The sequence below is a fragment of the Rhodococcus spongiicola genome (assembly GCF_004011835.1).
GTDB lineage: Bacteria > Actinomycetota > Actinomycetes > Mycobacteriales > Mycobacteriaceae > Prescottella > Prescottella spongiicola.
Genome location: NZ_RKLN01000003.1, coordinates 173,014 through 230,684, shown reverse-complemented (window position 1 = coordinate 230,684; position 57,671 = coordinate 173,014). Strand labels below are relative to the sequence as shown.

Genomic DNA, 57,671 nt, shown 5'->3' with positions numbered 1-57,671 from the left:
GTCGATCGAGCAGCGCGATGGCGTTGCGTCGCAATCCTGCGTGGTCGGCCTGCCACTGCGCAGCGAAGGTCCTTCCGAATTGCCGGGCGAGTCCGCCCACTGCGTCGGCCAGCCAGGCGTCGTCGAGCAGCGGGTAACGGGCGGGCTCGGCGGCATTCTCGACGGGGGGCGATGCGGCGGACACGGCCGCTGGATCCTCGGCGAGTTGCTCGAAGATCCCTGCGGTGGGGATCGCGGCGTCGAGTTGGGTGGCCAGCTCCAACTGGCTGGAGTCGGGGAGCGGCCGGTGCTGTAGCCGCGGTGCGTCGGGGTCGAGAACACGGTCCGCCACTTCCCCGGCCAGCAGCAGCGCGACCTGTGAGATTGTCCCGGTGCTGGGGAACCGTATGTCGGACATCCGGCCGGACGGGTCGATCATCGCGACGCCCTCGGCCCGCCGCTCGGCCACCAGACCTGTCAGATCCTCCACGGCGCCCGCCGTGCGGGGCAGCGCGAGCTGGAGCCGTTCGTCGTCGGTCAGTTCGTCCGCGTACACCACGGGTCGTTCGACGAGTGCACGTCGCATACGTCGCACGGTCTCGCGTGGGTCGGCGGGGCGATGCCCGATCGTGTCCTCCTGGAGCGGACCCTTCTCGACCGCAAGGAGGGACCGTACCGACGTCAGGTGCTGCAGGACACGTGGCGGCCGGAACAGCGCGATGACCACCGAGCGGTCGATGTCGTAGAGCGCTTCGTCCGCATCGGGATTCGACGCCCACCCGCCGGCATCGCCGTCGGCGAGCACGATCGCGCCACGGGCTGCGAGCCAGGCGACCGCATCGACGAACGCGTCCCGGTCCGCCGCCCGCTCGGTCGACAGCGTCACTCCCGGGACCTGTGCGGCTTCGGTGGCGACGTGGTCGGCCAACTCCGACAAGGTGATCTGGTTCCCAGCCCGTCCGAGTGCTGCGAGCGTCAACGCGAGGTAGGCGTAGCGGTGCCGGTCGAAAGTCCGGTCACTCGGAGTTCGTGCGGGGGTGTCGGGGACCAGGCGGTCGGGCACCGTGAACAGCCGTGCCGTCGTCTCGGTGACCTCGAAGCGATACCCGAACAACTCGAGCAGGTCCTCGCGCAGTTCGGTGGCCCACCTGCGGAGCAGCGGAAGTGCGAGGCGGTCTGGATAGGTCTGCGTCACCAGATGATTCGACAAAATGACCCGAGCGGCACGCTGGTATGTGTCGATCTCGAGCGGTGAGACGGTGCGGGCCCTCACTGCACGGTCACCTGCATTCCATCGAGATGGATTTTCCCGCGGGAGGTTTGGACGACCGTGGATTCCGCATGCGGCCGCAGTGTCAGCCGGACGCCGTTCTCCGAGCCGGTCGAGCTCGGGACGGTGCCGCCGACCGGAACCCGCGCGGTGAGCGCGGCACTGAGCAAGCTGAGCAGCACGTCGGTCTCCTGCGCGTCGAGCACCCGATCGTAGGCGCCCTCGGCAGCGAGCGAGGCCGCCGCCGTGGCGCGCGCCCGCTGCGCGGCGAGTTGTTCCCGGCGGAGTCGCCGGACACTGGCCTCGTCGCGCTGGACACGCGCCGGCACGCCTGGCGAGGCTGGACGCCCCGTTTCCGCCAGCGTGCGGGAGACCTCCACCGGTGTCGCGTCCCACCAGGACCGCGATTCGGGGATGATGTCGGCGTCCGGGTGGACCATCGACAGGTGCCGTGGGCGGCCGAGGTCGAAGACGAGTTGGTACAGCGCGTGCGCCAAGTCCTCCGTGGGGGCCGCGGCGAACCATCCCGCAAGGTGCCGGAGTTGACTCTCGCGGCTCACGCCGCCCCGGCGGGCCTCGGTTACCCGGCGCAGGAGCGAGAGCACGGCCGCGACGGCGCTCATCGTGCCTTCCCGCAGTCGATCGGACTCGCTCGGAGCGGACGCGGCGACGAACCACTGCGTCAGGCCCGACCAGCGTGTGCGCCAGTCGGACTCGCGGTGCTCGCGAGAGAGGAAGACGCGTTCGTCACTCGCGGCGGCCCGAGCGATCAGCGAGTCGACTCCGGTCGCCTCCACGATCTCGATCGCGGCCTCGAGTCTCGGCGCGTACCGTGCGAGATCCGAACTGAACTCCCGCATGTGGCTGAGCAACGCGTCCTTGTGGGCGAGGAACGCCTCGGGCGTGACCTCCGTGGTGCGAACCAAATCGCCGAGCATCAGGTAGAACTGCGCGGCGCGTTCGGCCATATCGGTGAGCGTGGAATCGAGACGGGCGAGCTTGCGGTAGATCAGGTCACCGTCCGCACGCCGGTTGGCCTCGGCGAGTTCCTCGAGGTCGGCGAGCAGATCCGGCAATGCGAGCCGGGACAGGGTCGCGTCTTCGAGGCGGGCCCCCAGAACATCTTCGACCGCTCGGAACGCCAGATAGCCGGCCTGACTGAACTGGTATACGAAGTGCCGGTTCCGGTATTCGGCAAGCGTGGCGACCCGGCTCCCGTCGTAGCTGCGTTCGAGAACGCCCCACGAGTGCAGTTGTTCGAGGAGGGGGGTGATCTCGGCTGACGTCAGGGTTGCGGCGGCGTCGTCGCCGGCGATTCTGGTGAGGATGTCCGCCGCATCGCCCGCGTGCAGCAGCACAACGTAGTTCGCTCGGGCGTTGTCGAACGCGCGCAGCACCCAGAGGTACTCGGCACGCTTCTCCGCGGTTGTGAAGGAGAACAACCGTAACCGGTCCTCGTGCACGGCGAAATCGGCGTCCGCTGACAGCCGCGTGTCACCTGAATCGCTCACCGTGTCAGCCTAGGACGTCAGCGGGCGCACGAGCGAACGCTCGGGCTGGTCATCCTGCACGGCGGACGGGACGGCGCCACGCCGGCTCGTCCGCAGTCAACGTCGTCAGTAGGTACTCGGCAGCGTCCGGGTGCCGAAACGGGCCCGCGGCGAGATCTGCGTACGCGTGGGCGGGCGCGACGCAGCGCAGCCCGTTGCGATACTGCATGCGTTCGAAAACCACCGCTGACCACGGGGTTGCGACCACGACGTCGGCTCCGCCGTCCACCGGCCGCAGATCCATCGCGGAAGCGAATGCGTCGACGTCGTCCGCGTACAACTCGAGCACCGCGGGAGCGGCGTAGTCCGTCGCGCCGATTCCGGTGATTGCGTACCCCGGATCGCCGCCGGTTGCCTCGAGTCGAGCCAGTAGTTCGTCGAGACCGCCGGGTGCGGCGAACCCTCTGGTCGGGAACGGTTTACGATCGGCGGCCCACGCGCGCAGCATGTGCGGCCACCGGACATCGGTGATGGGGCCGCGCGGCAGCCGTGTCAGCAATTCGCGCTCGTACAGCACCTCGACCACTCGGTACGCCGCACCGGTCGACGTTCCCGAGAGCCTGATGAGTTCCGGGACCGACATCTCGCCGACATAGTCCGCGAGCGCGCGCACGACACGTTCGGAGGGCTCGCCTGTGAGCACCCCGGACGGTCGGCCGGGGCCTCGCCAGGGGTCTGCGTCGGCGCCGCGGTTGCGCACCCAGATCGTGGGCCGCGTCGCCAGAAGACTCACGTTGCCGGTGGCGTCCGCATACGAGATGCCGTGGCCGTCCAGTTGTCTCCGTACCGGATCCGAAAGGTAGTGAGCACACACGAATCCACGGTCACTGTCCGACAATTCGGTGGCAATGCGCGCGACGTCGCCGCTGAGCACGCCTTTGCGGGCGATGATCGCGTAGGAGACCGATTCGCCGTCGGGCGCGGTGATCAGCAGGCGGTTCGGGGCGGCGGGGGAGCGGGGGCGGTCCGAGGACATCGACCATCCGGGCGGTAGGTTCTCGTCGAGCCACGCCGCAGACCGACGGAAGATGTCGATGCTGCGCTCGGGTCGGGGATTCGGTGCAACGTCTGCCACAGTCACATTCGCCACAATAGTCTCTCTGCATCCAACGGAACCGAAAGATAAGCCGAATCATCGCGACCTTCGGAAGTTGCCTGATGCGTACGGTCGGCGAGCGTTCAGCCCGGCAGGCACCAACCCACGAGAAAGAACTCGGTACCGGACGGAACTGCAGGAATACCAGAACCAATGCCAGGCAACAGCTGAGTCAACCAACCAGCCACTACGGCCTCCCGGCCGGCTGTTTGGAGGAATCGGTCGCGCCGGACGACCGGGGGTGGGGCATCAACAGCGGCGGCAGAACCGCGAGCAGCAGTGCCGGTAGCAGGAAGCTCAGGTCCGGTTGGATCGCGTACAGGGGAGTCAGTGCGATTGGTGCGAGTGCCGCTCCGGAGAACCGGAGGGCCTGTACGACCGACACGGCACCGCCGCGGTTCACACCGTCGGTGCTGAGGACCGCGGCATTGACGCCGACAAGCAGGAACTGGGCCGCGACGCCGGCGAGGAACCACGTGGTGGCCGCGACGGCGACGTGGCCGACCGTGCCGGAGATCGCAACGAGCGTTGCACCTGCGGGCGCGCCGATGATGACCGCACGCCTGGCACCGACCCGGTCGATCAGCATGCCGACCGGGCGCGCAGCGAGGATGCCGGCGACGCCGAAGCCGGTAATCAGCAGCCCGCGTGCGGCCGGATCGAGCCCGAAGGCGTCCTGGGCCCTGAAGGCCACTAGGAATCCGAGCCCGCCGAGCGCACCCCAACCGAGGAGCGCCACGACCCCGACGCGGAGCACGGGCAGCCGGAGGGCGTCTCGCAACCTCGCGCCAGTGTCGGCGGGGATGCTCCGCGCCGCGTCGGGCAGCCCAATCGCGCCGAGCAGCCCAGCTACGAGCGCAATTGCGAGAAACGCCAGCCGCCAGTTGACCTCCGCCGCGAGTCCACCGATCAGCGGTGCGCTCGACTGGCCGGCCGCCTGCAGGGCTCCGAAGGCGCCCAGTGCGCGTCCCAGCTTCTGCTGTGGGGTCATTGCCGCGAGCGTGGCGATCAGCAGGGGAGTGGTGAACGCGTTCGCGCAGCCTTGAAGGATTCGAGCCGCGAGGAACATCTCGAGGTTCGGTGCTATGAAGCACGCCAGCGACGCGGCGAGATACACCCCGTACGCGACGCGCACCGTCCGCATCCGCCCCCAGCGAGACCCGAGAGTCCCGGACACGAGCAGGGCGAGTGCGAAAGGCAGGAGATAGGCCGTCAAGGACGTCGCGGCTGCGGCATCGTCGACCCCGAGCCCGTCGCCGATCTCCGGCAACATCGACGTGACCACGCCGGCGCCGAACGGCCCCAAGAAACCACCGGCGTAGAGCGCGAAGAGTTGGAGTCGGGTACGGAGACCTGGCGTTGTGTCTCCGGTCATGCTCCGAAACGACCGGGCCCGCGACGACGCAGGTAGCGCTCGAATTCGGCGGCCAGCGCGTCACCGTCGATCTTGGAGATTGCCTCCGAGATGCTGGTCTCGGCGTCGCCGCGTTCCTCCAGGGTGCGAACGTACTCGGCGATCTCCTCGTCGTCCCGGGTCATCTCGGACACGGATTCTTCCCACTCCTCGGCCTGGCTCGGCAGGTCTCCGAGAGGCACCTCGACGTCCAGGACGTCCTCGACACGTTGCAGCAGCGCCACGGTGGCCTTCGGATTCGGAGGCTGGGACACGTAGTGGGGTACTGCCGCCCAGAACGACACCGCCGGCACCCCGGCCTTGACACACGCGTCCTGCAGGACACCGGCGATTCCCGTCGGCCCCTCGTACCGGGAGTGCTCGAGGTTGAAGCGCTCGGCTGCCTCTGCGCTGTAGGCGGTGCCGGTGACCGGAACCGGTCGACTGTGTGGGGTGTCCGCCAGAAGGGCCCCCAGGATGACCACGGTGTGAACGCCCAGTTCCTCGACGAACTCGAGTAGCTCGGCGCAGTAGCTGCGCCAACGCATGTTCGGCTCGATGCCGCGGAGCAGGAGCACGTCGCGATCGCTACCGGGTGGCGTGCACAACGACAACTGTGTGGTGGGCCACACGATCTCCCGGGTCACACCGTCCACCTGTCGGACCACGGGGCGATTGACCTGGTAGTCGTAGTAATCCTCGGTGTCGAGTTCGGCCAGTGGCTTGGCCTCCCACGTGAGCTCGAGGTGCTCGACAGCGCCGCTCGCTGCGTCGCCCGCGTCGTTCCAGCCTTCGAAGGCTGCGATCAGAATCGGATCGCGCAAGGTAGGCACTTCCACATCTGTACCGTCCGATGCGGCAGTGTCGCGGGACTCAGGGGAACTCACGTACCCAGCCTACGACCAGGCACCGTCGAGCGGCCCACTACTCTGGGCGGCATGTCTGCACCATTCCACTCTGCCCTGCTCGATGCGCTGACCCAGCGTGTTGTGATCGGCGACGGCGCCATGGGCACGATGTTGCAGGCCGCGGATCTGACCCTTGACGATTTCCTCGGGCTCGAGGGCTGCAACGAGATTCTGAACGAGACTCGCCCCGACGTCCTCCGCGACATCCATCGCGCGTACTTCGAGGCCGGCGCGGATGCAGTCGAAACCAACACCTTCGGCTGCAACCTGCCGAATCTCGCCGACTACGACATCGCTCACCGCATCCGGGATCTGTCCGAGCGGGGCACTCGTCTCGCACGTGAGGTCGCCGACGAGATGGGCCCGGGCCGTGACGGAATGCCCCGGTTCGTACTGGGCTCGATGGGTCCGGGAACCAAGCTGCCCACTCTGGGGCACGCGCCGTTCGCGGCGCTTCGGGACGCCTACACCGAGTCGGCCCTCGGGATGATCGAGGGCGGTGCCGACGCGATCCTGGTCGAGACGTGCCAGGACCTGCTGCAGGTGAAAGCCGCGATCATCGGCAGCCAGAATGCGATGGAGAGGCTCGGCCGCAGACTGCCGATCATCACTCACGTCACCGTGGAGACGACCGGAACCATGCTCCTCGGCAGCGAGATCGGTGCAGCGCTGACTGCCCTGGAACCGCTCGGTATCGACATGATCGGCCTGAACTGCGCCACGGGTCCCGCCGAGATGAGCGAGCACCTGCGGCACCTGTCGCGGCACTCGAAGCTACCGGTGTCGGTCATGCCGAACGCCGGCTTGCCGCAACTCGGACCGAATGGTGCCGAGTACCCGCTGACGGCCGAGGAACTCGCGGTCGCGCTGACCGGTTTCGTCGATGAGTTCGGACTCTCGCTCGTCGGCGGCTGCTGCGGCACGACGCCCGAGCACATTCGCCAGGTTGCCGACGCCGTCCGTCAGGTCGAGCAGGCACAACGCAACCCGCAGCCGGAGGACGGCACCTCGTCGCTGTACCAGTCCGTGCCGTTCCAGCAGGACGCGAGCATCCTGATGATCGGCGAGCGCACGAACAGCAACGGTTCCAAGGCGTTCCGCGAGGCGATGATCAGCGAGGACTACCAGAAGTGCCTCGACATCGCGAAGGAACAGACCCGTGACGGCGCGCACATGCTCGACCTCAACGTCGACTATGTCGGCCGCGACGGCGCCGCCGACATGGCTGCACTCGCAGGCCGTTTCGCGACCGCCTCGACACTGCCGATCATGCTCGACTCGACCGAGCCCGACGTGCTCAGGGCCGGCCTGGAACATCTCGGCGGTCGGTGCGCGGTCAACTCGGTGAACTACGAGGACGGTGACGGACCGGACTCGCGCTTCCAGCGCATCATGGCGCTGGTCCAGCAGCACGGTGCTGCGGTCGTCGGTCTCACGATCGACGAGGAGGGGCAGGCGCGCACCGCCGAGCACAAGGTGCGCATCGCCGAGCGGTTGATCAACGACATCACCACCAACTGGGGTCTGGCTCAGTCGGACATCATCATCGACGCGTTGACGTTCCCGATCTCCACGGGGCAGGAGGAGGTCCGTCGCGACGGCATCGAGACGATCGAGGCGATTCGCGAGATCAAGCGGCGCTTCCCCGACGTCCATTTCACGCTCGGAATCTCGAACATCTCCTTCGGCCTGAATCCTGCTGCGCGTCAGGTGCTCAACTCGGTGTTCCTGCACGAGTGCACGGCGGTAGGCCTCGACACGGCGATCGTGCACGCGTCGAAGATCCTGCCGATGGCGCGGATCCCGGAGGAACAGCGCGAGACGGCGCTCGACCTGGTCTACGACCGCCGCCGTGAGGACTACGACCCGCTGCAGAAGCTGATGGAACTGTTCGAGGGCGTCTCGGCGGCGTCGGCGCGTGAGTCGCGAGCCGAGGAGATGGCGGCGCTGCCGCTGTTCGATCGGCTGGAACGGCGCATCGTCGACGGCGAGCGCAACGGACTCGACGCCGACCTCGACGCTGCGATGCTCGAGCGCCCGCCGCTCGAGATCATCAACGAGACACTGCTGTCGGGCATGAAGACCGTCGGCGAGTTGTTCGGCTCGGGACAGATGCAGCTGCCGTTCGTTCTGCAGTCCGCCGAGGTGATGAAGGCCGCGGTGGCCCACCTCGAGCCGCACATGGAGTCCACCGGTGACGAAGGCAAGGGCCGGATCGTGCTCGCGACGGTCAAGGGCGACGTCCACGACATCGGCAAGAACCTCGTCGACATCATCCTGTCCAACAACGGGTACGAGGTCGTCAACATCGGGATCAAGCAACCGATCGCGACGATCCTGGACACCGCACTCGACAAGAAGGCGGACGTCATCGGCATGTCCGGTCTGCTCGTGAAGTCGACTGTGGTGATGAAGGAGAACCTCGAGGAACTCAACGCCAAGGGTGTCGCAGAGCAGTTCCCGGTCCTCCTCGGCGGCGCGGCGCTGACCCGGTCGTACGTGGAGAATGACCTGTCCGAGATCTACCGGGGTCAGGTGTCGTATGCGCGGGACGCGTTCGAGGGCCTGCGCCTGATGGATGACATCATGGCGACCAAGCGCGGCGAGGGACCCGACCCGGACAGCCCGGAAGCGTTGGCGGCCGAGAAGAAGGCGGCCGAACGCAAGGCCCGCCACGAGAAGTCGAGGCGGATCGCCGCGAAGCGCAAGGCCGCCGAGACGCCCGTGGAGATTCCGGAGCGCTCCGACGTGGCGAGCGACGTGGATGTTCCGACGCCGCCGTTCTGGGGTACCCGCATCGTCAAGGGCGTGGCCCTCGCCGAGTACTCGGGACTGCTCGATGAGCGTGCGCTGTTCCTCGGTCAGTGGGGACTGCGTGGCCAGCGTGCCGGGGACGGGCCCACGTACGAGGAATTGGTCGAGACCGAGGGCCGTCCACGGCTGCGCTACTGGCTGGACCGCCTGAGCACCGAGGGCGTCCTACACCACGCTGCCGTGGTGTACGGGTACTTCCCGGCCGTCTCGGACGGGGACGATGTGGTCGTGCTCACCGAGGCCGATCCGGATGCGCCGGAACGCTTCCGGTTCACCTTCCCACGCCAGCAGCGGGGCCGGTTCCTGTGCATCGCGGACTTCGTGCGGTCTCGCCAGGATGCTCGGGCACAGGGTCGTGTGGACGTGCTGCCGATGAACCTCGTGACGATGGGGCAGCCGATCGCCGACTTCGCGAACGAACTGTTCGCGGAGAACCGCTACCGGGACTATCTCGAGGTCCACGGCATCGGTGTCCAGCTCACCGAGGCATTGGCCGAGTACTGGCATCGCCGGGTTCGTGAGGAACTGATCATGCCGGGCGGTCACAAGATCGCCGAGGAGGACCCGTCGGACGTCGAGGATTTCTTCAAGCTCGAATACCGCGGCGCGCGTTACTCGTTCGGCTACGGTGCCTGCCCCAACCTCGATGACAGGCGCAAACTCGTCGCGCTCCTCGAACCCGAGCGCATCGGTGTCGAGCTGTCCGAGGAAGTGCAGTTGCATCCCGAGCAGTCCACTGACGCGTTCGTGTTGCACCACCCGGAGGCAAAGTACTTCAATGTCTAATCCTGCCTGCATATCCGGGGCCGTCTCGACCCGCACGCTCCGTGCGGTCCTGTGGGACATGGACGGCACGCTGCTCGAGTCCGAGCAGCTGTGGGACATAGGCATGGCCGAGCTGTCGCTGCGTCTAGGCGGCCCGATGTCGGAGCAGACCCGTCTCGCGACGCTCGGTGCGGCGAGCCCCGACGCGATCGCGACGTTGTTCGCGTCCCTCGGCCTCGATGCACCGCCGGAGGCCCTTGCCGAGGCCAAGCGCTGGCTGTACGGCCGCATGGGCGAACTGTTCGAGGCAGGGCTGCCGTGGCGGCCCGGTGCACCGCAGGCACTGCGGATGGTGAGGTCGACCGGGCTCGGGACCGCGTTGGTGACGAACACCGAACGCGAGCTGTGCGAGTTCGCGCTCGACACCATCGGTCGCGAGCACTTCGACCATTCGGTGTGCGGTGACGAGGTTCCCTCGGGCAAGCCCGATCCGGCGGCGTACTTGCGCGCAGCGGAACTGCTTGGAGTGGACCCGGCGGACTGCTTGGCGGTGGAGGACTCGCCGACGGGTGCGGCCGCGGCCGACGCCGCCGGCTGCACGGTGCTGGTGATCCCGTCGGTCGCGCCGGTACCCGAGTCGCCCCGCCGAGCCTTCCGCTCAACGCTCGAGGGGCTGACCGTGACGGATCTGCACGATCTGCATCGGCAGAGGGCGACGTAACGGTGGCGACTCCGAAGATCATTCTGTTCTATCGGTTCACCCCGCTCGCCGACCCCGAGGCCATCAAGCTCTGGCAGCACACGCTTGCCTCGTCGAACAACCTGACCGGCCGGATCCTGATCTCCGAGCACGGCATCAACGCGACGGTCGGCGGCGATATCGCGGACGTCAAGCGGTACGTGCGTGGCACCCGGGCTTACGCCCCGTTCAAGGACGCCGACATCAAGTGGTCCGACGGCACTGGCGTCGCGGACTTTCCCCGCCTGTCGGTGAAGGTACGATCCGAGATCGTCACCTTCGGTGCCCCGCAGGAGCTGAAGGTCGACGCCGACGGCGTCGTCGGTGGGGGAGTTCACCTGTCCCCGAACGAGCTTCACGACCTCGTGGAACAGCGGGGTGACGACGTCGTGTTCTTCGACGGACGGAACGCCTACGAGGCGGCCATCGGCCGGTTCCGGAACGCGGTTGTTCCCGAAGTCGCGACCACACGCGACTTCATGGACGAACTCGACAGCGGACGCTACGACCATCTCAAGTCCAAGCCGGTCGTGACCTACTGCACTGGCGGCGTGCGTTGCGAGGTGCTGTCCGCGTTGATGCGCAACCGCGGGTTCGAAGAGGTGTACCAGCTCGACGGCGGAATCGTGCGCTACGGAGAGACATTCGGCGACCGAGGTCTCTGGGATGGTTCGCTGTACGTGTTCGACAACCGGATGAACGTCGACTTCACCGCCAACGCGGTCACGATCGGCAGGTGCTCCCTGTGTGACGCGCCGACGTCGCGGTACCGAAACCACCCGGACGTCAACGGGCGCGAGCTGACGCTCGTGTGTGAGTCGTGCGTGCCCGACGCGTGACTCGGCCGGGAATCTGACATGGCGCGTGCGCCCCTGCCCGTGCGGGAAGGACTCGGTCCCGACCGGGTCCGCATGCCGGCCGGGCTCGCCGCGTCGACGATCGTCGAGTTCCTCTCACAGCGTCACCCGGACGAGGATTGGATCGGCCGGATCGCGGCACGGGAAGTCGTCGACGAACACGGGCGCATCGTCGACGAGACGACGCGATACCAGCCGACGCGCTTCGTGTACTTCTACCGCGAGCCTGCCCCAGAGGTCCCCGTACCGTTCGAGGTCGACGTACTACACCACGAGGACGGGCTCGTCGTGGCCGACAAGCCGCACTTCATGTCGACCATCCCACGTGGCGCGCACATCCGCGAGACCGTCGTCGTCCGGCTGCGCCGTGATCTCGACCTGCCCGATCTCGTCCCGGTACACCGACTCGACCGGATGACGGCCGGGGTGCTGTTGTGCACGGCCGATCCGGCGCTTCGCCGTCCGTATCAGGAGATGTTCGAGCGACAGCGAGTGCGCAAGGTGTACGAGGCCATCGCGCCTTGTCCCGACGGCATCGAGTTCCCGCTGGTCGTCCGAAGCCGGATCCGAAAGAACCACGGCGAACCGACCGCGTACGAGGAACCGGGTGAACCCAACTCGGAGACGCGGATCGAGATGATCGAGCGCCGCGACGACCTCGCGCGATATCGCCTGCACCCGAGGACCGGCCGCACGCATCAGCTGCGGCTGCACCTGAACTCGATCGGGGCACCGATCGTCGGCGACAACTTCTATCCGCATCTGCGTCGGCGCGACCCGGACGACTTCACGAACCCGCTGCGGTTGCTCGCGCGCAGCCTCGAATTCGACGATCCGGTCACCGGTAAGACCAGACGATTCGACAGCCACCGGGTCCTGGGGTGGTGAGCCCGGTCCAAGTTCGGTTCGGCTCCGGTCACGTGCGAGAATGTGTCCCCGTGAAAACCTTCGACTCCCTGTTCACCGAGCTGACCGAGCGCGCCGCCTCCCGCCCCGAGGGATCCGGCACTGTTGCCGCGCTGGACGCAGGTGTCCACACGCAGGGTAAGAAGGTGCTCGAGGAGGCCGGCGAGGTCTGGATCGCCGCCGAACACGAGAGCGACGAAGCCCTCGCCGAGGAGATCTCTCAGCTGCTCTACTGGATCCAGGTCCTGATGGTAGGCAGGGGGCTGAAGCTCGAGGACGTCTATCGACATCTGTGACGGCATCCGCCGCCGCACCCGGAAGGTGCCCGGCATCGAGCACCGCCGGGGCATGCCTGTCGAACAACCTCAGCCACCCGTCCCGAAAGGACCACCGCACATGCTGCGTGTCGCAGTACCGAACAAGGGATCGCTGTCGGAATCGGCGAGCCAGATCCTCGCCGAGGCCGGATACCGCCGTCGCACGGACTCGCGTGACCTGACCGTCCTCGACCCCACCAATTCCGTCGAGTTCTTCTTCCTGCGCCCCAAGGACATCGCCATCTACGTCGGGTCCGGTGACCTGGATCTGGGTATCACGGGACGCGACCTGGCCCTCGATTCGGATGCGCCGGTCGCCGAGCGGCTCGCCCTCGGTTTCGGCCGATCGACGTTCCGCTACGCCGCTCCGGCCGGCAGGGAGTGGAGGGTCGAGGAGTTGGAGGGCCTACGGATCGCCACGTCGTACCCGAACCTCGTGCGCGCAGATCTCGCGTCTCGGGGCATCGAGGCCACCGTCATCCGCCTCGACGGTGCCGTCGAGATCTCCATCCAACTCGGTGTCGCCGACGCGATCGCCGACGTCGTCGGATCCGGGCGCACGCTGCGCCAGCACAATCTCGTCGCGTTCGGCGACGCGCTGTGCGACTCGGAGGGTGTGCTGATCGAGCGCCTGGATTCGGATCCGGACGACCGCGTGCGGAACCAGTTGATCAAGCGAGTTCAGGGCGTCGTGTTCGCGCAGCAGTACCTGATGATCGACTACGACTGCCCCAAGAGCATCCTGGACGATGCGCTCGAGGTGACGCCGGGCCTCGAGTCGCCGACCCTGTCGCCGCTCGCCGACGAGGACTGGGTCGCGGTGCGGGCCATGGTGCCGCGTAAGGGGCACAACGGGGTGATGGATCAACTCGCCGAGCTCGGTGCGAGGGCGATCCTGGCATCGGACATTCGTTCGTGCCGGTTCTGACCGGGCTGTCGATCCGGCTGCGAGGGCGGTCGCGCCCGAAACTCGGGAACCGCCGCCCTCGCGGATCCGGCGGGGACTAGCGGGCGCGCACCTGAACGGTCTGGTTGATCCGGCCGACGGCGCCTATCTCGTCGTAGATGACGCCCGCGCACATTCCGACGCCGTCGGGGCCGTACGAGGTTTCCGACGACAATCCGATCCACTCGCCGCTCGGGACCCGGAACAGGTGCACCGTGAGATCGGTGTTGAGGTACGTCCACTCGCTGGGGTGGATCTTTGAACCGACGCCGTTCGAGACGTCGACCACGGCGAACAGTCGCTCGCTCGGCGTCATCGATTCTCCCTCGACCAGAACGGGATTGGGACGTACCCATAGCTGGCCAGGGCCTGGACCGCCGATCTCTGCGAGCCAGCGCCAGTCGAGGCTGCCGACGTATCCGGAGTCCCAGAAAGGCCCAGTCATGTCGATCTCGCGGGCTTCGGAGAGCGGGGCGAGAGGGCCATCGGCGGTGTGCACGACGGCCGTCGTGTCGGCCGTCTGCATCCGCCAGGCCGTACCGCGCGCGACGGCGCGGGAGGTTCCGTCGGGACCGGGGGCCCAGAGTTCGGCCACCACCAGTTCGACGCGTTTGCCGGGACGGTCGATCCAGGAGCGAACCTCGACCTCGCTGATCGGGACCGGGCCCAGGATCTCGATGACGACGCGGGTCAGGCGGGTGTCCGGACGATGTCCGCAGCGCTCCAGCGCACGTACCAGCAGTGCCGACGGCGGACTGCCGTGCTGCATCGTGTCCGCCCATGTGCTGACGGTCAACGGCGTCGACTCGAACCGCTCGACGCCGTCGTGTCCGCCACCGAGCGGAATGTAGTACGCCAGATCGCTCACTCGACCATCTCCTCTGAATCCGAACTTGCCTAAGGAGATACGTCGGGTGACCCAGGTTCGGGGCGGTGTTCCTCCGAAGGCCGGGCAACGGATCACATGGTCGCACCAGTCGCTGAGGGGGCTCGAACCGGGGCGGAATTCGGCAGATCCATCCAGGTTTCGACGTCTCGACAGGTTTCGGCGGAGCCCGGCCGTGCTTGACCGCGCTTGGCCGTGCTTGGCGGTGCTCGACGGAGTCGTCGGCTGCTTCGAGTGCGTGCCAGACTATGCGCTGGATCCGATACGGCGTCGGGCGGTCGAACGAACGGAGTGGAGTCGAGATGGCATCAGGCGGACTGGGACGTAGCGGACCGTTTCAGGTCGGTGACCGCGTCCAACTCACCGATGCCAAGGGACGCAAGTACACCGTCGTCCTCGAACCGGGCAAGGAGTTCCATACTCACCGTGGAGGCATCCTGCACGACGCGCTGATCGGCACCGACGAGGGGAGCGTGGTCACGTCGACCAACGGCACCCCGTACTTGGCGTTGCGCCCGCTGCTCACCGACTACGTACTGTCGATGCCGCGGGGGGCGCAGGTCATCTACCCCAAGGATGCGGCGCAGATCGTCCACGAGGGCGACATGTTCCCCGGCGCGCGGGTGCTCGAGGCCGGCGCCGGTTCCGGCGCGCTGACGTGTTCGCTGTTGCGAGCCGTCGGCCCGACCGGACGGGTCACGTCCTACGAGGTACGTGAGGACCACGCCGACCATGCCGTGCGCAACGTCGAGACCTTCTTCGGGCAGCGCCCCGACAACTGGGATCTGACGATCGGTGATCTGGCCGACTACGACGCGGACATCGACGGCAAGGTCGACCGCGTCGTGCTGGACATGCTCGCCCCGTGGGACGTGCTGCCTGCTGTCTCGAAGGCGCTCGTGCCGGGCGGCGTACTCGTCGTCTACGTCGCCACGACGACACAGCTGTCGAAGGTCATCGAGGCGATGCGCGAACAGGAATGTTGGACCGAGCCCCGGTCCTGGGAATCGATGGTGCGGGACTGGCACGTGGTGGGTCTTGCGGTGCGCCCCGAGCATCGGATGCAGGGGCACACCGCATTCCTGGTGACCGCCCGGCGGCTCGCCGAGGGCGCGGTGACCCCGAAGCCACAGCGCCGCCCCAGCAAGGGCTGACTGCGCCCCCAGGAAGGCACAGCCCCGCCAGGAACAGCTCAGGCCCGTCAGGAACAGCTCAGGCGTGCCATGCCGAGGAACTCGCAGGTGCTGTCGTCCGAGATGAGCCAATCGCCGCCCACTCGAGCGAACGTGACCGGGATGGGCGCGCCGCCGTGCGGGCCGGTGATCTCGGTGACGGCGGTCACGGTGTCGCCGTCGATGGTCACCTCGCCGACCTCCGCCGTCAGCGGGTAACCGCTGAGTACCCCACCCAACTGCTCGAGAACTGCGGTCTGCTCATCGCCGTACTCGGTAACCGCGGCCCTCTCGGCCACACCGACAGTGGGATCGAAGAACGTCGCCAGTTGCGCTTGCAGTACGTCGGCAGATGGCTGCTCTTGCAGTACCTCGGCGGACGACGCGGCGGCGACGGTTGTCGTCGCGGCCTCGTCCGACGTTTCGTCGGAGCCGCAGGCGCTCAATCCGAGAACGGCAACCAGGGCACCGGTGGCGACGAGGGGTTTGCGGAGGATCACGTAGGGCCTTTCCTTCGGTCGATCGAGCATGATCGGACAAGTAAGTAAGGGAAGGCTAACATGGTCGATGGAGTGGGTTTCGAGACAGAAGAGTGACACCCTGCCGCGGATCAGACACGTGTCGCACCCCGCTTTGCACGTGGGGCCGGTAGCGTTGAATGATCGGACTGGGAGGAGCTGCACATGAACCCGACAGAGAATCCGGACCCGGTTGCGGCGGCGCGGGAACTCGAGGCGCTGAGGGTAGAGGCGGCGGCTCTCCGGAGGCAACTCGCGGAATCGCCCGAACAACTACGCGAGCTCGAGTCACGGGTGGACTCGCTCACCATCCGCAACGGCAAGTTGCTGGACACCCTGAAGGAGGCCCGGCAGCAGCTCATCGCCCTGCGTGAGGAGGTTGATCGACTCGGGCAGCCCCCGAGCGGCTATGGAGTGCTCCTGGCCGTACACGACGATCAGACGGTCGACGTGTTCACCTCCGGCCGCAAGATGCGCTTGACGTGTTCGCCGAATGTCGAGGCGGAGACGCTGGCCACGGGCCAGACGGTCCGTCTCAACGAGGCGCTCACGATTGTCGAGGCGACCGACTTCGAACGCGTCGGTGAGATCTGTGCTCTGCGTGAGGTTCTCGATGACGGGGCGCGCGCGCTCGTGGTCGGGCACGCGGACGAGGAGCGCGTCGTGTGGCTCGCCGCGCCGCTCGCGGAGATCGCGATCAACGACGTCGTCAAGGATCCGGATTCCCCGACGCGTAGGTTGCGTCCCGGTGACTCACTGCTGGTCGACACCAAGGCCGGTTACGCCTTCGAACGCATCCCCAAGGCGGAAGTCGAGGATCTCGTCCTCGAAGAGGTCCCGGATGTCGGCTACAACGATATTGGGGGACTCGGCCGGCAGATCGAGCAGATCCGCGATGCGGTCGAATTGCCGTTTCTGCACAAGGATCTGTTCCACGAGTACGCCCTGCGCCCGCCGAAAGGCGTGCTGCTGTACGGCCCTCCGGGCTGCGGTAAGACGCTCATCGCCAAGGCGGTCGCGAACTCCCTCGCCAAGAAGATCGCGGAAGCTCGCGGCGAGGACAGCAAGGAGGCCAAGTCCTACTTCCTCAACATCAAGGGCCCGGAGTTGCTGAACAAGTTCGTCGGCGAAACCGAGCGCCACATCCGGATGATCTTCCAGCGGGCACGGGAGAAGGCATCCGAGGGCACTCCGGTGATCGTGTTCTTCGACGAGATGGATTCGATCTTCCGCACACGTGGGTCGGGTGTCTCTTCGGACGTCGAGACCACCGTCGTTCCGCAGTTGCTCAGCGAGATCGACGGTGTCGAGGGACTCGAGAACGTCATCGTGATCGGTGCGTCGAACCGAGAGGACATGATCGACCCCGCGATCCTTCGTCCAGGCCGCCTCGATGTGAAGATCAAGATCGAGCGCCCGGACGCCGAATCGGCACAGGACATCTTCTCGAAGTACCTGACCGAGGAGTTGCCGTTGCACGCAGACGATCTCGCCGAGTTCAACGGCGATCGCACCGGGTGTGTGAAGACGATGATCGAGCGAGTCGTCGATCGGATGTACGCCGAGAGCGACGACAACCGCTTCCTCGAGGTCACGTATGCGAATGGCGACAAGGAGGTCTTGTACTTCAAGGACTTCAACTCGGGCGCGATGATCCAGAACATCGTGGACCGGTCCAAGAAGTACGCGATCAAGGCCGTCCTCGAGACCGGTTCGCCCGGTCTGCGGGTGCAGCATGTGTTCGATTCGATCGTCGACGAGTTCTCGGAGAACGAGGATCTGCCGAACACGACGAACCCCGACGACTGGGCTCGCATCTCCGGAAAGAAGGGCGAGCGGATCGTATACATCCGCACGTTGGTCACCGGTAAGAACGCCAGCGCGAGCCGTGCGATCGACACCGAGTCCAATACGGGGCAGTACCTGTAGAGCTCCGGTCAGCCGCCTAGGTCGTCCGTCAGTAGGGCCCGGGTGTCCGGTACGAACGGCCACCCGGGGTCCTGCAGGTGCCTACGCAGTTCCTGCTCGGTCCACCACCACCCGTCGATTACTTCACTGGGCTGGTGGTGGATCGGCCCGTCGTAACGGGCCTCGAAGGCGTGCAGGTGGCACCGCAGCGGAGCCCCGTTCCACATTCCGTCCCAGGAAACCTGAGCGAGGGGCGTCAACTCGACGTCGGTGACTCCCAGTTCTTCCCGTAATTCGCGTCGTGCAGTCATCTCCGGAGTCTCGCCGGGATCGACCACGCCGCCCGCCAGGCAGTCGTGCATGCCCCCGAAAATCGCCTTCTCGGATGCGCGCCGGTGAACGTAGATACGGGTGCCGTCGAGTGAGCGCAGCAGCACGCCGGAACTGGCGTGCCAGAGTCCCTCCGCATAGACCCGCGTTCGGGGTGCTTCACCGACCGGATTGCCGTGTACGTCGTACACGGCGACGAGTTCATCCATTGCACCATCGTGTCACCGCGGCGGAAGCCGCGTGCCGCGGCAGGTTGCGGGGATACGATCGCCCGGACGAGAGGGGGTGGCGCTGTGGTGCTTCCGCGCCGACTCGCCCGGATGAACCGGGTCGGTCTCAATCGAGCGGTAGTGCTCGTCGCTGGTTACCTACCGGGATTCGCGCTGGTTCACCATCGGGGCCGGCGCTCCGGCAGGGCCTACCAGACGCCCGTCAATGCCTTTCGGATCGGAAACGGCTACCGGGTCGCTCTGACTTACGGCGCCGACAGTGACTGGGTCCGCAACGTCCTCGCCACGGGGGATTTCGACATCACCGTTCGCGGCCGCACCCTGCACCTGGTGGATGCCAAAATCGAGACCGATCCCTCCGCCCGATGGGCGCCCGGACCGGTGTCCGTGGCGCTCCGCAGAATCGGCGCGGACACCTACCTGCAGTGCCGACTGGAGGAAGGCTCGACGCGAGGCAGAGAGCGGGCGGAGGGATGAAGGCCCTCGGAACGATCTAGGCTCGTGCCATGCAGCGGATCATCGGTATCGAGGTCGAGTACGGAATCTCATCGCCCAGCGATCCTTCGGCGAACCCGATTCTGACCTCGACGCAGGCCGTGCTGGCCTACGCAGCGGCCGCGGGCGTGCCCCGAGCCAAACGCACGCGGTGGGACTACGAGGTGGAGTCGCCACTGCGAGACGCGCGCGGATTCGACTTGGGTCGGCTGGGCGGACCGGCGCCAGTGATCGACGCCGACGAGGTCGGTGCGGCGAACATGATCCTGACCAATGGGGCCCGCCTGTATGTCGATCACGCGCACCCCGAGTACTCGGCTCCGGAGGTGGCGGACCCCATCGACGCGGTGATCTGGGACAAGGCCGGCGAACGGGTCATGGAGGCCGCCGCCCGGCACGCGTCCAGCGTCCCGGGCGCCCCGCGACTGCAGCTGTACAAGAACAACGTGGACGGGAAGGGTGCGTCGTACGGCACCCACGAGAACTACCTGATGTCCCGCGAGACGCCGTTCTCGGCCGTGATCACGGGGTTGTCTCCGTTCTTCGCCTCGAGGCAGGTCATCTGCGGGTCCGGCCGGGTCGGTATCGGGCAATCGGGTGACGAGGCTGGGTTCCAGCTGTCGCAGAGGGCCGACTACATCGAGGTCGAGGTCGGACTGGAGACGACCCTCAAGCGCGGGATCATCAATACCCGCGACGAACCGCACGCGGATGCTGACAAGTACCGGCGTCTGCACGTCATCATCGGCGACGCGAACCTCGCCGAGATGTCGACGTACCTGAAGGTCGGCACGACCTCGCTGGTGCTCGACCTCATCGAGGCTGGTGTCGATCTGTCGGACTTGCAGCTTGCGCGTCCGGTGACTGCGGTTCATCACATAAGTCACGATCCGACGCTGCGCGCCACGGTGGCACTCGCTGATGGGCGCGAGGTCACCGGTCTTGCACTGCAGCGCATCTATCTCGACCGTGTAGCCAAGTTCGTCGACCACGAGGGCATCGATGATCCCCGCACGGCCGACATCATCGACAAGTGGGCGATGGTGCTCGATTTGCTCGAACGGGATCCGATGGAGTGTTCCCACCTGCTCGATTGGCCGGCGAAACTGCGTCTCCTCGAGGGCTTCCGGAATCGCGAAGGCCTTTCGTGGTCGGCGCCGCGGCTGCACATGATCGACCTGCAGTACTCGGACGTGCGGCTCGACAAGGGCCTTTTCAACCGTCTCGTGGCGCGTGGCTCGATGGAGCGCCTGGTCAGCGAACAGCAGGTGCTCGATGCCGTGCACAATCCGCCGGCGGATACTCGCGCGTTCTTTCGGGGTGAGTGCCTGCGCCGGTTCGGTGCCGACATCGCGGCTGCCAGCTGGGACTCGGTGATCTTCGACCTCGGGGGTGAGTCGCTGGTGCGTATCCCGACTCTCGAACCGCTGCGCGGCAGCCGTGCTCATGTCGGCGAACTTCTCGACTCTGTCGATTCGGCGGCTGAGCTGGTGGATCAGCTTACGAACTGATCACGTCGGCAAGGCGCGCCGGGTGCTTATCGTCACGTTGGCGCCGTGGATCGGTAGGGTTGGAATCCGAACAGGACTCGTCGAAGACGCTTCGATGGGTCCCGGTGAGAGGAGGTCGGTAGCCATGGCCCAGGAGCAGACCAAGCGTGCCGGTGGTGGCGACGACGACGATGCCCAGGTCGGTGATGGTGCGGCAGGGCAGGAGCGTCGCGAGAAGTTGGCCGAGGACACCGACGATCTTCTGGACGAGATCGACGACGTGCTCGAAGAGAACGCCGAGGACTTTGTGCGTGCGTACGTTCAGAAGGGCGGCCAGTGAGAGCGGATCGTGCAGGGCTTCCGTCGGCGTCCGACGGACTCGGAGGGAACAACAGGTTCACATATGGATCGAACCTCTCCTCGTTCACCGAGCACCTGCGTATCCACGCACCTGACTTACTGCCCGGGAACCGAATCGAGATGGGCCGCACCGGCTCCGACGGCGACACAGCCGATATCGCGCCGCACGGGACGACGATCGTGGCACTTACGTTCGCCGGCGGTGTCGTGATCGCCGGTGACCGTCGTGCCACCATGGGAAATCTCGTCGCCAGCCGTGACGTCGAGAAGGTGTTCGTCACCGACGACTACTCAGCTGCCGGGATCGCAGGCACTGCCGGCGTGGCGATCGAACTCGTGCGCCTGTTCGCAGTGGAGCTCGAACACTACGAGAAGATCGAAGGCGTCCAGTTGACCTTCGACGGCAAGGCCAACCGACTGTCCTCGATGGTTCGTGGCAATCTCGGTGCAGCGATGCAGGGATTGGCGGTCGTGCCACTGCTCGTCGGTTTCGACCTCGACGCCGCGGATCCCGAACGAGCCGGGCGCATCGTCTCCTACGACGTCGTGGGCGGTCGGTACGAGGAGCGTGCGGGGTACCACGCGGTCGGATCAGGGTCGTTGTTCGCCAAGGCGTCGCTCAAGAAGCTCTACCAGGAAGACAGCGACGAGGATTCGGCGCTGCGGATGGCAGTCGAGGCGCTGTACGACGCGGCGGACGACGACACCGCCACAGGCGGACCGGACATCGTTCGCTCGATCTACCCGACGGCGGTGACCATCTCCTCCGCAGGCGCGGCGTACGTGCCCGCGGAGCGCACGGCGGAACTGGCGCATGCTGTCGTGGCCGACCGCACCGAGGAAGGACGCACACCCCGATGACGCTGCCTTACTATGCCTCCGCCGAGCAGATCATGCGCGATCGCTCGGAACTGGCGCGCAAGGGAATCGCGCGCGGCCGCAGCGTCATCGTGCTCACCTTCGCCGACGGTGTGCTGTTCGTCGCGGAGAACCCGTCCACCGCGCTGCACAAGGTCAGTGAGCTGTACGACCGCCTGGGTTTCGCGGCCGTCGGCAAATACAACGAGTTCGAGAATCTGCGGCGCGCAGGCATCGTGCAGGCTGATATTCGTGGGTACTCGTACGACCGGCGCGATGTCACCGGTCGATCCTTGGCGAACGGCTACGCGCAGACTCTCGGGACGATCTTCACCGAACAGCCCAAACCGTACGAGGTGGAGATCTGCGTCGCCGAGGTCGGGCCGCACGGGGCCACTCCGCACGCGCAGCTGTACCGCATTACCTACGACGGGTCGATCGTCGACGAGCAGCACTTCGTCGTCATGGGCGGCTCCACCGAGCCGATCACGACCGCCCTGCGCGAGTCGTACCGCCCCGGGATGGAACTGAGCGAGGCCGTGGCGGTGGCGGTCAAAGCCCTGCAGGACGGCACCGCGACCAGCAACGGGGATTCGGATCGCCGCACGCTTGGAGTGTCGGGGCTCGAGGTCGCGGTACTCGACCAGTCTCGACCCAGGCGGGCGTTTCGACGCATCACGGGTGCGGCGTTGGAGGGCATGCTGCCGCCGGCCTCGGCGTCCAAGCCGAGGGGCGGGACCAAGAAGCGCACTGCAGCCGACGACAAGGGAGCCGATCCCGGAGATGCTCCTGAATCCGGGGACGCTAAGTAGTGCCCAGCCGTCGCGAGCGTGTAGGGCCCAGCCGTGGCGGTCGCTGTCCGGGGCAGGGTTGGGACGGTACGGTTCGGCGAACATCTCACTTCGGCCACGTTCCACCCTGTGGCGACGCGACTGATCCTGAACGGCAAGGCAACCGCCTTCGGCGCTGTAATGTCGAAGTGTGCAGCGACGAATCATGGGAATCGAGACCGAGTTCGGTGTCACCTGCACCTTTCACGGTCATCGACGGCTAAGTCCGGACGAAGTTGCCCGCTACCTCTTTCGGCGGGTGGTTTCGTGGGGCCGTAGTTCCAACGTGTTCCTGCGCAACGGTGCACGGCTGTACCTCGACGTCGGATCGCATCCGGAGTACGCGACCGCCGAATGCGACAGCCTGTTGCAGCTCGTGAACCATGACCGCGCGGGTGAGCGGGTACTCGAGGATCTTCTCGTCGACGCCGAGCAGCGGCTCGCTGAGGAGGGTATCGGCGGCGACATCTACCTGTTCAAGAACAACACCGACTCGGCGGGCAATTCGTACGGCTGCCACGAGAACTTTCTCGTGGTGCGGGCCGGTGAGTTCTCCCGAATCTCCGACGTGCTGCTCCCGTTCCTCGTGACACGCCAGTTGATCTGTGGTGCCGGGAAGATTCTGCAGACGCCGAAGGCGGCCACCTTCTGTCTGTCGCAGCGTGCCGAACACATCTGGGAAGGTGTCTCGTCGGCGACGACGCGGTCCCGGCCGATCATCAACACCCGTGACGAGCCACACGCCGACGCGGAGAAGTACCGCCGCCTGCATGTCATCGTCGGTGACTCGAACATGTCGGAAACCACCACGATGCTCAAGGCTGGAACGGCCGCGCTCGTGCTCGAGATGATCGAAGCCGGTGTTCCGTTCCGTGACTTCGCGCTCGACAACCCGATCCGCGCGATCCGCGAGGTGAGCCACGACCTGACGGGGCGCCGTCCGGTGCGTCTGGCTGGTGGCAGGCAGGCCAGCGCGCTCGATATCCAGCGCGAGTACTACTCGCGGGCCGTCGACCATCTGCGTACCCGTGACCGTGATCCTCAGGTCGATCAGGTGGTCGATCTGTGGGGCCGTGCCCTCGATGCGGTGGAGAACCAGGATTTCGCGAAAGTCGACACCGAGATCGACTGGGTGATCAAGCGCAAACTGTTCCAGCGCTACCAGGACAAGTACGGAATGGAGTTGTCCGATCCCAAGATCGCGCAGCTCGATCTCGCTTACCACGACATCAAGCGGGGACGGGGCGTCTTCGATCTTCTTCAGCGCAAGGGACTGGCGAAGCGAGTCACCGAAGACGAGACGATCGAAGCAGCGGTCTCGACGCCGCCACAGACCACGCGGGCGAAGCTGCGGGGCGATTTCATTGCTGCCGCGCAAGACGCCGGACGGGACTTCACCGTGGACTGGGTGCACCTCAAGCTGAACGATCAGGCCCAGCGCACCGTGCTCTGCAAGGATCCGTTCCGGTCGGTGGACGAGCGAGTGGACCGCCTGATCGCCTCCATGTGAGCGACCGCCTGCCGTGCTCTCGAGATGCCCTTGTTGCAACCGATTCGTCCGGGGGCATTAGGCTCGGCGACGTGCCGAAACCCAAAGTTGAGCGGTTGATGAACCTCGTCATCTGCCTGCTCTCGACCCGACAGTTCCTCACCGCGGAGAAGATCCGGAAGAGCGTGGACGGCTACGACGACTCGGCGAGTCACGAGGCGTTCAGCCGGATGTTCGAGCGGGACAAGAACGAGCTTCGTGATCTGGGAATCCCGCTGGAAACCGGTCCGGCTCCGGGATACGCCGGTACCGAGGGATACCGCATCAACCGCACCGCCTACGAGCTGCCCGACGTCGATCTCGATACCGCCGAGGCTGCCGCCGTCGCGGTCGCAGTCCGTCTGTGGGGCTCGCCGGAGATGATGTCGGCGTCACAGAGTGCCCTGTTGAAGCTGCGTGCGGCCGGCGCACAGGTCGACTCCGACGTCGACGCGGTCCCGGTGTCGGCCCTTCCGGCGCGTACGCGGGGCTCCGAGACTTCGATGCGGAAACTACTCGAAGCGATCGATGCGGGTCGTGCCGTGACGTTCCTGCACCGCACAGTGCCGACCGCGGAGTTCGTGACCAGGACTGTTCAGCCGTGGGGGGTGGTGACGCTACGGGGACGGTGGTATCTCGTCGGACACGACGTCGACCGTGATGCGACCCGCACGTTCCGCCTTTCCCGCATAGCAGAGCCGGTCGAGGCGATCGGGCCCGAGAATGTGGTCCGAAAGCCGCCAGGCATCGATCTACGTGCGATCGTCGACGAGGTAACCGCCGGTGGATCGGTCACCGGTACAGCCGTGGTGTGGGTGGCCGAGGGGCGTGCCTTGGAACTGCGACGTCTCGGGTCGGAAGGTGAAGTACGGACGCTCGGTGACCGACCGGGCGCGATACTCGAGATCCCGGTCCGGTCCTGGGAGTGGACCGCTCGGCTCATCGCCGGCCACGGTGGCGACGCCGTCGTGCTCGAACCCGAGTCGCTACGTGCGCGCGTGCAGGACAAACTGCGGTTCGCGGCAGGTATCAGCGGCGACCTGGCGGAGGTGGCCCCATGAGTGTTCGCGTCTCGCGCCTGGCGCGACTGCTGAACATGGTGCCCTACTTCCTTGCCAACCCGGGAATCAGCAAGGAAGAGGCGGCACGGGAACTCGGCGTCACCGTTCGGGATCTCGTAAAGGATCTGGAACAACTGTTTGTGTGCGGGCTTCCCGGATACGGCCCGGGGGATCTCATCGACCTGTCCTTCGAGGAGGACGTCGTCTCGGTCGTCTTCTCCGCGGGAATGGATCGCCCGTTGCGCCTGACGTCGGCGGAGGCCACGGTGCTGTTGGTGGCGCTGCGATCACTGGCCGAGATGCCGGGGATGGTCGACCCGACCGCAGCCCAGGGCGCAATCGCGAAGATCGAGTCAGCTGTGGGCAGCGCGGCGCTGGTGGCGAACGGTGAAGGCTTGGACGCCAGCGGGGCATCGGCGACTGCGCAGGAGTCGACGGTGGCGGCGACGGTTCGATCTGCACTGCAGCGCGATCATGCCCTGCGCCTGACGTACTACTCGGCGTCGCGCGACGCCGTCTCCGAGCGTGTAGTCGATCCGATCCGTTCGCTGCTCGTCGACGATCAGACGTACCTGCAAGCGTGGTGCCGGCAGGCGGAAGGCGTCCGACTGTTTCGGTTCGACCGGATCGACGGCGCCGTGGAGTTGGACGAGCCATCCGTGCCACCCGCGCAGGCACTCGGATCCGATGCCCACCTAGAACTGTTCAGCGACGACGCCAGCCTGCCGCAGGCGCACCTGCGGATCTCGGCCGCACACGGCTGGATTCTCGACAACTATCCGATGGATCCGGTGCAGACGTTGTCCGACGGGTCCGTCGAAGTGACGATGCGATACGGATCACTGGACTGGATGGCGCGCCTGCTGGTGGGTCTCGGGTCGGCAGCGACGGTCATCGGGCCGAAGGAGTTGGTCGAGGCAGTCCGTGAACGCGCCCGCGCCGCACTCGCCGCATACGACGCCCTGGAGGTCTGATTACCGGGGCGCAGAGACGTCGAGGGGAGTAATTTCGAGTGACAGGCGCGTGAATCGGTTCGCCGGCAGGTGCACTTCCTGCTCCCGTCGGCAGTTACGTCAGGGCGAACAGGACATTTGCTCCGAGACGGACTCGCTCATGTCCGGTAGCATCGTTCTGGTCTGACATTTGGAGGTAGTAATGACCGGAGGCTTCAGCCTGTGGCACTGGGCGATCGTCGCCATAGTGGTCGTCATCCTGTTCGGTTCCAAGAAGTTGCCCGACGCGGCCCGCGGGCTGGGTAGGTCGCTGCGCATCTTCAAGAGCGAAGTCAAGGAGATGCAGAACGACGGCAACACTTCGTCGGCCTCCGCTGCCGATCCGGCTCCGTCCCCGCAGTTGCCTTCCGCGCCCGTCGACGCCACAGTCGTCGAGCCCCCCCAGCAGGAGCCCCGCTCGGAGCCGAAGTCGGCCTAGTCCACCTATGACGAGCATCCGGGGTGACCAGTTCATCCCGGATCACTGCTGACCAAGGCCAGGGCCCATAGTGCGAATTCCGTTCGACCCGCGTCGGAGCAGGCGCAAGACAAATCCAGACGGCACCATGTCGCTCATCGAGCATCTCTACGAGCTGCGTACGCGCCTCCTCATTGCCGTCGCGGCGATCATCGTGACGACGATCATCGGCTTCGTCTGGTACTCGACCCGGATCCTCGGGATCGAGAGCCTCGGCGAGCTGCTCCGGGGACCATATTGTTCTCTGCCGGCGGAGAGTCGAGCGGACCTCAGCCCGGATGGAGCATGTCGACTGCTCGCAACGGGACCTTTCGAGCAGTTCATGCTCCGTCTCAAGGTGGCATTGACCGCTGGTGTCGTTCTGGCGTGCCCGATCTGGCTGTATCAGCTGTGGCGTTTCATCACCCCGGGGCTGTACGCCAAGGAACGCAGATATGCGACCAGTTTCGTGGTCGCGGCATCGCTGTTGTTCGTCTCGGGTGCCGTCCTCGCCTACCTCGTCGTGGCCCAGGCGCTGCACTTCCTCCTGACCATCGGCGACAGCGTCCAAGTCACCGCACTCAGCGGTGCGCAGTACTTCGGCTTCGTGCTCAATGTTCTGATCATCTTCGGCGTCAGCTTCGAGATTCCGCTGCTGATCGTCGCGCTCAACGTCGTCGGCGTACTTCCGTACGCGAAGTTGAAGGCGTGGCGACGGGGCTTGATCTTCGCGCTGTTCGTCTTCGCGGCGATCGCGACGCCGGGTCAGGATCCCTTCACGATGCTCGCTCTCGCCGGCGCGTTGACGGTGCTGCTGGAGTTGGCGATTCAGATTGCCCGTCTGAACGACATGCGGAAGGCCCGAAAGGAGGCCGAGGATCTGGCCAGCCTTTCGGACGAGGAGGCGTCCTCGATCGCAGCGCCGAGTTCGATCGGTGACGTCACACCCGTTCAGCCGTCGGCGGCGCCGGGCGCCGGCTCGTCGCAGGACCACAACACTCCGCGGGACTACTCGGACACACTGTGAGGTCCGGGACTCAACTCGATGCGTTTACGCGGCAGCTGAGCTTTCCACTCGACCCGTTTCAGATCGAGGCATGCGCTGCCCTCGAAGCCGGCCATGGAGTGCTGGTGTGCGCACCCACCGGTGCGGGTAAGACGGTCGTCGGAGAGTTCGCCGTCCATCTTGCCCTCGAGTCCGGACGCAAGTGCTTCTACACAACGCCCATCAAGGCCCTCAGCAACCAGAAGTATGCAGACCTGACCGGCCGCTACGGCAAGGACGCGGTCGGGCTCCTGACCGGTGACACGAGCATCAATTCGGACGCACCCGTCGTCGTCATGACGACCGAGGTGCTACGGAACATGCTGTACGCCGAATCGCCTACACTGCTGGGCCTCTCGCATGTCGTAATGGACGAGGTGCACTTCCTTGCCGACCGGTTCCGTGGAGCGGTGTGGGAAGAGGTGATCCTGAACCTGCCCGAGGAAGTACGTCTGGTCAGTCTGTCGGCGACGGTCAGCAACGCCGAGGAGTTCGGCGCTTGGATGGAAGCGGTCCGCGGCGACACCACGATCGTCGTTGACGAGACTCGCCCGATTCCGCTGTGGCAGCACGTCCTGGTCGGCCGTCGGCTGTTCGACCTGTTCGACGCCAAGGTGACTCCGACCGGTGGCCGTGAACTCGTCATCGACCCCGATCTGGTGAGCCACGTCAAGCGGCGTCTTGCGCTCGACCGGATGGACTCGTGGGAGCCGCGGGGGAGGGGGCGTTCGAGCGACTTTCGACCGCTGACGCGCCCGGAAGTGGTCGCGCGTCTGGATGAGGAGGGATTGCTGCCGGCAATCACGTTCATCTTCAGCCGTGCGGGTTGCGAGGCGGCTCTGAGCCAGTGTGTCCGTTCCCGCCTACGGTTGACGACGCCGGAGCAGACCGCGCGGATTCGTGAAATCGTCGAAAAGCACACCCGGGGCCTGCCGCGGGCTGATCTCGAGGTGCTCGGTTACTGGAGCTGGCGGGAGGCGCTGGAACGTGGATTCGCCGCGCACCATGCCGGCATGCTGCCGGCGTTTCGTGAGGCCGTGGAGGAGTTGTTCGTAGCCGGGCTCGTCCGGGCGGTGTTCGCCACCGAAACCCTCGCTCTGGGGATAAATATGCCCGCCCGGTCGGTCGTCCTCGAACGACTCGTCAAATACAACGGTGACACGCACGCCGAGCTCACACCGGGGGAGTACACGCAGCTGACCGGTCGGGCGGGGCGGCGAGGCATCGATGTCGAGGGACACGCGGTGGTGCTGTGGCGGCCCGGCGTGGAACCGGTCGACGTCGCAGGTCTAGCTTCGACGCGGACGTTCCCGTTGCGCAGTTCGTTCCGGCCCGGCTACAACATGTCGATCAACCTGATCGACCGGATGGGTGCCGCTCAGTCGCGAGCATTGTCGGAACGGTCGTTCGCACAGTTCCAGGCGGACCGCTCGGTCGTCGGCTGGACGCGCGGGATCGAGCGCAACGAGCGAGCGTTGGGCGAGTTGCGGGAGCGTCTCGGCGGCGCGGACGGGGAGATGTTCGAGTACATCCGGCTCCGGGAACGGTTGCGTAGCCGCGAACGTCTGCTCGAGCGGCAGAAGCGGGCCGACCGGCGCGGCGCGGCGGTACAGTCGTTGGCTGCGCTTCGACGGGGCGATGTCGTCGGAATTCCTGTGGGGAAGCGGTCTGGGCTCGCGGTAGTACTCGAGCCCGATCAGGATCGCGACGATCCGCGACCTCTCGTTCTAACCGAACACAAGTGGGCGGGACGGATCGGTGCCGCTGATTTCCCGGTGCCCGCACATCCGTTGGGCCGGATGCGGCTGCCCCGCCACGTCGACCACCGCACGGCGCGAGGACGACGCGACCTCGCCTCGGCGCTGCGCAGTACCGGCATCAACGCTCCGCGGAAACCCAAGCGCGCCAAGAGCGGACGTGAGGACGCAGAGGTCGTCGAGTTGCGGAAGGCGCTACGCGCGCATCCCTGCCACTCGCGATCTGATCGCGAGCAGATGTGCCGGGTCGGCGAGCGATACAACCGCCTCGATCGCGAGACCGAATCCATGCGCCAGAAGGTCGCTGCTACCACGAACTCACTGGCGCGCACCTTCGACCGGATCGTCGCGTTACTCACCGAGTGGGGATACATTGCGGCCGGCGAGCAACCGGAAGCCACTGAGGAAGGGCGGCGACTCGGCCGGATCTACTGCGAGAGCGACCTGCTCGTAGCGGAGTGCCTGCGACGTGGAGTCTGGACCGGATTGACGCCGGCCGAGCTCGCTGCCGTCGTCTCGTGTGTCGTCTACGAGTCCCGCCAAGACGCCGACGCCACCGATCGCGGACCCACCGCAGCGATCCGCGGGGCAATGGCGGAGACGGTCAGGGTGTGGGGAGAGATTCGTGCCGAAGAGGTCCGGCACAAGCTTCCACCGACACGCGAACCCGATGGGGGCTTCGTCACCGCCATATATCAGTGGGCGGGCGAAGCGTCACTCGTGGACGCGCTGGTATCGGCAGGTTCCGGGGGGAAGGAGTTGTCGGCGGGCGACTTCGTTCGATGGTGCCGCCAGGTGATCGACCTTCTCGATCAGGTTCAGTCCACCGCACCCGATCCTTCCGTTGCCAAGGCAGCGGCCCAGGCCGTCGGGTCGATCCGGCGCGGTGTCGTGGCGGTAGCCGCCACCTGAGCCGGCCGTCGGGAGTTGAGAGGTACTGGAGGCCCTACCGGATCTCGTCCGAAGCATGTTGACTGGCCCTTGTAGGCCCTTCCTCCGCATTTCGTCGTGGCGCTACACGAGAGGAGTTCGGACATGGACGCGAAGCAGTGGACCGTGGATATCTCCATTGATGAGCATGAGCGGCAGACCCGTTCGACGGCGCGACTGCGTACCCAGGACACCACCGTCGTCGGTGTGGGGTTGGCGCGGAGAAACCCGAGCGACCGGAACGTCCCGGAGATCGGTGACGAACTGGCGACGGCCCGTGCTCTGGCGGATCTCTCTCACCAGTTGATCGACGCCACCGTCAACGATATCGAGGGGATCACGCACGCGCCGGTGCATCTGACCGAGTAGCGAAAACTCGATGCTCGCACCACTCTCGGACGTCGCCGGTGACATGCGACGGCGGTGACATGCGGCTGCGGCGAGCGAGTGTCTGGTTGCGGGGTCGACGGGCCGTATCGTGCTGGATCCTGCGTAGAGTGTCGATGAATCTACGCAGGGAGGAGACCCGCTATGGGTTTGATGGATGGATTGATGGGCAACGCGGGGGTCATCGACCTGGGCACGGCGAACGACGAATTCGGCAGGTTGCTGGGGCACGGTGAGCAGATCCACGGGGCATACAGGCTGGTCCGGGATGCGTTCGTATTCACCAATCGCCGCCTGATTCTCGTTGACAAGCAGGGCATCACCGGCCGGAAGGTCGAGTACCACAGCTTCCTCTACAAGTCGATCACGCACTTCTCGGTCGAGACGGCGGGATCGTTCGACCTCGACGCCGAGTTGAAGATCTGGATCTCGGGCTCGGCGACCCCGATCCAGAAGCAGTTCTCGAAGGCTGTCGATATCTACGAGGTTCAGGCTCTGCTCGCGCACTTTGTCGCATCGTAGGCTGCCGCAGCGGTGACGCTGCGACAACACAGTCGATGCAATACCGGAAGAACGACGCAGGTTGAAGACGCTGCAGTACCGAAGACGAGGAGATTCGATGTGAGCGGGACCCAGGAACCGAGCGAGTCGAACGATCAGTGGGCCGCCCCTTCTGGTCCGGCACAGGTCGCGACCGGGCAGTTCCAGCAGCTGCAGCCGAACCCCCTTGGTCCCGACGTTCAGCCGGACGGCGCTTACGCACCGGCACCGGGACAGCAACTTCCGCACGGGCAGACCCAAGCGTGGGCCCAGCCGAATCTCGGTGCATCCGTTCCGAATCCGTATTTCCCGCCTCAGTATCCCCCGCAGCCCTGGGGTGCTCAGCCCGGCTACCCACAGGCACAGTTCGGCGGTGGGCCGCCGAATCAGTGGGTTCCGGCCCCGGGACCGTCGTCCGGGGACAAGATGAAGCCCTGGATGTGGGTCGGCATCGGTCTGCTCGCAGGCTTTGCGATCGCGGCCCTCGTCCTGCTCGTCTCGGGAGCCTTCGGCGCGAAGACCCTCGACGAGGTGGCCGTGGAGGAGGGTGTCGACAGAATCGTCACCGAGTCGTACGGCGCCCGGACCGTCACCAACGTGAGGTGCCCGTCCGGGCAGAAGGTGGAACTGGATGCGTCGTTCGACTGCATCCTGACGGTCGACGGCAAGCTCAGAACGGTGACGGTGACGGTGACGGACTCCGACGGTACATACGAGGTCAGCCGTCCCAAATAGGTTGTCGCCGAAAAGCTACGAGAGTTCGGAGGCCTGGCTGGTGGCTGCGCAGGCGGCCACCAGCCGGGCAACGGAACGTTCGATACCGAGAGCGGCAGCTATCCGGGCGAGCCGGTCGGCGTCGACCGGGCTCGTCGGAAGCCTGTCGGATCGTGAAGGCTCGACATCGGCATCGGTGACAACTCTCACGACGGGCAGGGCCGCGTCGATGTACTCGGCGGCGGCCGACAGCTTGGCCCGGACCCCCTTCGCGACGTCGGTGGTCGGGTCCAGCGCCGCTGCCCGGAGTTGCCCGAGCGAACCGTGCCGCAACAGGAGTGTCGACGCGGTCTTTTGTCCGACTCCCTTGACGCCGGGCAGGCCGTCGGACGAATCACCGCGCAGCAGAGCGAGTTCAGCGTAGGCGTCACCCGCTCGATGCGCGGGTATCCCGTACTTCGCGGAGACCTCTGCAGGCCCGAACAACTCGGCCTTGGCCAACCCCCGTCCCACGAACAGCACTCGGACGGGAACAGGATCGTCGGAGACGACCTGAAGCAGATCCCGATCGCCGCTGACCACCACGACGTCGTCCTTCTGCTCCTGCCCGGCAAGGGTTCCCAGTACGTCGTCGGCCTCGAGCCCGACAGCGCCGGCGGTGGCAATGCCCATCGCGTCCAGGACGTCGATAATCAGGTCGACCTGTGGCGTGAGGGTCTGCGGGACGTCCTCGACGGTGCCGTCCGACCGTTCCGCCACACGATGCGCCTTGTACGACGGAACAGCATCCACCCGGAACCGGGGGCGCCAGTCCAGGTCGAGGCAGACCGCGAGGCGAGACGGCTGTGTGCGGGTGATCAGAGCGGCCACCATGTCGGTGAATCCGCGCACCGCGTTCACAGGACGGCCGTCCGGGGCCGTCATCGATTCCGGCAGCGCGTAGAAGGCCCGGAACCACAGACTCGCACCGTCCAACAGCAGCAATGGCCCAGTCATGCGCCCCATCCTGCCAAACCGCATTAGCCTGATTCCCATGAGTTCCGAGAGTTCGTACAGCGCCACATCCGACCGCGCCGACGCATCCCGGTTCCCGACCGCCGTGTACGCGGACCGACTGGCCCGGGCAGCACAGGTCGCCGAGCGGTCCGGCATCGACGGTCTCCTCATCACCCCCGGACCCGATCTGCGGTATCTGATCGGGTCGCGAGCGGACTCGTTCGAGCGGCTGACCTGTCTGGTCGTGCCATCTGACGGAAGCCCGCCCTCGGTGGTGCTGCCGCGTCTCGAGCTTGCATCACTGGGAGACTCGGCCGTGTCCGAACTCGATCTTCCGGTTCATGATTGGGTGGACGGGGTCGACCCGTACGAGGTGGTTGCGTCACTGTTGCCGGAGACTCCGCGTACCGCGGTCGCAGATGCGATGCCGGCCCTGCATCTGGTTCCACTGACCCGACGTTTCGGCGCGTTGCCCGCGCTGGCCACCGGCGTGCTACGTGAGCTGCGGATGATCAAGGACCAGGCCGAGATCGAGGCGTTGCGGCGTGCCGGCGCGGCGATCGACCGCGTGCACGCGCGGATGGACGAATGGTTGCGGCCGGGGCGAACCGAGGCCGAGATCGCCACGGACATCACTGCCGCGATCCTCGCGGAGGGGCACACCGAGGCGGCGTTCGTGATCGTCGGATCGGGTCCGCACGGGGCCGATCCACATCACGAGGTGTCCGATCGGGTTATCGAGTCCGGCGACATCGTGGTGATCGACATCGGAGGGCCGGTCGAACCCGGCTACAACTCCGACTCCACCCGCACGTACAGCGTCGGCGAGCCGGATTCTCGGGTGGCCGACAGGATCGCCACACTAGAGGCGGCCCAACGCGCCGCCGTCGAGGCAGTGCGTCCCGGCGCCACCGCCGAGTCTGTCGACGCCGCGGCGCGGGACCTTCTCGCCGAGGCCGGTCTCGCGGATGTGTTCGTGCACCGTACCGGTCACGGCATCGGCCTGTCAGTTCACGAGGAGCCGTACATCGTCGCCGGGAACACGATCACACTCGAACCGGGAATGGCGTTCAGCGTAGAACCTGGCATCTACTTCCCAGGGCAGTGGGGCGCACGGATCGAGGACATCGTCGTTGTCACGACGGACGGGTGCGAGCCGATGAACCGGCGCCCACGCGGGCTGACGGTCCTGCCCGGCTGACCATCAGCGTTTCAGTATCCAGTGAAAACAGCCGTGCACACAGCCGGTGCAAACCGACGATCACAACGGAGAGTATTTCACCGTGGGATGAGGCTTGCGGACCCCATGACGCGCTCGACCGAGATCTCGACGACCACTCTCTTCGGATTCTCGCGCGGCGTGCGGTACCGGACCGCGTAACGCTCCTCGGCATCGACGACGGACTCCCGATCCGAGAGGACGCGGGCGGACCCCTCGAGCGTGAGCCAGCGACGCCCGTCGACCTGACTGACGGCGCCGTAGCCGCCGCGGTCGGCGTTGCGGGCCTTCTGAGACCCGTCGTGAGTGATGATCCGGACGATTCGGCCTTCCGGGTCCCAGGTGAAGCCGACGGCCACCACGTGCGGTGTGCCGTCCTTGCGCAAGGTCGTCAGGGTCGCCAGATGGCGCTCGGTGAGGAACGCCGCGGCTTCGGTGGTCAAGTGGGAAGGATCCAACGGGGTTCGAGCCATGCCCCGACGGTACTCGAGAGGCGTGAATCCGTGACACTGAAGGTATGGCACCGAAAGGCACGACACCGAGAGGCTCGAGTGACACGCACCGTGGGGCGGACGCTGCGCCCGGATCGCTGGTGCTGCTGGGCGGCCGCAGCGAGATCGGGCTGGAAGTAGCGCAGCGGTTGGCGTCCGGCCGGGTGGTGGTACTCGCTGCTCGGCGCAGCGACGACCTCGAACGGGAGCGACAGGTCGTGTTGGACGCCGGCGCAGCCGAGGTGCACTGCGTCGAGTTCGAGGCCGACCGGGTCGCCGACCACCCGGCGGTGTTGTCCGTGATCGCCGAGAAATGCGGGCCGATCGGCGTAGCAGTCCTCGCGTTCGGTGTTCTGGGCGATCAGGCCCGCGCCGAACGGGACGCGGGTCATGCCCTCGCAGTCGTGCACACGGACTACGTCGCTCAGATCAGCGTGCTGACGCATTTGGCGAACCTGATGCGGTCGCACGGGTCGGGACAGATCGTGGTGTTCTCGTCCGTAGCGGGTGTGCGCGTGCGACGCGCCAACTACGTGTACGGATCGGCAAAGGCCGGCCTGGACGGTTTCGCGAGTGGGCTGGCGGACGCCCTGCACGGCAGCGGTGTCCGGCTGCTCTTGGTGCGGCCAGGATTCGTCATCGGGCGGATGACCGAGGGCATGAAGCCCGCGCCGCTGTCGAGTACCCCGCAGCAAGTGGCCGACGCGGTCGCGCACGGCCTGCGCAAGGGAAGCGAGCGTGTATGGGTGCCGGCGCTGCTTCGCCCGGTCTTCTTCGTGATGCGGCTCCTGCCGCAGTTCGTGTGGCGGCGGATGCCCCGGTGAGCGAAGCGAACACCGATAGCGCCGCGAGCGAAGCGAACACCGATAGCGCCGCGAGCGAAGCGAACACCGACGCCGCGAGTGGTCGGATCGTCGTGGTGGGCATCGGTGCCGACGGCTGGGACGGCCTGGCCTCGCGCGCACAGCGCGCAGTCCGGGACGCCGAGGTGTTGATGGGATCGGCGCGCCAACTCGCTCTCGTCCCGGATTCGGCCGCGGTGCGCGTGCCCTGGCCGACCCCGATGCTTCCCGCGCTCCCGGAACTGTTGGAGAAACATCGTGGGCGCCGCGTGTGCGTGCTCGCGAGCGGGGACCCGATGTTCCACGGAATCGGGGTCACGCTGGGGCGGATCCTCGGGCCGGAGCGGCTGGACGTGATCGCGCACCCGTCGTCGGCGTCCCTGGCGTGCGCGAGGTTAGGGTGGGCGCTGCACGAGACCCCGACCGTGAGCCTCGTGAATCGCCCGGTGGCGACGCTCGCGCCGGATCTGCACGACGGTGCGCGCCTGCTGGTTCTCTCCAACGACGAGCACACCCCCGCAGCGGTGGCCGAAGTATTGCGCCGCAGCGGCTTCGGCGACAGCCGGGTCGTCGTACTCGAGCAGCTGGGCGGCCCGGGGGAGAGGGTCGTCGAGGGCGTCGCTGCGCCGTGGGATGTTCCCGCCGGCGACCCGCTCAACGTCATCGCGGTGGAAGTTCGCGGCACGGGCACTTTGCGTCTGACCCGGACCCCGGGGCTGCCCGACGCGGCATACAGTGGTGACGGGCAGATGACCAAGCACGAGGTCCGTGCGCTCACGCTCAGCGCCCTCGCCCCGGCCCCAGGTGAGGTGTTGTGGGACGTCGGCGGCGGCTCCGGAACCATCGGGATCGAGTGGATGCGCAGCCATCCCCGGTGTCGTGCCGTCGTGTTCGAGCGTGAGGAGTCGCGAGTCGTGCAGATCCGCGACAACTCTGCCGCTCTCGGTGTTCCTGCGCTACGGGTGTCCGCAACGGCACCTGAAGCCTTCGCGCGGGAGAACTCCGTCCCGGACGCGATCTTCGTCGGTGGAGGCGTGACGCAGTCTGGCCTGCTCGATGCGTGCTGGGACCGGTTGCGGCCGGGCGGGCGCATGGTGGTCAACGCCGTAACCACCGAGGCGGAAGCGTTGGTGTTGCAGTGGCATTCCATGCACGGCGGAGCGTTGCGCAAGTTCCAGATCTATCGCGGTGAGCCGCTAGGGGGATTCACGGCATGGCGGCCGCAGTTGCCGGTGGCGCAGTGGACTGTCACCAAGCCAGGGTATGACCCAGGGACTAGCCCAGGAAATTGCACTGAAAGGGATACACCATGACCGTCCACTTCATCGGAGCCGGACCTGGTGCCCCCGACCTGATCACGCTGAGGGCTTCGCGCATCATTTCCGAATGCCCGGTGTGCTTGTACGCGGGCAGTCTGGTGCCCGGGGAGCTGCTGACGCTGTGCCCCGACGACGCAGAGGTCATCGATACGGCCCGGATGAGTCTCGACGAGATCATCGAGGAGATCATCGCCGCGGACGCCGCCGGGCTCGATGTCGCGCGTCTGCATTCGGGTGATCCGTCGATCTATTCGGCGGTGGCCGAGCAGGTTCGCCGACTCGATGCTGCCGGCGTCGCCTACGACATCGTGCCCGGGGTGCCGGCGTTCACCGCCGCCGCCGCCGCGCTCGGTCGGGAACTGACTGTTCCGGGTGTGTCACAGTCGATCGTGCTGACCCGAGTGTCCACGCTCTCCACCGCGATGCCGCCGGGCGAGGATCTTCGCTCGCTCGGGCGCAGCGGTGCCACGATGGTGGTGCATCTCGGTGCGCACCGGATCGAGCAGATCGTCGAGGAGTTGTCGGAGAACTACGGGTCGGATTGCCCGGCAGCGGTGGTGGCGTTCGCGAGCAGACTCGACGAGATTGTTGTTCGCGGCACACTTGAAACGCTCGTCGACCAGGTCCATGCCGCCGGGATAACCAAGACGGCCGTAGTCTTCGTGGGCCGCGTCCTCGCTGCCGAGGGTTTCCCGGACAGCTATCTGTACTCGGCCACCCGGCCCCGCAGCACCCACTGATGCGTAGAGTCCTCGTCCTCGGCGGCACTTCCGAGGCACGGATGCTCGCTGCCCGGCTCGAACGGGATTCGTCGCTGGAGGTGATCTCGTCGCTGGCCGGTCGCGTGCGCGAGCCGGTTCTTCCTGCCGGAACCGTACGAATCGGAGGCTTCGGCGGGGTCGAGGGGCTTACGCAATGGTTGCGGACCAATGACATCGATGCGGTCGTTGACGCGACCCACCCGTTTGCGGCTCGAATCACGGCCAACGCGTCTGCCGCGGCTTCCGTGGCTGGCGTACCGATGCTCGTGCTCCGTCGCGCCGAGTGGGTTGCCGGCCCGCGCGATCACTGGCACCAGGTGCCGGATATCGCGGCGGCGGCCGAGGGGGTGCCGGCAGTGGGGGAGCGGGTGTTCCTGACGATCGGCAGGCAGGGCGTCGCCGCTTTCGTTGAATGTCCGGGTTGGTTTCTCGTCCGGGCAATCGACCCACCTGAGGTCAGGATGCCCGGTCGGTCCGAGCTTCTGCTCGCCCGTGGCCCGTTCACGGTCGACGCCGAGATCACGCTCATGCTCGAGCATCGCATCGATGTGCTCGTAACGAAGAACAGTGGGGGAGAGCTCACTTCGGCGAAGCTCGAAGCGGCCCGAGTGCTGGGGGTGCCGGTGGTGATGGTGGCCCGGCCGCCGCTACCGCCGGGGGTGCCGTCGACAGCGGACCTCGAATCTGCAGTCTGCTGGGCTTCCGAACCGCACCGGCGCTGACCCGCGACGGAGCGTCACCTCAGCCTCGCTTCGGCCGTCGCCTACAGAAAGAACTCGGTGTGGGACGGAACCATAGGAATCCCCGAACTCTCGCCACGTCAACCACCCCAAACGACACACCGCCACTCACCACACAACCTCCTCACTTCAATCACAGAGGTACGGGACAGGGGTAGGTGTCCGCCGGAGGCGAGAAGGCACGGGGCCGCCGAACACCGAGTGCTGTCCGAGCGGTCGGGGAGGACGTGTATGGGATCAGAGCTGAGGCTTCGCGCCGGCAGACCGAAGACGGTCGAGGCCGTGGCGAAGATCGCCCGTCACCTGCTCGCAGACCGCGGCCTCAGACTCGGGGGAGAAGACGCCGGAAGCTCCGCCGCCGAATACGACATCGCGGTCATTGGGATTGTTCTCAATCTCGGTCATATCGGCACCATCGCCCGACTTCTTCGCGTCTTGCAAGAAATCGTGCCGTTTCGGCAAGAATCCCGGGCGGCGACGGTCCTTCAGCCCGGGTAGTGCCGCGGGGTGAAGACCCGTGGGCCTCGTGCGCTCTCGACGACCGTGGTTGTCGACGAACCGACGATCAGCAGGCACCGCATGTCTACGTCGGCGGGATCGAGGTCGGCCAGGCCGACGACCTTGACCGACTCTTGCGGACCGGCGATGTCGCGCCCGATGATCACGGGCGTGTCAGGGGAACGGTGCTCGAGGATGAGGTCACGCATCGCCGCGACCTGCCAGGTGCGGGACTTCGACGCCGGGTTGTACACGGCGAAGGCCATGTCCGCGCTCGCGACCGCTGAGATGCGCTTGGCGACGATGTCCCACGGTTTGAGTCGGTCCGACAGCGAGAGCATCGCGTAGTCGTGGCCCAGCGGGGCGCCGACCCGACTGGCGACCGCGTTCGCGGCGGTCACGCCGGGCAGCACCCGGACCGGAACGTCCTTCCACTGCTCCTCGGACGCCACCTCGAGCACCGCGGCGGCCATCGCGAACACGCCCGGATCGCCGGACGAGACGACTGCGACGCGGGCACCGCGCTTGGCCAGATCGAGCGCCATCGCCGCCCGTTCGGCCTCGACGCGGTTGTCGCTGGCGTGCCGACGCTGCCCCGGCCGCACCGGGACCCGGTCGATGTAGGTGGTGTATCCGACGAGATCGGTGGCCTGCGCCAACTCCTTCCGGACCTGCGGCGTCGTCCACGTCCGGTCACCGGGCCCGAGTCCGACGACGACCACCTCACCGCCGGCGGGTGGAGTGTAGGGGCGACTGTTCACCGGGCTCGGGACGATGGCGATCGAGAAGTACGGCACGTCCGCGTCGTCGACGTCGTCGGCTCGGGCGACTCGCTGACGGTCGGTGCTGGCGCGCTCGACATAGCGAGCCTCGTCGATTCGGCCCGAATCCTTCAGCGCCTGGCGCACAACCGGATACGTACGCCCGAGCTTCATGATCGCGGCGGCATCGGCCTCGCGCAGGCGCCGGGTCAGTTCGTCCTGGGGCAGGGTGCCTGGCAGGACGGTCAGCACCTCTTCGCCCTCGACAAGCGGCTCGGCGAGGGCGGCGGATGCGGCGCTGACGGAGGTGACCCCGGGGATGACCTCGACCTCGAACCGGTCGGCCAACCGCTTGTGCATGTGCATGTAAGAGCTGAAGAAGAGCGGGTCTCCCGCCGCGAGGAGAGCGACGCTGCGCCCGGCCTCCAGATGCGCCGCAAGGCGCTCGGCGGACTGTTCGTAGAACTCGTCCATCGCCGCCTGGTAGCCGCCGGGATGGTCGATCGTCTCGGTGGTCACCGGGTAGATCAGGTGCTCCTCGATCTGCCCCTCCCGCATGTACGGCGCGGCGACACCACGAGAGATGCTGCGGCCGTGACGGGCACTGTGGAACGCGATGACGTCGGCCTCACCGATCACGCGGACCGCCTTGACCGTCATCAGTTCGGGGTCGCCGGGTCCGATCCCGACCCCCCAGAGCTTTCCCGCGCTCATTCCTTCTCACTCGCAATCGCGTTCAGCGCCGCCGCTGTGATCGCGCTGCCGCCGCGACGACCACGAACCACCAGGTATTCGAGGCCGCTGGGGTGCTCGATCAGCGCTTCCTTGGACTCGGCGGCGCCGATGAACCCCACGGGCCCGCCCACTATCGCCGCGGGCCGCGACGCACCGGCCTCGAGGAGGGTCAGCAGGTGGAACAGTGCCGTGGGTGCATTGCCGATCGCGACGACCGCACCATCGAGCTTGTCGCCCCACAGCTCTAGCGCGGCCGCCGACCGTGTGTTGTCGATTGTCTTGGCCAGCACGGGTACTCGTGGATCGTCGAGCAGGCACAGCACGTCGTTGCCGCGCGGCAAACGCTTGCGGGTCACCCCGGCTGCAACCATCTTCGCGTCGCACAGGATCGGTGCGCCCCGGCGCAGCGCTTCGCGGGCGTCCGCGACGACGTTCGGGGTGAACGCGACGTCGTCGGCGAGATCGACCTGACCGCTCGCGTGGATCATCCGGACGACGGCTTGCGAGACGTCGGCGGGGAATCGGGCGAGGTCCGCCTCGGCCCGGATGGTTGCGAAGGACTGACGGTAGATCTCCGCACCGTCGCGGATGTAGTCGATCATGCGCCACACCATAGAGGCATCAGGAAGGGCCGTTCTCGGTGCCGTCATGACGGCTCGCCGTCGTGCGGTAACCGTCGGGACTCGCGACGACGTCTGTTACCTCGCCGTGGGGCCGACCGCACTTGCGATCGCACCCCGACCAGTGCTGACGGCCCTGCGTAGGCAGGTCGTCGCCCTCGATCGCGGCCCGTGCGTCGGCCCGCACGTCGGTGTGCGACCTGGCGCAGCCCGGTTGCCCCGCACATGCACTGACCTGGAGGTACGGCGAGTTCTCGTCGAAGATCAGGCCCATCGGTGCGAGCACTCGGACCACCTGTTCGGCCGTCCACTCGTCGAGATCCGACAACAGCACCGACCGCCAGGGGGTGATCATGATCGGTTTCTCCACCGCGGCCAGGAACTCCGCGAGCCGGGCGGGGAGCGTGCCGAACGCGAGGCCACCTGCGAGCGTGACTCCGCCGTCGGGTTGGTCGAGCCATCCGATGGGGCCCGGCCCTGGCGCGTCGGGCAGGGCGAGGGGTTCGCCGTCGTTTTCGAGCCCGAGTCTTGCGAGGACCCGCTCGGTGCCACCGGGGACTTCGCTCAAGCGCCACGCGTCACCGCGGATCTCGCCGAAGGTGCGCGCCGCCGCCAGGAGCACCGCAACAGCGTCGATCTCCGCCAGGCGTGCACCGGTGTCCGCACCGGCCAGGATGAGCGCGAACCGTCCATCCGCGAGCGCATGGACTCCGACGTCGCCACGCAAGCCCGATACGTCGCCGCGGCCGTCGTCGATCGTGAAGAGAGTGCGACCCGGCAGGTCGGCCAGTGCCGGATCGTCGCACAGCCCGCGGTCGAGGGCCTTGACGAGGCCCCGGACGTCGGCTTGCCCACCGATTCGGCCGGACAGCGGGGAGGCGAGAATGTTGCGGACCCGTTCGTGCGTGGTCGACGGCAGCAGCTCGACGGCCTCGAGACGCCGGGCGAAGTCGTCCGGGTCGCGCAGCGCGCGCAGCTGCAAGTTGCCGCGCGAGGTCAACTCGATCTCCCCGTTGCCGATCTCCTGGGCGGCTGCTGCCAGGGCCTGGAGTTGGGGCGACGTGACGACACCACCGGGGATACGGACGCGGGCGAGTGGGCCGTCGGCGGCCACGTGGACCTGGAGGGCGCCCGGGCATTTGTCGGGGCCGGAGCGAGGAGATGGCACGCGTCCAGGCTAGAGAAGTACCGGGTCCGTGCGCGAACGAGTGACCGGTAGCATCGTGCGCGACTGCGGCAGGAGAGGAAGCCGGTGGGATTCCGGCGCGGTCGCGCCACTGTGAGAGTCAGACCCTCTTCCGCCGTCCGAACCGCTTCCGGGAGTCCCATCTCGTCGGAACCTTGCCGTGGGGCGCGAAACCCCAGAAAGGCTGAACAGTGATCCTGCTGCTGTCGACTTCCGACACCGACTTGCTCAGTGCCCGTGCGAGCGGCGCCGACTATCGCTGGGCCAACCCGGCGCGCCTGTTGGTCGAAGAGGACCTGCCGGGATTGCTCGACGGGGTGGACCTCGTGGTGGTGCGCATCCTTGGTGGCCGGCGGGCCTGGGAGGACGGCATCGATGCGGTGCTGGCTTCCGGGCTTCCGACAGTCGTACTCGGCGGCGAGCAGGCGCCGGACGCCGAACTCATGGAGTGCTCCACTGTGCCTGCGGGCATTGCGTCCGAGGCACACACCTACCTGGCCGAAGGTGGCGCCGACAACCTCCGGCAGCTGCACAACTTCCTGTCCGACACGGTCCTGCTGACTGGGCACGGCTTCGAGCCCGCCGTACACCTGCCGAACTGGGGGGTGCTCGAGCGCGAGTCCCGCGTGGTGGAGGGCCCGACGGTTGCCGTGCTCTACTATCGCGCCCAGCACATCGCCGGGAACACCGCGTACGTCGAGGCGCTGTGCCAGGCGGTCGAGGACGCCGGCGCGAACGCGCTACCGATCTTCTGCGCGTCGCTGCGCACCGCGCCGCCGGACCTGCTCGACACCTTGGGTCGGGCCGACGCGTTGGTCGTGACCGTCCTCGCCGCGGGCGGGACCAAGCCCGCGAGCGCACAGGCCGGCGGCGACGACGAGGCGTGGGACGTCGCCGAGCTCGCCGCGTTGGACGTGCCGATCCTGCAGGGTTTGTGCCTGACCAGTAGTCGGGAGTCGTGGGAGGCCAACGACGACGGACTCTCACCGCTCGATGTCGCGACCCAGGTTGCGGTCCCCGAGTTCGACGGCCGTCTGATCACGGTCCCGTTCTCCTTCAAGGAGATCGACTCCGAGGGCCTGACCACCTATGTCCCGGACGCCGAACGTGCGGCCCGGGTCGCCGGCATTGCGGTGCGGCACGCACGACTGCGGCGAATCCCGAACGCGGAGAAGAAGGTCGTGCTCATGTTGTCGGCGTACCCGACCAAGCACGCCCGCATCGGCAACGCCGTGGGCCTCGACACCCCTGCGAGTGCGATCGCGCTGCTGTCGGAGATGCGCGCCGCCGGCTACGACCTCGGGCCCGTCGACGGCGAAGATGCGCTGCCCGGTCTCGCAGCAAAGGACGGCGACGCGCTCATTCATGCACTGATCGCGGCGGGCGGTCAGGACCCGGACTGGCTCACTGCAGAGCAACTCGAGGGCAACCCGATCCGCATCGGCGCCGCCCGCTACCGCGAGTGGTTCGATGCGCTGCCGGCGGACTTTCGGGACAGCGTCGAGGGACACTGGGGGACCGCGCCCGGCGAGTTGTACGTGGACCGGTCGTCGGATTCGGAGGGTGAGATCGTCATCGCCGCGCTGCGCGCCGGCAACGTGATGCTGATGGTGCAGCCGCCCCGGGGATTCGGGGAGAATCCGGTCGCGATCTATCACGATCCGGACCTGCCGCCGAGCCACCACTACCTGGCCGCCTACCGCTGGATCGCCGCGGAGGAGGCCGCCGGGGGCTTCGGTGCCGACGCGATCGTGCACCTGGGCAAGCACGGCAACCTCGAGTGGCTGCCCGGCAAGACGCTCGGAATGTCGGCGTCCTGCGGCACCGACGCCGCGCTCGGTGACCTGCCGCTGATCTACCCGTTCCTGGTCAACGACCCGGGCGAGGGCACGCAGGCCAAGCGCCGCGCCCACGCGACCCTGGTCGACCATCTGGTCCCGCCGATGGCGCGGGCCGAGACCTACGGCGACATCTCGCGGCTCGAGCAACTGCTCGACGAGCACGCGAACATCGCCGCTCTGGATCCGGCGAAGCTGCCGGCGATCCGTCAGCAAATCTGGACGCTGATGCGCGCCGCCAAGATGGACCACGACCTGGGCCTGACCGAGCGTCCCGAGGAGGACGTGTTCGACGACATGCTGATGCACGTCGACGGCTGGCTCTGCGAGATCAAGGATGTTCAGATCCGCGACGGCTTGCACGTTCTCGGGCGTGCTCCCGAGGGCGACGCCGAGGTGGAGTTGGTGCTTGCGATGCTGCGGGCCCGGCAGATGTGGGGCGGCGAGCAGTCGGTGCCCGGTCTGCGGGAGGCGTTGGGCCTGAGCGAGTCCGAGGTCGGCGTGGACGGAGCCGAGGCCCGCGGACGAGTCGACGAAGTCGAGGCGCAGGCGCACGCGCTGGTGTCCGCGATGGCTGCGGCGGACTGGGATCCCGAGGCCGCCGATCGGCTGTCCGACGACGAGGTGGTCCGGCAGATCCTGCGGTTCGCGGCGACGGAGGTCGTCCCGCGGCTGCGGCAGACCTCGGGGGAGATCGGTCAGGTACTGCACGCCCTCGATGGCGGCTTCATCGCTGCCGGCCCGTCGGGTTCACCGCTGCGCGGTCTGATCAACGTGCTCCCGACCGGCCGCAACTTCTACTCGGTGGATCCGAAGGCCGTGCCGTCCCGGTTGGCGTGGGAGACCGGCCAGGCGATGGCCGACTCGCTCGTGCAGCGTTACCGCGCCGACCACGGCTCGTGGCCGAGATCGGTGGGCCTGTCGGTGTGGGGCACGTCGGCGATGCGCACCTCCGGCGACGACATCGCCGAGGTGTTCGCACTGCTCGGTGTGCGCCCGGTGTGGGACGAGGCCTCCCGACGCGTCACCAGCCTCGAGGTGATCGACCTCGCCGAACTCGGCCGCCCGCGCATCGACGTCACCGTCCGCATCAGCGGGTTCTTCCGGGACGCGTTCCCGCACGTGCTGGCACTGCTCGACGACGCCGTACGTCTCGTCGCGGAGCTCGACGAAGCGCCGGAGGACAACTACGTCCGCGCGCACGCGCAGGCGGATCTGGCGGAGCACGGCGATGATCGACGCGCCACCACCCGTATCTTCGGCTCCAAGCCGGGTACGTACGGCGCGGGTCTGCTGCAGTTGATCGACTCGAAGAATTGGCGCGACGACGCCGACCTCGCCCAGGTGTACACCACGTGGGGTGGCTACGCGTACGGCCGCGGACTCGACGGCGTCCCTGCCTCGGAGGACATGCGCAGCGCGTACCGGCGGATCGCGGTGGCGGCCAAGAACACCGACACCCGCGAACACGACATCGCCGACTCCGACGACTACTTCCAGTACCACGGCGGCATGGTCGCGACCGTGCGGGCGCTCACCGGCACGACTCCCGAGGCCTACATCGGCGACAGCACTCGCCCCGACACCGTCCGTACCCGCACGCTTTCGGAGGAGACCGCTCGCGTCTTCCGCGCCCGTGTGGTCAACCCGCGCTGGCTCGAGGCGATGCGCCGCCACGGCTACAAGGGCGCCTTCGAGATGGCCGCGACCGTGGACTACCTGTTCGGCTACGACGCGACCACCAACGTCGTCGCGGATTGGATGTACGAGAAGCTCGCCGAGACGTATGTGCTCGACGAGCAGAACCGTAAGTTCATGTCCGAGTCCAATCCGTGGGCGCTGCACGGCATCTCCGAACGACTACTCGAGGCCGTCGAGCGGGAGATGTGGGAGGAGCCGTCCCCCGGAGTTCTCGAGGGACTGCGCCGGGTGTACCTCGAGACCGAGGGCGATCTCGAAGGGGACTAGTCGGGGTCAGGCCAGGCGGCGGTCGAACGTGAGAGTGGGAGCTGCGGTGGGGATGTCGACGGTGTAGACGCGTAGCCGCACCGCTTCCGCCGTCAGATCCATCACCATGAAGCCCACGTCGTCGAAGTTCTGATAGAGATTGGCCCGATCCGTCCGGGAGGACTTGCCGTACGAGTTCTTCCCGGCCGCGCCGGAGACGATCTGTCGGGTGCCCTTGGACGCGACGGTCGGCTCGAACACCTGCAGCGAGTGATCGTGTCCTGACAGGAGGAACTGGCACCGCCCGACGACATGATCTTCGAAGAATTGCTTGGCGTATACGCCGTTCATGGGTGCAATCGGGATCCCGTCGTACTCACCGGCGTCCCCGTGTGAACCGTTGCTCAGGTACGGATGGTGGGTGCACGCGATCTTCCACTTGGCCGGCGACGACGCGATCGCGTTGTCGAGCCAGGCCCGCTGCTCGTTCATGTACTGACCGTTCACCGCCCAGTACGGCACGAACAGTGGGGGAAGATAGGCGGCCACGGGGTTGAGGTCGAGCACGAAGAACTCGACGATCGGATTCTCCTCGGGCACCCGCACCGAGTAGTAGCGGCTAGGCATCCACCACCGGCGGGAGCTGCCGTGGTAAACGACCTCGTCGTTGCCGCGCAGGAGCCACCCACCGTCGCCGGGAACCACCAAGCTGGTGTCGTGGTTGCCGAGCGCCATCACCCATGGGAAGTCGAGTTCGTGGTTGGGGTCCTCGAACTTGGTGGCGAACTGGACGTCGTGATCACCGTTCGGCCCGGATTCGTAGATGTTGTCGCCGAGCCCCAGCGCCATCCCGAACGGCTCGCTCCGGTGCAGGGTACGCATCGCGTCGGCGACTGCCCACTGCGCCGGGGTGCCGGTGCCGGCGTCGCCGGTGACCAGCACGCGCACCTCATCCGCTGTCGGGAAGGCGTACTTCTCAGCGTCGGGCACGGCGGCGGAGGAGGAGGCAGGTGCCATCGCGGCGATCGGGACGGCGATACCTGCCGCGCCCGCACCGGCGAGGAAGCGGCGTCGGTTGATCTGGTTCAACTCGGTCACAGGTGTCCTTTGTCGGTGTCGTCGGTTTGCAGTTCCCCTAGCAAACCCCAAACCGGACATCCGTTCAGCTGAATCCGGCCAGATTCGAGAATTTTTCATGCGACGTTCATGCCGTTTTGGTCGCGCCGTACGCTGAGCGCATGACTGTCACACTGAGCGAGATCGGTGCCGCGAAATACGTTCTGCTGACTACGTTCCGAAAGGATGGATCGGCGGTGCCGACACCACTGTGGGCCGCGATGGACGGCGACCGGATGTTGATGTGGACCGTCACAGACTCGTGGAAGGTCAAACGGATCCGGCGCGCGTCCCGCGTGACCGTGGGGGCGTGTGACTTTCGCGGCAATCCGAAGGGGCCGCAGATCGAGGCAACGGCTGCCGTGCTCGACGATGCCGGCACCGAACATGCCCGCGACGCCATTGCCCGCAAGTACGGAGTGACCGGGTGGCTCACGGTCAAGGGCAGCCTGCTGCGGCGGGGCCGCAAGGGGACCATCGGTTTGGCGATCTCGACAGTCTGAGGTTTGCTGCGCCTGCCCAAGCGGCACGGGGACTTACGGCGCCTGCCGCAGCGATGCCGGCGGCATGAAGTCGGACTCGAACGTGCGGGACCACCATGCCCCGGTCGCGCGGCGCTCGGCGTGGGTGGTGAACCGGTAGCGGAAGGTGCGTGCCCGCACATAGGTGGGTGGCCGGTCCGGGAACGGATTGTGGTGGAGCAAGCTCAGAGTTGCGCGGTCACCGTCGAGTAGTCGGCTGATGAACGCGCCGAACCAGGGTGCGGCGTAGCTGGGGGAGATTGCCGCGAACCACATCAGCCAGTCCAATCGAAGATGGTAGGGCGCGAACTGCTGTGGCCTCCGCCACAGGTCGCCCGGTTTGCCCTTGAACTCGTATGCCCGCCACTCGGTGTCCGGGGTGAGGTGTTCGTCGGTCGTGCCCTCGACGACGATCTCTCGGCGGGTGCGGGTGATGTGACCGAACGCACCGTACGTGTTCACCAGGTGCCACGGGTCGAACGATGCGTTCATCATCTGGTGACTCGACAGCAGGTTCCGGGCCGGCCGGTAGCTCAGCGCGACGATCGCAACGGTGAAGGCGACGACGACGGCGACGAACCATGTCGGGGACGGGGCGATGTCCGAAGGTGCCGAGATGGGGAGCACGAACTCCCAGAAGCCGTCCGGCAGCACCGACAGCCCGAGCACGATCGCGAGCCAGTTCAGCCACGAGAAGTTGCCGCTGGCGACCAGCCACAACTGGGTGGCGATCATGATCGCGGCCGCCCCGCCCGCGACGGGCTGCGGCATGAACAGGAAGAACGGCACGATCAGTTGGGTGAAGTGGTTGCCAGCAACCTCCACCTTGTGCAGTGGACGGGGCAGCCGATGGAAGTACCAGCTCAGCGGCCCGGGCATCGGCTGGGTCTCGTGGTGGTAGTACAGGCAGGTCAGGTCGCGCCAACACGGGTCGCCGCGGATCTTGATCAACCCGGCGCCGAACTCGAGGCGGAACAGCACCCACCGCAGCAGTAGCAGTGTCAGCAGCGGGGGCGCAGTGTGGAGGTTGCCGACGAACACGGCCAGCAGTCCCACCTCGAGCAAGAGCGACTCCCATCCGAACCCGTACCAGAGCTGACCGACGTTGACGATCGACAGGTACAGCGCCCACAACAGCAGCCAGCCCAGCATGCAGAGCGGTAGCGGCAACCGGTCCAGCACCCCGACAACGGCGAGCGCGGCCAATCCCGCGCCGGTCCAGGCAACGACGGCGAAGAACCGGTCCGAATAGTGCAGGTGGAAGATACTCGGCGACCCCTGCCAGCGGCGGCCCGCGAGGAATCGCCGGATCGGGAGCATCCCGTCGTCGCCGAGTAGTGGCCGGAACTGATTCGCCGCGACCAAGAATGCACAAAAGTAGAGGACGGCCAGCCCCTCCTTGAAGAGCAGCCGTCCCAGCCAGTAATCGGATGTATCGAACCAGTCCACGACAGGGCTCTCCTGACGCGGACGTTACTCCGGGCTGCCGCGGCCGACCAGCGCAGGACGGCCAGCGCCGGGCGATCAGGCCAGGTGGGGGAGCACTTCTCGCTCGAGCAACTCCAGGCCGGACGTGTCATACGCGGCTTCGGGGACGTAGAAGATCGCGTACTCGAGGCCCTCGTTCTTCAGTCTCGTGAGATTCTCGACGATCTGCTCCGGCGTGCCGACGGCAGGCATACCCCGGAAGGCGCCGAGCGAAGCGTCGGCCTTGTCGCGGCCGACGATCGGCTCGAGGCGAGCCCGCAGCGCGTCGAGCCGGTCCTGCGCCTCCGCCTCGGTGTGCCCGATCGCGACGTTGTAGTTCGCCGACCGCACGATGGCACCGAAGTCGGTGCCCACTGCGGCGCAGTGCTCACGCAGGAGCTGTGATTTGTGCGCAAACACCTCGGGGGTTCCGTCGAAATTCGTGTACTGCGCGTACTTCGCGGCGATCCTCAGCGTCACCTTCTCACCGCCACCGGCGATCCACAGCGGAATACCGCCGTCCTGCAACGGCAACGGGCGCACTATCGCGCCGTCGACCTGGTAGTGCCGCCCATTCAGTGTCGCGGTGCCGGTGCTCCACGCCTGCCGGAAGATCTGCACCCCCTCGTCGAGCCGCCCGAGTCGCTCGCCGGCTGAGGGAAACCCGTAACCGTAAGCGCGCCACTCGTGTTCGTACCAGCCGCCACCGATGCCCATCTCGACGCGTCCGCCGGAGATGATGTCGGCGGTGGCCGCGACCTTCGCGAGATAGGCGGGATTGCGGTAACTCATGGCGGTACACATCTGCCCCAGCCGGACACGCTCGGTGATCGCGGCGAACGCCGAGATCAGCGACCACGCCTCGTGTGTGGCTTCGTCGGTGGGTTCGGGAACGGTGTGGAAGTGGTCGTAGACCCAGATCGACTCCCACGGCCCCCGGTCCGCACGCAACGCGAGGTCGCGCATCGCCCGCCACTGCTGGGAGGGATCGATGCCGACCAGGTCGAGTCGCCAACCCTGGGGCACGAACAGTCCGAAACGCATGATGGTCCTCCTGTCGCGAAGCTGAGATGTCGGTGGTTCGCTACTGTAGGGCGTTCACGTAGAGCCACTGTCCGTTCTCCCGGACGAACTTGCTGTGCTCGCGCATGGACCTACGCTCACCGTGGTCGGAATAGGAGGCGACGAACTCGACGGTTCCGGTGTCGTCGAACAGTCCGCCGCCCGACGTGCGCAAGACCTCGAGGCGCCGCCACACCAGATCGCGGTCCAAGTCGAGCGTTTCCGGTCGCGTGCGTGGATGCCACGTCCGCCGCAGATAGTCGGTGTCACCGACGACGAATGCCGTGTAGCGGGACCGCATCAACTGTTCCGCTGTCGGGGCAACGGTGTCGCCGCAGTGGAATCGTCCGCAACACAATTCGTACCGTTCCCCGGACAGGCATGGGCACCGGTCGTCGTCGGAAACTCTTTTCATCGCCGTTCCCTGTCTGTTCGGCTCATAGTATGTCCAGCTCATCGTTTGCGCCGCTCACTGGGCCTGACTCACCGACGACATGTGGAAGTCTGGAATCCGCATGGGCGGCATCGCGGTTCGGGTGATCCAATCCTTCCACTCGCGTGGCAACGTCCGTTCGGTGGCGCCGACCTCCGTCACACGGCGCAGCAGATCGAGCGGGCTCTCGTTGAACCGGAAGTTGTTGACCGAGGCGGTGACCGCGCCGTCCTCGATCAAGTACACACCGTCACGGGTGAGTCCCGTGAGCAACGCGGTCGCCGGATCGACCTCGCGGATGTACCACAGCGTGGTCAGCAGCAGTCCACGCTCGGTGCGGGCGACCATGTCGTCGAGGGTTGCATCGCTCCCACCCGTGAGCAGCAGGTTCTCGCCGGGCACCGCGACCGGCGTCCCGAACTCCGCGGCCGCGGCCCGGGGATACGCGAGGGCGTTGATCACGCCGTCGCGGAGCCAGTCGACCCGGGCGGCGGACATGCCGTTGTCGAACACCGAGACGGTGTCCGTCGACGTCGTGGTCGCGACGAACGGGGCGTACCCGAGACGGTCGGCGTTCGGGTCCGAATACAGCGTCAGCGGAATGTCGGTCAGGTGCTCGCCGACGCGGGTGCCGCCGCTGCGGGAGAAGGCCGTGTGCCCCTCCTGCGCGGCGCGGCCTTCCATCACCCATACGAGTGGGATCAACAGGTCCGACACCGCGGACGGCGGCAGCACCGTCTCGTATCGGCCGGCGGGGAGGGCGACCGTGCGCGTCGACCAGTCCAGTCGACGCGCCAGATCCGCCAGCAGATCTGGGACGGAGACGTCGGTGAAGTCGGGACTCGCGGCGCCGACCCACGCGCTCGCATCACCGCGCTTGCCGTTGATCTCGATCGAACCGGTCGGCTGGCTGAATGCCCGGCGGATACCTGTCGACGTCGCCAGCCACGTGCTGTGCATCTGGTGGTGCGCGAACCCGTACAGCCGGTCTGTGCCGTTGAATCCCTCGGCCAGGCCGGGCGCCAGCGACTCGAATATCCCGACCCCTGTCGAGGCGGGCTCGTCGTCGGACCACGTGTCTTCCACCGCGTCGTCGGTGAGCAGGTCCATCGCGTCAGCGGCGGGTTGCGCGGAACGGGCGGCGGCCTCGCTGGCCGCTACCACGTCGGCCACAGATTCAGCGTCGACCGTCGACGACGTCACCGCGCCCACTCTTGCGGTGTCGCCGTCACGGACGATCGAGATCACCGTCCACGATCGCGAAGCCGATACCCCGTTGGTGGTCATCGAGTTGCCCGCCCACCGCAGCGACGCCTCACTCACGTCCGTGACCAGCACGATCGCTTCGTCAGCGGTGGACCGTGCCAGCGCCTTCTCGACCAGTTCCTGTGCCGTGATCACCGCGGCCCCTCCGCTCCGGTCACTGTCCACCTTCCAGCCGGGTGTTGAGTACGTTCACGCCGCGCATCAGCACCGACGGGCACCCATGGCTGACCGCTGCGACCTGACCAGGTTGCGCCTTGCCGCAGTTGAACGCGCCGCCGAGGCGCCAGGTCGACGGGCCCCCGACCGCCTCCATCGACCCCCAGAAGTCGGTCGTCGTGGCCTGGTAGGCGACGTCGCGCAGCTGGCCGTCGATCTGTCCGTCGCGGATGCGGAAGAATCGTTGCCCGGTGAACTGGAAGTTGTAGCGCTGCATGTCGATCGACCAACTCTTGTCGCCGACGATGTAGATGCCGTCCTCGACGCGGGAGATGAGGTCGGCGGTGCTGGTGTCGGCGCGCGGGTCCGGCTGCAGCGACACGTTGGCCATCCGCTGGATCGGCACGTGGTGAGGCGAGTCGGCGTATGAGCAGCCGTTGGAGCGGTCCTGGCCGAGCCGGGGCGCGAACACGCGGTCGAGTTGGTAGCCGACGAACACACCGTCGCGTACCAGATCCCAGCGCTGCGCCGCGACCGCATCGTCGTCGTACCCGACGCTGGCGAGCCCGTGCGGTTCTGTTCGATCCGCGGTCACGTGCATGATCGGGGTGCCGTACTTCAGCGTTCCGAGCAGATCTGGCGTGGCGAACGAGGTACCCGCATACGCCGCTTCGTAACCGATCGCACGGTCGTATTCGGTTGCGTGGCCGATCGATTCGTGGATCGTCAGCCACAGGTTGGTGGGGTCGATCACGAGGTCGGTCGGGCCGGGCTCGACGCTCGGTGCCGCGCTCTTCGCCGCGAGCAGGCCGGGGATCTCGGCGAGCTCGGCGCCCCAGTCCCACCCGGTGCCGGTGAGGTATTCCCATCCCCGGCCGACCGGCGGGGCGAGGGTGCGCATCGTCTCGAACGTACCGGCGTCGGTGTCGACGGAGACCGCCTCGAGCCCCGGGTGCACACGCACCCGCTGCTGGGTGATCGTCGAGCCGGCCAGGTCCGCGTAGAACGTCTGCTCCTTGACCTGCAGACAGCTCGCGAGTACGTGGTCGACACCGTGCGCGTCCAGCAGGATTCGCGAGTAGTCATCGAACAACGTCACCTTGTCGGTGGTGGCGACGGTGAACGGATCGCGGTCGTAGCCGGACACCCACACCGCGTCGCGGTACACCGGTTCGGGTGCGAGCACGACGCGTTCGCGGCCCAGCGTGCGCAGGGCCCGGGCCACCCCCACCGCTTCCGCCGCAACCGATGCGGCGCGTTCCGGGGTCATCTCGGCGTGCGATGCAAACCCCCACGTTCCGTCGACCACGACCCGCACCGCGAACCCGGTTTCGACGCTGTCCTGCACGGACTGGACCCTGCCGTCGCGCAGGCGTAGTGACTGGGTCGCCAGCCGATGTACCCGGAGATCGGCGTGTTCTGCTCCGGCGGCCCGGGCGACGGACAGCGCGGCGTCGGCAAGCGCAGGCAATGGCAGACTCGTGAACTCAGGGTCGACCGGACGGTCGGAGGCGATCGAGCGGGGGACCCCGGCGCCGTGGGTGACGATCACGCGCCCAGCCTAGTCGGCTTGACCAGGACGACACGGACGGTGCGGCCGATCGGCCTCCGGCCGGCGGCGGCGATGCCGGTAGAGTCCGACCGCGAACGCCAGAGCTGCGGAACAACGCCAAACAACGCTGAAGGCGTCCGTGCGGGAGCAATCCGGGGGCGTCGCTCGTTGACCAGACAGAGCACCTGCCGGCTACCCAGCCGGCACCCGCCACCGAAAGGACTCTCCATGGTCGCCCCACTCTTCGTTGTCTACGTCCTGGTGGAGGTCGCCACGCTGATCTGGGTGGCGAGCACGATCGGCCCGCTGTGGACGGTACTGCTCCTGATCGCCGGATCCGCCGTCGGCATGGTGCTGGTCAGGTCGCAGTGGAGGGCTGTCATGGATGGCTTCCGCCGCGCGACGCGCGGCGAAGTCTCGCCCACCGGGGCGGTTGCTGACGGCGCGATGGTCGCCACCGGTTCGGTGCTGATGTTCGTTCCGGGCCTGGTGACATCCGTGCTCGGCTTGCTCATGCTGCTGCCACCCACGCGATGGGCGCTGCGTCCGCTCGCCGTCCTACTGGCGGGCCGGCGCGCGGCCGTCACCCTTGCCGGCGCCGAGTTCGCGTCGAGGACGGCTGGACCGCGGCGAGGGCCGGTCATCGACGGCGAGGTCGTCGACGTGGAACCGGATGCCGAATCCGATGTCCGGTGGGACGGTCCGACCCAGGAGCCTCGCGCGCTGCCGTAACAGGCAGACTAGATCTCCGTGAGTACCCAACTGTTGGTCGGCGGCCGCATCTACAGCCCCAGTGCCCCCGACGCGACCGCGATGGCAGTGACGGACGGAGTGGTGGTCTGGGTTGGGGAGGACCGTCCGGGACGCGCACTCCACCCCGACGCGCAAGTCATCGAGCTCGACGGCGCCTTCGTCACGCCGGGGTTCGTCGATGCCCACGTCCACGTGACCGCACTCGGCCTGCAGGTGACGGGGCTGGATCTCGGCGGCGTCCGGGACAAGGCCGAATGTCTCGATCGGGTACGCCGATTCGCGAGTGAACACAGCGGCGCGGTGGTCTGGGGACACGGGTGGGACGACAGTCGCTGGCCGGACGTGGCCCCGACGACGGCCGAACTCGACGAGGCGGCGCCCGGCCGTCCCGTGTACCTCACCCGGGCCGACGCGCACTCGGCCCTGTGCTCTACCCCCCTCCGACAAGCGGTGCCCGCGCTGGCATCCGCGCCCGGCTACGCGCCCGACGGCTCCCTCACCGGCGAGGCGCACCACCGTGCCCGCGCCCGGGCGCGGGCATTGTTGACGCCGACACAACGCGCGGACGCCCGGGTCGCGGCCCTCGATCATGCCGCGGCGCAGGGCATCGTGGCCGTTCACGAGTGCGGAGGGCCCGATATCTCCGGCCTCGACGACTTTCAAGCCCTGCTCGCCTACCCCCACCCGGTGGAGGTCCGCGGCTACTGGGGGGAAGCGGTGGACTCGCCCGAGGCGGCCACCGAACTGCTCGCCCGCACCGGCGCGCACGCCCTCGGCGGTGACCTCTTCATCGACGGAGCCCTGGGCTCGCACACCGCCGCGGTGCTGGCGCCGTACCACGATTGCGCGGGCCACCACGGGACCACCTACCTCGACGCCGAGACCGTTGCCGCGCATCTGCGGGCCTGCACCCTGGCAGGCATCCAGGCCGGGTTCCATGCGATCGGTGACGCCGCCGTTGCCGCCGTTCTCTCGGCGTTCGGGACCGTCGCCGAGGAACTCGGCGGGCCTGCCCTCGCAGCCCGTGGCCATCGGATCGAGCACCTCGAGATGGTGACCGCGGAGCAGGCCGCGCAGCTCGGCTCCTGGGGCGTGATCGCGAGCATGCAACCCGTGTTCGACGCGCTATGGGGCGGCCGCGACGGCATGTACGCGCAGCGCCTCGGCGCGGAGCGGGCGGCGCGGATGAACCCGTTCGCACCCATCGCTGCGACCGGAATGTCGCTGGCCTTCGGCTCCGACGCCCCGGTCACCTCGGTCGACCCGTGGGCGATGCTGCGCGCCGCCGTTCACCACCACACACCCGGCAGTGGCGTGTCGCCGCGGGCGGCGTTCGCCGCGGCGACCCGCGGCGCCTGGCGGGCCGGTGGCGTCCGGGACGGTATGGCCGGCACCCTCGTCCCGGGCGCGCCCGCGTCGTACGCGATCTGGGATACCGACGAACTGGTCGTCTCCGCTCCCAAGGACTCGGTGCAGCGGTGGTCGACCGACCCGCGGTCACGCGTCCCGGCGCTCCCGAGGCTCGACGACGACGCGGGAACGCCCGTGTGCCTGAAGTCGGTACATCGCGGAGTCACCGTCCATGAGCACGGAGTCACCGTCCATGAGCACTGAGTCAAGGTCCATGGGCACGGAGCCGCACCTCAACCGGCGAGCATTGACGGCTATCCTGCGTGACAGCACGCTCGCGCTCGCATCGGGCCTGCTGCTGTTCGGGAGCTTCCCGCCGCGGCCACTGTGGTTCCTGGCGCCGCTCGGGATCGCGCTGCTGACCGCCGTGCTCACCAACTATGGCCGCCGCGGTCGCACCCTACGTGCCGGCTTCGGCTACGGATTCCTGGCCGGGCTGGGGTTCCTCGTTCCGCTGCTGCCGTGGATCGGCGAATACGTCGGCCCGCTTCCGTGGCTGGCCCTGGCAGGTGCCGAGTCGGTGTTCATCGGGTTGTTCGGCGTCGGGACGGTGCTGGCCGCACGGCTGCGCGCCGCACCGTGGGTGGTCGCGCTCGTGGTCGCCGCCGTGTGGAGCCTGACCGAATGGTTGCGGTCGTCGGTGCCGTTCGGAGGGTTCCCCTGGGGGCGCCTCGCTTTCGGTCAACCGGAAGGTTGGCTGCTGCCGTTGGCTGCGCTCGGCGGAGCCCCCCTGTTGAGCTTCGGGGTGGCCCTGACGGGTACCGGACTGGCGGCGGCCGCGATCGTCTGGGCCCGACGGCGGTCGGTGCGGACGCTGGTCGGGCCGATCGCGGTCGCCTGCGTCGCGTCGGTCGCGGCTGTAGCGGCTATTCCGTACGTGCACGCGGATTCCGGCGGCGACCGGACCATCACCGTGGCCGCGATCCAGGGGAGCGTGCCGCGTCTGGGGCTTGACTTCAACGCCCAGCGCCGCGCCGTGCTCGACAACCACGTGCGCCGGACGCTGCAACTGGCGGACGACGTCGCGGCCGGCCGGGCGCCGCAGCCCGATGTGGTGGTGTGGCCAGAGAATTCATCCGACATCGATCCGCTCCGCAACGCCGACGCGGCTGCAGGGATCACCACGGCGTCCGAGGCGATTGGGGCACCGATCCTCGTCGGTGCGGTCCTGGTGAACCCCGACGGGACCACCACCAACTCGGTGATCGTGTGGAACGGTGCCGAAGGGCCCGGCGACCGCCACGACAAGAACATCATCCAACCGTTCGGTGAGTACCTGCCGTACCGCAGCTTCTTCCGGCTGTTCTCGTCGTACGCGGACCAGGCCGGCAATTTCGTGCCAGGAAACGACAACGGCGTCGTGACCGCCAACGGGATCCCGATCGGTGTCGCCACCTGCTACGAGGTGGCGTTCGACCGCTCCCTCACCGAGTCGGTACGCGACGGCGCACAGTTGATCGCGATCCCGACGAACAACGCCACTTTCGGTGACACGGAGATGACCTACCAGCAGTTGGCCATGTCGCGGGTGCGGGCCGTCGAACACCGCCGGGACGTGATCGTCGCAGCCACCAGTGGGGTAAGCGCGATCATCGGCGCCGACGGGTCGGTCCGGCAGCAATCGGTCCTCTTCGCGCCGGCCGCGCTGGTATCGGAGGTCACGCTTCGCACCAGCACGACACTGGCAACTCGGCTCGGGCCGATTCCGGAGGTTCTCCTCTGCCTCGGAGCCGCAGTGGCGCTCGCGTTCGCCGCCGTGCGCGGCATCAGATCGAGCAGGTCGTCCGGTTCGGGCGACCGTTCCCACATGCAGACGATGTGAGAATCCGCCGCCGATCGTCGGTCCGGAGCAACGGCGTGTGGCCGCGGATCACGCGAGGCGAACCCCGAGAGCCGGGATTTCGGGGTTTTTCCGAACCCACATTCAGCTCACGTGTCTCGTGGGTGTTCTGCC

At 67.1% G+C, this 57,671-nt stretch carries 52 protein-coding genes (1 of these 52 running past the window's edge); 33 read left to right on the top strand and 19 right to left on the bottom strand.

Features of this window, described 5'->3' with window-relative positions; all coding sequences use genetic code 11:
• From EF834_RS09130 to EF834_RS09110, 5 genes are all read right to left on the bottom strand, one after another.
• Positions 1-1,252, bottom strand: the 5' portion of a protein-coding gene (locus EF834_RS09130) for a TIGR02678 family protein (protein ID WP_127946910.1). Its footprint begins 161 nt before the window's first position; only the first 1,252 of its 1,413 coding nucleotides appear in the window; the start codon lies at positions 1,250-1,252; its stop codon lies off the left edge, out of view.
• Positions 1,249-2,712: a TIGR02677 family protein gene (locus EF834_RS09125; RefSeq protein WP_328590556.1), complete on the bottom strand. Its 1,464-nt coding sequence runs from the start codon at positions 2,710-2,712 to the stop codon at positions 1,249-1,251. The genes EF834_RS09130 and EF834_RS09125 overlap by 4 nt, the downstream gene beginning before the upstream one ends.
• A 97-nt stretch (positions 2,713-2,809) precedes the next feature.
• A complete protein-coding gene (locus EF834_RS09120; RefSeq protein WP_235871080.1) occupies positions 2,810-3,880 on the bottom strand; it encodes a hypothetical protein in 1,071 nt (356 codons plus the stop codon).
• A 202-nt stretch (positions 3,881-4,082) separates the two neighbouring features.
• Positions 4,083-5,270, bottom strand: coding sequence for an MFS transporter (locus EF834_RS09115; RefSeq protein ID WP_127946907.1), 1,188 nt, complete (start codon positions 5,268-5,270; stop codon positions 4,083-4,085).
• Positions 5,267-6,175 carry a PAC2 family protein gene (locus EF834_RS09110; protein ID WP_127946906.1) on the bottom strand — a complete coding sequence of 303 codons (909 nt, stop codon included), beginning with the start codon at positions 6,173-6,175 and terminating at the stop codon, positions 5,267-5,269. Before EF834_RS09110 ends, EF834_RS09115 begins: the two co-directional genes overlap by 4 nt.
• Before the next feature lie 51 nt (positions 6,176-6,226).
• Here EF834_RS09110 and metH point away from each other — a divergent pair, with 51 nt between their 5' ends.
• From metH to hisG, 6 genes are all read left to right on the top strand, one after another.
• Complete coding sequence (gene metH, locus EF834_RS09105) at positions 6,227-9,796, top strand: methionine synthase (RefSeq protein ID WP_127946905.1); 3,570 nt, start codon at positions 6,227-6,229, stop codon at positions 9,794-9,796.
• A complete protein-coding gene (locus EF834_RS09100) occupies positions 9,789-10,496 on the top strand; it encodes an HAD family hydrolase (RefSeq protein ID WP_127946904.1) in 708 nt (235 codons plus the stop codon). The genes metH and EF834_RS09100 overlap by 8 nt, the downstream gene beginning before the upstream one ends.
• Positions 10,497-10,498: 2 nt before the next feature.
• On the top strand, positions 10,499-11,353 hold the full coding sequence (gene trhO / locus EF834_RS09095) for an oxygen-dependent tRNA uridine(34) hydroxylase TrhO (RefSeq protein ID WP_127946903.1): 855 nt from the start codon (positions 10,499-10,501) through the stop codon (positions 11,351-11,353).
• A gap of 18 nt (positions 11,354-11,371) precedes the next feature.
• Positions 11,372-12,259 (top strand): pseudouridine synthase, encoded by an 888-nt coding sequence (locus tag EF834_RS09090; protein ID WP_127946902.1) that lies wholly within the window; start codon positions 11,372-11,374, stop codon positions 12,257-12,259.
• 32 nt (positions 12,260-12,291) lie between these two features.
• On the top strand, positions 12,292-12,573 hold the full coding sequence (locus EF834_RS09085; RefSeq protein WP_206615223.1) for a phosphoribosyl-ATP diphosphatase: 282 nt from the start codon (positions 12,292-12,294) through the stop codon (positions 12,571-12,573).
• 100 nt (positions 12,574-12,673) lie between these two features.
• Positions 12,674-13,522 (top strand): ATP phosphoribosyltransferase, encoded by an 849-nt coding sequence (gene hisG, locus EF834_RS09080; protein ID WP_127946900.1) that lies wholly within the window; start codon positions 12,674-12,676, stop codon positions 13,520-13,522.
• A gap of 76 nt (positions 13,523-13,598) precedes the next feature.
• On the opposite strand, the gene EF834_RS09075 is transcribed toward hisG, so the two are convergent.
• A complete protein-coding gene (locus tag EF834_RS09075) occupies positions 13,599-14,408 on the bottom strand; it encodes a thioesterase family protein (protein ID WP_127946899.1) in 810 nt (269 codons plus the stop codon).
• A gap of 320 nt (positions 14,409-14,728) precedes the next feature.
• On the opposite strand from EF834_RS09075, the gene EF834_RS09070 reads away from it, so the two are divergent.
• Positions 14,729-15,580, top strand: a complete 852-nt coding sequence (locus EF834_RS09070) for a tRNA (adenine-N1)-methyltransferase (RefSeq protein ID WP_127946898.1) — start codon at positions 14,729-14,731, stop codon at positions 15,578-15,580.
• Between the two features lie 47 nt (positions 15,581-15,627).
• On the opposite strand, the gene EF834_RS09065 is transcribed toward EF834_RS09070, so the two are convergent.
• Entirely contained in the window at positions 15,628-16,128 is a 501-nt protein-coding gene (locus EF834_RS09065) for a nuclear transport factor 2 family protein (RefSeq protein WP_235871079.1), read from the bottom strand.
• Positions 16,129-16,281: 153 nt separating this feature from the next.
• On the opposite strand from EF834_RS09065, the gene arc reads away from it, so the two are divergent.
• On the top strand, positions 16,282-18,045 hold the full coding sequence (gene arc, locus EF834_RS09060) for a proteasome ATPase (RefSeq protein WP_127946897.1): 1,764 nt from the start codon (positions 16,282-16,284) through the stop codon (positions 18,043-18,045).
• 8 nt (positions 18,046-18,053) lie between these two features.
• On the opposite strand, the gene EF834_RS09055 is transcribed toward arc, so the two are convergent.
• Positions 18,054-18,563 carry an NUDIX hydrolase gene (locus EF834_RS09055; protein ID WP_127946896.1) on the bottom strand — a complete coding sequence of 170 codons (510 nt, stop codon included), beginning with the start codon at positions 18,561-18,563 and terminating at the stop codon, positions 18,054-18,056.
• Positions 18,564-18,647: 84 nt separating this feature from the next.
• On the opposite strand from EF834_RS09055, the gene EF834_RS09050 reads away from it, so the two are divergent.
• The 14 genes from EF834_RS09050 to EF834_RS08980 all read left to right on the top strand — a co-directional run bounded on the left by EF834_RS09050 (position 18,648) and on the right by EF834_RS08980 (position 32,049).
• Complete coding sequence (locus tag EF834_RS09050) at positions 18,648-19,061, top strand: nitroreductase family deazaflavin-dependent oxidoreductase (RefSeq protein ID WP_206615222.1); 414 nt, start codon at positions 18,648-18,650, stop codon at positions 19,059-19,061.
• A gap of 29 nt (positions 19,062-19,090) precedes the next feature.
• Complete coding sequence (dop, locus tag EF834_RS09045) at positions 19,091-20,590, top strand: depupylase/deamidase Dop (protein ID WP_127946895.1); 1,500 nt, start codon at positions 19,091-19,093, stop codon at positions 20,588-20,590.
• Between the two features lie 124 nt (positions 20,591-20,714).
• Positions 20,715-20,909 (top strand): ubiquitin-like protein Pup, encoded by a 195-nt coding sequence (locus EF834_RS09040; RefSeq protein WP_127946894.1) that lies wholly within the window; start codon positions 20,715-20,717, stop codon positions 20,907-20,909.
• Entirely contained in the window at positions 20,906-21,790 is an 885-nt protein-coding gene (gene prcB, locus EF834_RS09035) for a proteasome subunit beta (RefSeq protein ID WP_127946893.1), read from the top strand. Before EF834_RS09040 ends, prcB begins: the two co-directional genes overlap by 4 nt.
• Positions 21,787-22,599 (top strand): proteasome subunit alpha, encoded by an 813-nt coding sequence (prcA, locus tag EF834_RS09030; RefSeq protein ID WP_127946892.1) that lies wholly within the window; start codon positions 21,787-21,789, stop codon positions 22,597-22,599. Before prcB ends, prcA begins: the two co-directional genes overlap by 4 nt.
• Before the next feature lie 169 nt (positions 22,600-22,768).
• Positions 22,769-24,127: a Pup--protein ligase gene (gene pafA / locus EF834_RS09025; RefSeq protein ID WP_206615221.1), complete on the top strand. Its 1,359-nt coding sequence runs from the start codon at positions 22,769-22,771 to the stop codon at positions 24,125-24,127.
• Between the two features lie 71 nt (positions 24,128-24,198).
• On the top strand, positions 24,199-25,206 hold the full coding sequence (locus tag EF834_RS09020) for a helix-turn-helix transcriptional regulator (protein ID WP_127946890.1): 1,008 nt from the start codon (positions 24,199-24,201) through the stop codon (positions 25,204-25,206).
• Entirely contained in the window at positions 25,203-26,180 is a 978-nt protein-coding gene (locus EF834_RS09015; RefSeq protein ID WP_127946889.1) for a helix-turn-helix transcriptional regulator, read from the top strand. The genes EF834_RS09020 and EF834_RS09015 overlap by 4 nt, the downstream gene beginning before the upstream one ends.
• 181 nt (positions 26,181-26,361) lie before the next feature.
• The gene (tatA, locus tag EF834_RS09005; RefSeq protein WP_127946887.1) at positions 26,362-26,637 is read left to right on the top strand and encodes a Sec-independent protein translocase subunit TatA; all 276 of its coding nucleotides are present in this window, start codon (positions 26,362-26,364) and stop codon (positions 26,635-26,637) included.
• A gap of 70 nt (positions 26,638-26,707) precedes the next feature.
• Complete coding sequence (gene tatC, locus EF834_RS09000) at positions 26,708-27,682, top strand: twin-arginine translocase subunit TatC (RefSeq protein ID WP_127946886.1); 975 nt, start codon at positions 26,708-26,710, stop codon at positions 27,680-27,682.
• Entirely contained in the window at positions 27,679-30,369 is a 2,691-nt protein-coding gene (locus tag EF834_RS08995; protein WP_127946885.1) for a DEAD/DEAH box helicase, read from the top strand. The genes tatC and EF834_RS08995 overlap by 4 nt, the downstream gene beginning before the upstream one ends.
• Before the next feature lie 123 nt (positions 30,370-30,492).
• The gene (locus EF834_RS08990) at positions 30,493-30,756 is read left to right on the top strand and encodes a DUF1876 domain-containing protein (RefSeq protein WP_127946884.1); all 264 of its coding nucleotides are present in this window, start codon (positions 30,493-30,495) and stop codon (positions 30,754-30,756) included.
• Positions 30,757-30,918: 162 nt separating this feature from the next.
• Positions 30,919-31,296, top strand: coding sequence for a PH domain-containing protein (locus EF834_RS08985; RefSeq protein WP_127946883.1), 378 nt, complete (start codon positions 30,919-30,921; stop codon positions 31,294-31,296).
• 99 nt (positions 31,297-31,395) lie between these two features.
• Positions 31,396-32,049 carry a DUF4333 domain-containing protein gene (locus EF834_RS08980; protein WP_127946882.1) on the top strand — a complete coding sequence of 218 codons (654 nt, stop codon included), beginning with the start codon at positions 31,396-31,398 and terminating at the stop codon, positions 32,047-32,049.
• Between the two features lie 15 nt (positions 32,050-32,064).
• On the opposite strand, the gene EF834_RS08975 is transcribed toward EF834_RS08980, so the two are convergent.
• Positions 32,065-33,024, bottom strand: a complete 960-nt coding sequence (locus EF834_RS08975) for a 5'-3' exonuclease (RefSeq protein ID WP_127946881.1) — start codon at positions 33,022-33,024, stop codon at positions 32,065-32,067.
• 37 nt (positions 33,025-33,061) lie between these two features.
• Between EF834_RS08975 and EF834_RS08970 the strand changes: the two genes are divergently transcribed.
• Positions 33,062-34,225, top strand: coding sequence for a M24 family metallopeptidase (locus EF834_RS08970; protein WP_127946880.1), 1,164 nt, complete (start codon positions 33,062-33,064; stop codon positions 34,223-34,225).
• Between the two features lie 77 nt (positions 34,226-34,302).
• On the opposite strand, the gene EF834_RS08965 is transcribed toward EF834_RS08970, so the two are convergent.
• Positions 34,303-34,716: a PPOX class F420-dependent oxidoreductase gene (locus EF834_RS08965; RefSeq protein ID WP_127946879.1), complete on the bottom strand. Its 414-nt coding sequence runs from the start codon at positions 34,714-34,716 to the stop codon at positions 34,303-34,305.
• 44 nt (positions 34,717-34,760) lie between these two features.
• On the opposite strand from EF834_RS08965, the gene EF834_RS08960 reads away from it, so the two are divergent.
• From EF834_RS08960 to EF834_RS08940, 5 genes are all read left to right on the top strand, one after another.
• Entirely contained in the window at positions 34,761-35,558 is a 798-nt protein-coding gene (locus tag EF834_RS08960; RefSeq protein ID WP_127946878.1) for an SDR family NAD(P)-dependent oxidoreductase, read from the top strand.
• Complete coding sequence (gene cbiE, locus EF834_RS08955) at positions 35,555-36,889, top strand: precorrin-6y C5,15-methyltransferase (decarboxylating) subunit CbiE (RefSeq protein ID WP_408014489.1); 1,335 nt, start codon at positions 35,555-35,557, stop codon at positions 36,887-36,889. Before EF834_RS08960 ends, cbiE begins: the two co-directional genes overlap by 4 nt.
• Positions 36,886-37,635, top strand: a complete 750-nt coding sequence (gene cobM / locus EF834_RS08950) for a precorrin-4 C(11)-methyltransferase (protein ID WP_127946876.1) — start codon at positions 36,886-36,888, stop codon at positions 37,633-37,635. Before cbiE ends, cobM begins: the two co-directional genes overlap by 4 nt.
• Entirely contained in the window at positions 37,635-38,378 is a 744-nt protein-coding gene (locus EF834_RS08945) for a cobalt-precorrin-6A reductase (protein WP_127946875.1), read from the top strand. The genes cobM and EF834_RS08945 overlap by 1 nt, the downstream gene beginning before the upstream one ends.
• A 300-nt stretch (positions 38,379-38,678) precedes the next feature.
• Positions 38,679-38,894, top strand: a complete 216-nt coding sequence (locus tag EF834_RS08940; protein WP_127946874.1) for a hypothetical protein — start codon at positions 38,679-38,681, stop codon at positions 38,892-38,894.
• On the opposite strand, the gene cobJ is transcribed toward EF834_RS08940, so the two are convergent.
• Genes cobJ through cobG form a run of 3 tightly spaced genes read right to left on the bottom strand, consistent with a single transcriptional unit; the run spans position 38,882 to position 42,178 of the window.
• On the bottom strand, positions 38,882-40,369 hold the full coding sequence (cobJ, locus tag EF834_RS08935) for a precorrin-3B C(17)-methyltransferase (protein WP_127946873.1): 1,488 nt from the start codon (positions 40,367-40,369) through the stop codon (positions 38,882-38,884). The genes EF834_RS08940 and cobJ overlap by 13 nt on opposite strands.
• Positions 40,366-40,992, bottom strand: coding sequence for a precorrin-8X methylmutase (locus EF834_RS08930; RefSeq protein ID WP_127946872.1), 627 nt, complete (start codon positions 40,990-40,992; stop codon positions 40,366-40,368). Before EF834_RS08930 ends, cobJ begins: the two co-directional genes overlap by 4 nt.
• Positions 40,993-41,011: 19 nt before the next feature.
• Positions 41,012-42,178, bottom strand: a complete 1,167-nt coding sequence (gene cobG, locus EF834_RS08925; protein ID WP_127946871.1) for a precorrin-3B synthase — start codon at positions 42,176-42,178, stop codon at positions 41,012-41,014.
• Positions 42,179-42,387: 209 nt separating this feature from the next.
• On the opposite strand from cobG, the gene cobN reads away from it, so the two are divergent.
• Complete coding sequence (gene cobN / locus EF834_RS08920; protein WP_127946870.1) at positions 42,388-46,002, top strand: cobaltochelatase subunit CobN; 3,615 nt, start codon at positions 42,388-42,390, stop codon at positions 46,000-46,002.
• Between the two features lie 6 nt (positions 46,003-46,008).
• Here the strand turns inward: cobN and EF834_RS08915 are convergent, their stop codons facing one another.
• Positions 46,009-47,079 (bottom strand): metallophosphoesterase, encoded by a 1,071-nt coding sequence (locus EF834_RS08915; RefSeq protein WP_127946869.1) that lies wholly within the window; start codon positions 47,077-47,079, stop codon positions 46,009-46,011.
• Positions 47,080-47,219: 140 nt separating this feature from the next.
• Here EF834_RS08915 and EF834_RS08910 point away from each other — a divergent pair, with 140 nt between their 5' ends.
• Positions 47,220-47,600, top strand: coding sequence for a PPOX class F420-dependent oxidoreductase (locus EF834_RS08910; RefSeq protein WP_127946868.1), 381 nt, complete (start codon positions 47,220-47,222; stop codon positions 47,598-47,600).
• A gap of 33 nt (positions 47,601-47,633) precedes the next feature.
• On the opposite strand, the gene EF834_RS08905 is transcribed toward EF834_RS08910, so the two are convergent.
• The 5 genes from EF834_RS08905 to EF834_RS08885 form a co-directional block, all read right to left on the bottom strand.
• Positions 47,634-49,067 (bottom strand): lipase maturation factor family protein, encoded by a 1,434-nt coding sequence (locus tag EF834_RS08905; RefSeq protein WP_127946867.1) that lies wholly within the window; start codon positions 49,065-49,067, stop codon positions 47,634-47,636.
• Positions 49,068-49,142: 75 nt separating this feature from the next.
• Positions 49,143-50,129, bottom strand: a complete 987-nt coding sequence (locus EF834_RS08900; protein WP_127946866.1) for an LLM class F420-dependent oxidoreductase — start codon at positions 50,127-50,129, stop codon at positions 49,143-49,145.
• Between the two features lie 40 nt (positions 50,130-50,169).
• Positions 50,170-50,562: a YchJ family protein gene (locus EF834_RS08895; protein ID WP_127946865.1), complete on the bottom strand. Its 393-nt coding sequence runs from the start codon at positions 50,560-50,562 to the stop codon at positions 50,170-50,172.
• A gap of 54 nt (positions 50,563-50,616) precedes the next feature.
• The gene (locus EF834_RS08890; RefSeq protein ID WP_127946864.1) at positions 50,617-51,981 is read right to left on the bottom strand and encodes a metallopeptidase TldD-related protein; all 1,365 of its coding nucleotides are present in this window, start codon (positions 51,979-51,981) and stop codon (positions 50,617-50,619) included.
• Between the two features lie 19 nt (positions 51,982-52,000).
• A complete protein-coding gene (locus tag EF834_RS08885) occupies positions 52,001-53,554 on the bottom strand; it encodes a TldD/PmbA family protein (RefSeq protein ID WP_127946863.1) in 1,554 nt (517 codons plus the stop codon).
• 228 nt (positions 53,555-53,782) lie between these two features.
• Here EF834_RS08885 and EF834_RS08880 point away from each other — a divergent pair, with 228 nt between their 5' ends.
• Genes EF834_RS08880 through lnt form a run of 3 tightly spaced genes read left to right on the top strand, consistent with a single transcriptional unit; the run spans position 53,783 to position 57,539 of the window.
• Positions 53,783-54,286, top strand: coding sequence for an FxsA family protein (locus tag EF834_RS08880; protein WP_127946862.1), 504 nt, complete (start codon positions 53,783-53,785; stop codon positions 54,284-54,286).
• A 12-nt stretch (positions 54,287-54,298) separates the two neighbouring features.
• The gene (locus tag EF834_RS08875) at positions 54,299-55,921 is read left to right on the top strand and encodes an amidohydrolase (RefSeq protein WP_127946861.1); all 1,623 of its coding nucleotides are present in this window, start codon (positions 54,299-54,301) and stop codon (positions 55,919-55,921) included.
• A gap of 10 nt (positions 55,922-55,931) precedes the next feature.
• The gene (lnt, locus tag EF834_RS08870) at positions 55,932-57,539 is read left to right on the top strand and encodes an apolipoprotein N-acyltransferase (RefSeq protein WP_127947309.1); all 1,608 of its coding nucleotides are present in this window, start codon (positions 55,932-55,934) and stop codon (positions 57,537-57,539) included.
• Positions 57,540-57,671 lie beyond the last annotated feature (132 nt).

Excerpts from the sequence above, each read along its gene's own strand:
- EF834_RS09115 (WP_127946907.1), bottom strand. The coding sequence starts at position 5,270 with ATGACCGGAGACACAACGCCAGGTCTCCGTACCCGACTCCAACTCTTC.
- metH (WP_127946905.1), top strand. The coding sequence starts at position 6,227 with ATGTCTGCACCATTCCACTCTGCCCTGCTCGATGCGCTGACCCAGCGT.
- EF834_RS09100 (WP_127946904.1), top strand. The coding sequence starts at position 9,789 with ATGTCTAATCCTGCCTGCATATCCGGGGCCGTCTCGACCCGCACGCTC.
- EF834_RS09090 (WP_127946902.1), top strand. The coding sequence starts at position 11,372 with ATGGCGCGTGCGCCCCTGCCCGTGCGGGAAGGACTCGGTCCCGACCGG.
- hisG (WP_127946900.1), top strand. The coding sequence starts at position 12,674 with ATGCTGCGTGTCGCAGTACCGAACAAGGGATCGCTGTCGGAATCGGCG.
- EF834_RS09070 (WP_127946898.1), top strand. The coding sequence starts at position 14,729 with ATGGCATCAGGCGGACTGGGACGTAGCGGACCGTTTCAGGTCGGTGAC.
- EF834_RS09065 (WP_235871079.1), bottom strand. The coding sequence starts at position 16,128 with ATGCTCGATCGACCGAAGGAAAGGCCCTACGTGATCCTCCGCAAACCC.
- arc (WP_127946897.1), top strand. The coding sequence starts at position 16,282 with ATGAACCCGACAGAGAATCCGGACCCGGTTGCGGCGGCGCGGGAACTC.
- EF834_RS09055 (WP_127946896.1), bottom strand. The coding sequence starts at position 18,563 with ATGGATGAACTCGTCGCCGTGTACGACGTACACGGCAATCCGGTCGGT.
- dop (WP_127946895.1), top strand. The coding sequence starts at position 19,091 with ATGCAGCGGATCATCGGTATCGAGGTCGAGTACGGAATCTCATCGCCC.
- EF834_RS09040 (WP_127946894.1), top strand. The coding sequence starts at position 20,715 with ATGGCCCAGGAGCAGACCAAGCGTGCCGGTGGTGGCGACGACGACGAT.
- prcA (WP_127946892.1), top strand. The coding sequence starts at position 21,787 with ATGACGCTGCCTTACTATGCCTCCGCCGAGCAGATCATGCGCGATCGC.
- EF834_RS09015 (WP_127946889.1), top strand. The coding sequence starts at position 25,203 with ATGAGTGTTCGCGTCTCGCGCCTGGCGCGACTGCTGAACATGGTGCCC.
- tatA (WP_127946887.1), top strand. The coding sequence starts at position 26,362 with ATGACCGGAGGCTTCAGCCTGTGGCACTGGGCGATCGTCGCCATAGTG.
- EF834_RS08990 (WP_127946884.1), top strand. The coding sequence starts at position 30,493 with ATGGACGCGAAGCAGTGGACCGTGGATATCTCCATTGATGAGCATGAG.
- EF834_RS08985 (WP_127946883.1), top strand. The coding sequence starts at position 30,919 with ATGGGTTTGATGGATGGATTGATGGGCAACGCGGGGGTCATCGACCTG.
- EF834_RS08975 (WP_127946881.1), bottom strand. The coding sequence starts at position 33,024 with ATGACTGGGCCATTGCTGCTGTTGGACGGTGCGAGTCTGTGGTTCCGG.
- EF834_RS08970 (WP_127946880.1), top strand. The coding sequence starts at position 33,062 with ATGAGTTCCGAGAGTTCGTACAGCGCCACATCCGACCGCGCCGACGCA.
- EF834_RS08965 (WP_127946879.1), bottom strand. The coding sequence starts at position 34,716 with ATGGCTCGAACCCCGTTGGATCCTTCCCACTTGACCACCGAAGCCGCG.
- EF834_RS08960 (WP_127946878.1), top strand. The coding sequence starts at position 34,761 with ATGGCACCGAAAGGCACGACACCGAGAGGCTCGAGTGACACGCACCGT.
- cobM (WP_127946876.1), top strand. The coding sequence starts at position 36,886 with ATGACCGTCCACTTCATCGGAGCCGGACCTGGTGCCCCCGACCTGATC.
- EF834_RS08945 (WP_127946875.1), top strand. The coding sequence starts at position 37,635 with ATGCGTAGAGTCCTCGTCCTCGGCGGCACTTCCGAGGCACGGATGCTC.
- cobJ (WP_127946873.1), bottom strand. The coding sequence starts at position 40,369 with ATGAGCGCGGGAAAGCTCTGGGGGGTCGGGATCGGACCCGGCGACCCC.
- EF834_RS08930 (WP_127946872.1), bottom strand. The coding sequence starts at position 40,992 with ATGATCGACTACATCCGCGACGGTGCGGAGATCTACCGTCAGTCCTTC.
- EF834_RS08910 (WP_127946868.1), top strand. The coding sequence starts at position 47,220 with ATGACTGTCACACTGAGCGAGATCGGTGCCGCGAAATACGTTCTGCTG.
- EF834_RS08900 (WP_127946866.1), bottom strand. The coding sequence starts at position 50,129 with ATGCGTTTCGGACTGTTCGTGCCCCAGGGTTGGCGACTCGACCTGGTC.
- EF834_RS08895 (WP_127946865.1), bottom strand. The coding sequence starts at position 50,562 with ATGAAAAGAGTTTCCGACGACGACCGGTGCCCATGCCTGTCCGGGGAA.
- EF834_RS08880 (WP_127946862.1), top strand. The coding sequence starts at position 53,783 with ATGGTCGCCCCACTCTTCGTTGTCTACGTCCTGGTGGAGGTCGCCACG.
- lnt (WP_127947309.1), top strand. The coding sequence starts at position 55,932 with ATGGGCACGGAGCCGCACCTCAACCGGCGAGCATTGACGGCTATCCTG.